This is a genomic window from Variovorax sp. P1_G12, assembly GCF_056405555.1.
Genome location: NZ_JBFUBW010000032.1, coordinates 1 through 54944, shown reverse-complemented (window position 1 = coordinate 54944; position 54944 = coordinate 1). Strand labels below are relative to the sequence as shown.

The 54944-nt window shown below is 63.4% G+C and carries 55 protein-coding genes and 2 pseudogenes; 33 read left to right on the top strand and 24 right to left on the bottom strand.

Going from position 1 to position 54944, the window contains the following annotated elements:
- Positions 1-18: 18 nt before the first annotated feature.
- Positions 19-1173 (top strand): ABC transporter substrate-binding protein, encoded by a 1155-nt coding sequence (locus AC1D2O_RS29335; RefSeq protein WP_478090283.1) that lies wholly within the window; start codon positions 19-21, stop codon positions 1171-1173.
- Positions 1174-1294: 121 nt separating this feature from the next.
- Positions 1295-1576 (top strand): hypothetical protein, encoded by a 282-nt coding sequence (locus AC1D2O_RS29330; RefSeq protein WP_478158334.1) that lies wholly within the window; start codon positions 1295-1297, stop codon positions 1574-1576.
- A 235-nt stretch (positions 1577-1811) separates the two neighbouring features.
- On the opposite strand, the gene AC1D2O_RS29325 is transcribed toward AC1D2O_RS29330, so the two are convergent.
- The 7 genes from AC1D2O_RS29325 to AC1D2O_RS29295 all read right to left on the bottom strand — a co-directional run bounded on the left by AC1D2O_RS29325 (position 1812) and on the right by AC1D2O_RS29295 (position 9098).
- A complete protein-coding gene (locus AC1D2O_RS29325; RefSeq protein ID WP_478090285.1) occupies positions 1812-2666 on the bottom strand; it encodes an alpha/beta fold hydrolase in 855 nt (284 codons plus the stop codon).
- Entirely contained in the window at positions 2663-3733 is a 1071-nt protein-coding gene (locus AC1D2O_RS29320) for a branched-chain amino acid ABC transporter permease (protein ID WP_478158333.1), read from the bottom strand. The genes AC1D2O_RS29325 and AC1D2O_RS29320 overlap by 4 nt, the downstream gene beginning before the upstream one ends.
- Before the next feature lie 11 nt (positions 3734-3744).
- Positions 3745-4764 carry a branched-chain amino acid ABC transporter permease gene (locus tag AC1D2O_RS29315; protein ID WP_478158332.1) on the bottom strand — a complete coding sequence of 340 codons (1020 nt, stop codon included), beginning with the start codon at positions 4762-4764 and terminating at the stop codon, positions 3745-3747.
- Complete coding sequence (locus tag AC1D2O_RS29310) at positions 4761-5495, bottom strand: ABC transporter ATP-binding protein (RefSeq protein ID WP_478090288.1); 735 nt, start codon at positions 5493-5495, stop codon at positions 4761-4763. The genes AC1D2O_RS29315 and AC1D2O_RS29310 overlap by 4 nt, the downstream gene beginning before the upstream one ends.
- The gene (locus AC1D2O_RS29305; RefSeq protein ID WP_478090289.1) at positions 5492-6262 is read right to left on the bottom strand and encodes an ABC transporter ATP-binding protein; all 771 of its coding nucleotides are present in this window, start codon (positions 6260-6262) and stop codon (positions 5492-5494) included. The genes AC1D2O_RS29310 and AC1D2O_RS29305 overlap by 4 nt, the downstream gene beginning before the upstream one ends.
- Before the next feature lie 21 nt (positions 6263-6283).
- Positions 6284-7777, bottom strand: a complete 1494-nt coding sequence (locus AC1D2O_RS29300) for an extracellular catalytic domain type 2 short-chain-length polyhydroxyalkanoate depolymerase (protein ID WP_478090290.1) — start codon at positions 7775-7777, stop codon at positions 6284-6286.
- A 118-nt stretch (positions 7778-7895) separates the two neighbouring features.
- Positions 7896-9098, bottom strand: a complete 1203-nt coding sequence (locus tag AC1D2O_RS29295; RefSeq protein ID WP_478090291.1) for a substrate-binding domain-containing protein — start codon at positions 9096-9098, stop codon at positions 7896-7898.
- Between the two features lie 253 nt (positions 9099-9351).
- On the opposite strand from AC1D2O_RS29295, the gene AC1D2O_RS29290 reads away from it, so the two are divergent.
- The 5 genes from AC1D2O_RS29290 (at position 9352) to AC1D2O_RS29270 (ending at position 15170) form a co-directional block, all read left to right on the top strand.
- A complete protein-coding gene (locus AC1D2O_RS29290; RefSeq protein ID WP_478158331.1) occupies positions 9352-10860 on the top strand; it encodes a sigma-54 interaction domain-containing protein in 1509 nt (502 codons plus the stop codon).
- A gap of 271 nt (positions 10861-11131) precedes the next feature.
- The gene (locus tag AC1D2O_RS29285) at positions 11132-12385 is read left to right on the top strand and encodes an alpha/beta hydrolase (RefSeq protein WP_478158330.1); all 1254 of its coding nucleotides are present in this window, start codon (positions 11132-11134) and stop codon (positions 12383-12385) included.
- Between the two features lie 72 nt (positions 12386-12457).
- A complete protein-coding gene (locus AC1D2O_RS29280) occupies positions 12458-13399 on the top strand; it encodes an AraC family transcriptional regulator (protein ID WP_478158329.1) in 942 nt (313 codons plus the stop codon).
- A gap of 263 nt (positions 13400-13662) precedes the next feature.
- Positions 13663-14568, top strand: coding sequence for a LysR family transcriptional regulator (locus AC1D2O_RS29275; protein WP_478158328.1), 906 nt, complete (start codon positions 13663-13665; stop codon positions 14566-14568).
- Positions 14451-15170: an IS6 family transposase gene (locus AC1D2O_RS29270; RefSeq protein ID WP_477650152.1), complete on the top strand. Its 720-nt coding sequence runs from the start codon at positions 14451-14453 to the stop codon at positions 15168-15170. The genes AC1D2O_RS29275 and AC1D2O_RS29270 overlap by 118 nt, the downstream gene beginning before the upstream one ends.
- Positions 15171-15580: 410 nt before the next feature.
- Here AC1D2O_RS29270 and AC1D2O_RS29265 read toward each other — a convergent pair whose 3' ends face one another.
- Both AC1D2O_RS29265 and AC1D2O_RS29260 read right to left on the bottom strand, forming a co-directional pair.
- A complete protein-coding gene (locus tag AC1D2O_RS29265; RefSeq protein ID WP_477650151.1) occupies positions 15581-16558 on the bottom strand; it encodes a Bug family tripartite tricarboxylate transporter substrate binding protein in 978 nt (325 codons plus the stop codon).
- Positions 16559-16607: 49 nt separating this feature from the next.
- Positions 16608-17678: a GntG family PLP-dependent aldolase gene (locus tag AC1D2O_RS29260; RefSeq protein ID WP_477650150.1), complete on the bottom strand. Its 1071-nt coding sequence runs from the start codon at positions 17676-17678 to the stop codon at positions 16608-16610.
- A gap of 113 nt (positions 17679-17791) precedes the next feature.
- Between AC1D2O_RS29260 and AC1D2O_RS29255 the strand changes: the two genes are divergently transcribed.
- From AC1D2O_RS29255 to AC1D2O_RS29225, 7 genes and pseudogenes are all read left to right on the top strand, one after another.
- Positions 17792-18721 (top strand): LysR substrate-binding domain-containing protein, encoded by a 930-nt coding sequence (locus AC1D2O_RS29255; protein WP_478158327.1) that lies wholly within the window; start codon positions 17792-17794, stop codon positions 18719-18721.
- A 233-nt stretch (positions 18722-18954) separates the two neighbouring features.
- Positions 18955-19287, top strand: a pseudogene (locus AC1D2O_RS29250) (IS6 family transposase); the annotation flags it as partial.
- 73 nt (positions 19288-19360) lie between these two features.
- Positions 19361-20068: an IS6 family transposase gene (locus AC1D2O_RS29245; protein ID WP_477650155.1), complete on the top strand. Its 708-nt coding sequence runs from the start codon at positions 19361-19363 to the stop codon at positions 20066-20068.
- Complete coding sequence (locus AC1D2O_RS29240) at positions 19996-20913, top strand: TniB family NTP-binding protein (RefSeq protein ID WP_478158349.1); 918 nt, start codon at positions 19996-19998, stop codon at positions 20911-20913. The genes AC1D2O_RS29245 and AC1D2O_RS29240 overlap by 73 nt, the downstream gene beginning before the upstream one ends.
- Positions 20914-21193: 280 nt before the next feature.
- A complete protein-coding gene (locus AC1D2O_RS29235; protein WP_478158326.1) occupies positions 21194-21718 on the top strand; it encodes an MOSC domain-containing protein in 525 nt (174 codons plus the stop codon).
- 1 nt (position 21719) lies between these two features.
- Positions 21720-22670, top strand: a complete 951-nt coding sequence (locus AC1D2O_RS29230) for a PDR/VanB family oxidoreductase (protein WP_478158325.1) — start codon at positions 21720-21722, stop codon at positions 22668-22670.
- Between the two features lie 27 nt (positions 22671-22697).
- Positions 22698-23348 (top strand): helix-turn-helix domain-containing protein, encoded by a 651-nt coding sequence (locus AC1D2O_RS29225; protein ID WP_478158324.1) that lies wholly within the window; start codon positions 22698-22700, stop codon positions 23346-23348.
- A gap of 39 nt (positions 23349-23387) precedes the next feature.
- Here AC1D2O_RS29225 and AC1D2O_RS29220 read toward each other — a convergent pair whose 3' ends face one another.
- Genes AC1D2O_RS29220 through AC1D2O_RS29205 form a run of 4 tightly spaced genes read right to left on the bottom strand, consistent with a single transcriptional unit; the run spans position 23388 to position 26792 of the window.
- On the bottom strand, positions 23388-24077 hold the full coding sequence (locus AC1D2O_RS29220; RefSeq protein WP_478092208.1) for a 3-oxoacid CoA-transferase subunit B: 690 nt from the start codon (positions 24075-24077) through the stop codon (positions 23388-23390).
- Positions 24074-24736, bottom strand: coding sequence for a CoA transferase subunit A (locus AC1D2O_RS29215; protein ID WP_478092206.1), 663 nt, complete (start codon positions 24734-24736; stop codon positions 24074-24076). The genes AC1D2O_RS29220 and AC1D2O_RS29215 overlap by 4 nt, the downstream gene beginning before the upstream one ends.
- A gap of 3 nt (positions 24737-24739) precedes the next feature.
- Complete coding sequence (locus AC1D2O_RS29210; RefSeq protein WP_478092205.1) at positions 24740-25933, bottom strand: acyl-CoA dehydrogenase family protein; 1194 nt, start codon at positions 25931-25933, stop codon at positions 24740-24742.
- Positions 25934-25961: 28 nt separating this feature from the next.
- On the bottom strand, positions 25962-26792 hold the full coding sequence (locus tag AC1D2O_RS29205) for a Bug family tripartite tricarboxylate transporter substrate binding protein (RefSeq protein ID WP_478158323.1): 831 nt from the start codon (positions 26790-26792) through the stop codon (positions 25962-25964).
- Positions 26793-27220: 428 nt separating this feature from the next.
- Between AC1D2O_RS29205 and acuR the strand changes: the two genes are divergently transcribed.
- The 4 genes from acuR (at position 27221) to AC1D2O_RS29185 (ending at position 31472) form a co-directional block, all read left to right on the top strand.
- Positions 27221-27886: an acrylate utilization transcriptional regulator AcuR gene (gene acuR / locus AC1D2O_RS29200; RefSeq protein ID WP_478092202.1), complete on the top strand. Its 666-nt coding sequence runs from the start codon at positions 27221-27223 to the stop codon at positions 27884-27886.
- A gap of 20 nt (positions 27887-27906) precedes the next feature.
- On the top strand, positions 27907-28893 hold the full coding sequence (gene acuI, locus AC1D2O_RS29195) for an acrylyl-CoA reductase (NADPH) (protein WP_478092200.1): 987 nt from the start codon (positions 27907-27909) through the stop codon (positions 28891-28893).
- Positions 28890-30548, top strand: a complete 1659-nt coding sequence (locus tag AC1D2O_RS29190) for a thiamine pyrophosphate-dependent enzyme (RefSeq protein ID WP_478158322.1) — start codon at positions 28890-28892, stop codon at positions 30546-30548. The genes acuI and AC1D2O_RS29190 overlap by 4 nt, the downstream gene beginning before the upstream one ends.
- 126 nt (positions 30549-30674) lie before the next feature.
- A complete protein-coding gene (locus AC1D2O_RS29185; RefSeq protein ID WP_478158321.1) occupies positions 30675-31472 on the top strand; it encodes an aldolase in 798 nt (265 codons plus the stop codon).
- Here the strand turns inward: AC1D2O_RS29185 and AC1D2O_RS29180 are convergent.
- On the bottom strand, positions 31469-31615 hold the full coding sequence (locus AC1D2O_RS29180) for a hypothetical protein (protein WP_478158320.1): 147 nt from the start codon (positions 31613-31615) through the stop codon (positions 31469-31471). The two genes, AC1D2O_RS29185 and AC1D2O_RS29180, sit on opposite strands and share 4 nt — an antisense overlap.
- On the opposite strand from AC1D2O_RS29180, the gene AC1D2O_RS29175 reads away from it, so the two are divergent.
- From AC1D2O_RS29175 to AC1D2O_RS29155, 5 genes are all read left to right on the top strand, one after another.
- A complete protein-coding gene (locus AC1D2O_RS29175) occupies positions 31614-32633 on the top strand; it encodes an amino acid ABC transporter substrate-binding protein (RefSeq protein WP_477650365.1) in 1020 nt (339 codons plus the stop codon). The two genes, AC1D2O_RS29180 and AC1D2O_RS29175, sit on opposite strands and share 2 nt — an antisense overlap.
- A 30-nt stretch (positions 32634-32663) precedes the next feature.
- On the top strand, positions 32664-33887 hold the full coding sequence (locus AC1D2O_RS29170) for an amino acid ABC transporter permease (protein WP_478158319.1): 1224 nt from the start codon (positions 32664-32666) through the stop codon (positions 33885-33887).
- A 2-nt stretch (positions 33888-33889) separates the two neighbouring features.
- Positions 33890-34981, top strand: a complete 1092-nt coding sequence (locus AC1D2O_RS29165; protein WP_477650363.1) for an amino acid ABC transporter permease — start codon at positions 33890-33892, stop codon at positions 34979-34981.
- A 19-nt stretch (positions 34982-35000) separates the two neighbouring features.
- Positions 35001-35741 (top strand): amino acid ABC transporter ATP-binding protein, encoded by a 741-nt coding sequence (locus tag AC1D2O_RS29160; protein ID WP_478158318.1) that lies wholly within the window; start codon positions 35001-35003, stop codon positions 35739-35741.
- 67 nt (positions 35742-35808) lie between these two features.
- Positions 35809-37014: a trans-sulfuration enzyme family protein gene (locus AC1D2O_RS29155; protein WP_478158317.1), complete on the top strand. Its 1206-nt coding sequence runs from the start codon at positions 35809-35811 to the stop codon at positions 37012-37014.
- 89 nt (positions 37015-37103) lie between these two features.
- On the opposite strand, the gene AC1D2O_RS29150 is transcribed toward AC1D2O_RS29155, so the two are convergent.
- The 5 genes from AC1D2O_RS29150 to AC1D2O_RS29130 all read right to left on the bottom strand — a co-directional run bounded on the left by AC1D2O_RS29150 (position 37104) and on the right by AC1D2O_RS29130 (position 40660).
- Positions 37104-37991: a LysR family transcriptional regulator gene (locus AC1D2O_RS29150; protein WP_478158348.1), complete on the bottom strand. Its 888-nt coding sequence runs from the start codon at positions 37989-37991 to the stop codon at positions 37104-37106.
- A gap of 61 nt (positions 37992-38052) precedes the next feature.
- Positions 38053-39174, bottom strand: coding sequence for a trans-sulfuration enzyme family protein (locus AC1D2O_RS29145; RefSeq protein ID WP_477649873.1), 1122 nt, complete (start codon positions 39172-39174; stop codon positions 38053-38055).
- A gap of 98 nt (positions 39175-39272) precedes the next feature.
- Entirely contained in the window at positions 39273-39593 is a 321-nt protein-coding gene (sugE, locus tag AC1D2O_RS29140) for a quaternary ammonium compound efflux SMR transporter SugE (protein WP_477649874.1), read from the bottom strand.
- 71 nt (positions 39594-39664) lie between these two features.
- Complete coding sequence (locus tag AC1D2O_RS29135) at positions 39665-40009, bottom strand: antibiotic biosynthesis monooxygenase family protein (RefSeq protein ID WP_477649875.1); 345 nt, start codon at positions 40007-40009, stop codon at positions 39665-39667.
- An 18-nt stretch (positions 40010-40027) separates the two neighbouring features.
- Entirely contained in the window at positions 40028-40660 is a 633-nt protein-coding gene (locus AC1D2O_RS29130) for an FMN-binding negative transcriptional regulator (RefSeq protein ID WP_477649876.1), read from the bottom strand.
- 81 nt (positions 40661-40741) lie between these two features.
- On the opposite strand from AC1D2O_RS29130, the gene pdxR reads away from it, so the two are divergent.
- Complete coding sequence (pdxR, locus tag AC1D2O_RS29125) at positions 40742-42247, top strand: MocR-like pyridoxine biosynthesis transcription factor PdxR (RefSeq protein ID WP_478158316.1); 1506 nt, start codon at positions 40742-40744, stop codon at positions 42245-42247.
- On the opposite strand, the gene AC1D2O_RS29120 is transcribed toward pdxR, so the two are convergent.
- Entirely contained in the window at positions 42244-42522 is a 279-nt protein-coding gene (locus AC1D2O_RS29120; protein WP_477649887.1) for a helix-turn-helix domain-containing protein, read from the bottom strand. The genes pdxR and AC1D2O_RS29120 overlap by 4 nt on opposite strands.
- Before the next feature lie 182 nt (positions 42523-42704).
- Between AC1D2O_RS29120 and AC1D2O_RS29115 the strand changes: the two genes are divergently transcribed.
- The 8 genes from AC1D2O_RS29115 to AC1D2O_RS29080 all read left to right on the top strand — a co-directional run bounded on the left by AC1D2O_RS29115 (position 42705) and on the right by AC1D2O_RS29080 (position 51010).
- A complete protein-coding gene (locus AC1D2O_RS29115; RefSeq protein WP_478158315.1) occupies positions 42705-44183 on the top strand; it encodes an aldehyde dehydrogenase in 1479 nt (492 codons plus the stop codon).
- Between the two features lie 38 nt (positions 44184-44221).
- The gene (locus tag AC1D2O_RS29110) at positions 44222-45685 is read left to right on the top strand and encodes an FAD-dependent oxidoreductase (protein WP_477649879.1); all 1464 of its coding nucleotides are present in this window, start codon (positions 44222-44224) and stop codon (positions 45683-45685) included.
- A 50-nt stretch (positions 45686-45735) separates the two neighbouring features.
- On the top strand, positions 45736-46935 hold the full coding sequence (locus AC1D2O_RS29105) for an ABC transporter substrate-binding protein (RefSeq protein WP_477649880.1): 1200 nt from the start codon (positions 45736-45738) through the stop codon (positions 46933-46935).
- Positions 46936-46942: 7 nt separating this feature from the next.
- The gene (locus tag AC1D2O_RS29100; protein ID WP_477649881.1) at positions 46943-47800 is read left to right on the top strand and encodes a branched-chain amino acid ABC transporter permease; all 858 of its coding nucleotides are present in this window, start codon (positions 46943-46945) and stop codon (positions 47798-47800) included.
- A complete protein-coding gene (locus tag AC1D2O_RS29095) occupies positions 47793-48755 on the top strand; it encodes a branched-chain amino acid ABC transporter permease (protein ID WP_477649882.1) in 963 nt (320 codons plus the stop codon). Before AC1D2O_RS29100 ends, AC1D2O_RS29095 begins: the two co-directional genes overlap by 8 nt.
- The gene (locus AC1D2O_RS29090) at positions 48752-49510 is read left to right on the top strand and encodes an ABC transporter ATP-binding protein (protein ID WP_478158314.1); all 759 of its coding nucleotides are present in this window, start codon (positions 48752-48754) and stop codon (positions 49508-49510) included. The genes AC1D2O_RS29095 and AC1D2O_RS29090 overlap by 4 nt, the downstream gene beginning before the upstream one ends.
- Positions 49507-50223 carry an ABC transporter ATP-binding protein gene (locus AC1D2O_RS29085; protein WP_477649884.1) on the top strand — a complete coding sequence of 239 codons (717 nt, stop codon included), beginning with the start codon at positions 49507-49509 and terminating at the stop codon, positions 50221-50223. The genes AC1D2O_RS29090 and AC1D2O_RS29085 overlap by 4 nt, the downstream gene beginning before the upstream one ends.
- A 73-nt stretch (positions 50224-50296) precedes the next feature.
- Positions 50297-51010, top strand: a complete 714-nt coding sequence (locus AC1D2O_RS29080; protein WP_477649885.1) for an IclR family transcriptional regulator — start codon at positions 50297-50299, stop codon at positions 51008-51010.
- Between the two features lie 67 nt (positions 51011-51077).
- On the opposite strand, the gene AC1D2O_RS29075 is transcribed toward AC1D2O_RS29080, so the two are convergent.
- Both AC1D2O_RS29075 and AC1D2O_RS29070 read right to left on the bottom strand, forming a co-directional pair.
- Positions 51078-51758: a phenylacetaldoxime dehydratase family protein gene (locus AC1D2O_RS29075; protein ID WP_477649888.1), complete on the bottom strand. Its 681-nt coding sequence runs from the start codon at positions 51756-51758 to the stop codon at positions 51078-51080.
- 130 nt (positions 51759-51888) lie between these two features.
- Positions 51889-52200 (bottom strand): hypothetical protein, encoded by a 312-nt coding sequence (locus AC1D2O_RS29070; protein WP_478158313.1) that lies wholly within the window; start codon positions 52198-52200, stop codon positions 51889-51891.
- A gap of 221 nt (positions 52201-52421) precedes the next feature.
- On the opposite strand from AC1D2O_RS29070, the gene AC1D2O_RS29065 reads away from it, so the two are divergent.
- A complete protein-coding gene (locus tag AC1D2O_RS29065) occupies positions 52422-53600 on the top strand; it encodes a PLP-dependent transferase (protein WP_478158312.1) in 1179 nt (392 codons plus the stop codon).
- A 42-nt stretch (positions 53601-53642) separates the two neighbouring features.
- On the opposite strand, the gene AC1D2O_RS29060 is transcribed toward AC1D2O_RS29065, so the two are convergent.
- Positions 53643-54410: an alpha/beta fold hydrolase gene (locus tag AC1D2O_RS29060; RefSeq protein ID WP_477650575.1), complete on the bottom strand. Its 768-nt coding sequence runs from the start codon at positions 54408-54410 to the stop codon at positions 53643-53645.
- A gap of 363 nt (positions 54411-54773) precedes the next feature.
- Positions 54774-54944 (bottom strand): annotated as a pseudogene (locus AC1D2O_RS29055) (adenylate kinase); the annotation flags it as partial.

Below are 54944 nucleotides of genomic sequence, written 5' to 3'. Positions count from 1 at the left end.
CAGTTACAGGAGACACCAATGAACCCTATCCGGAGACGAGCATTCTGTGCCGCGGCAGCCGCGGCAGCCTCGGCGCCGTGGATCGTGTCTGCGCGCGGCAGCGAACCAGGCGTTTCTGACAACAAGGTGGTGTTCGGTCAGACCATCGGCTTCGACAGTGTCTGGGGCAGTCTCTACCGCAACTATACCGACGGGCTGCTCGCCTGCTTCGCGCAGGTGAATGCGCAAGGCGGCATGCATGGCCGCCAGCTCTCGGTGGTGCGCCGGGAGGACAACTACGTCATCGACAAGGCACTCACGAACGTCCGTGCGTTCGGGCAGGGTGCGGATGTATTCGGACTCGCATGCATCGGCGGCACCGGCATCACGCTGGCCGCGATGCCGCTGCTCGAGGAGTATCGGCTGCCGGCGGTGGGCACACTGACCGGAGCCGACGGAGCTCGTGTTCACAACCGCTACCTCTTCCACACGCGCACGGCCTACTCCAATGAGGTCGAGAAGATGGTGGAGCATCTCGCGACGATCGGCACACGCCGCATCGCGGTGGTCTACCAGGACAACGCGTTCGGCAAGAGCACGCTGGCCGCTGCACACAAGGCGACGCAGCGGTTCCACGCGCAATTGGTGGCGGACGTCCCGCACCCCGCGGAAAACTGGGACGGTCGGAGCATGGCCGCGACGCTCGTGAAGGCTGCTCCCCAGGCCGTGCTGCTGTTCACGTCGCCGAGCACGGTGGCCGACTTGATGAAGCTGTACAAGGCGCAGGCACGGGCGGCGCTGCCTTCGCCCTGGGTCCTCTCGGTCACATCGGTGCCCAAGCTATTCGAGCTGCTGGACGCTGACGTCCGCGGCATCGCGATCACGCAGGTGATGCCGCATCCGCGCGGCTCGTCGCGCGCCGCGCGCAACTTCCGCTCCGTGATGGCTCGGCATGGCAACGAGGACAACCTGTCTTACGAAACCCTGGAAGGCTTCATGACCGGACGGGTGATTGTGGAAGGCTTGCGGCGCGCCGGCCGCAATCTCACTCGCGACGGCTACGTGCGCGCTCTCGAAAGCTTCGAGTTCCAGAGCTTTGAAGAGCTCGATTACCGATACACAGCCTCGAGCCACCTGGGCCCATCCTTCGTGGAAGTGACTCTGCTGGGAGCTGGCGGCACCGTGTTGCGCTAGTGGTCGGCACTCGAGGTTGTTGTACTTGTATTTCTTGAGGCAGTGCGCCTGCATTTGAGGTGGCGCACCCTCGGGGATGTCTGATTTTCAGCAAGATAACGATTCATAGGCGGCAACATTCATGAATGCGACCCATGCCAAAGGCTCGGAAGGATGCGACGCCTTCCTCAATCTGGTCGACTTCAAATGGCTCATGGCTGGCGTGGGCTGGCGGGTCGATCTGTCGCGCCTGCAGAGCGATGGCGCCTATATCGATGAGTGCCTGCAGCGCGCTCTGAGGAGCGACTCCGAGTTGCTGCGGGAACGCAGCGTCGAGTTGCTCGGCTTGAGGCGCAGCGCGAATGCGCATTGCGACGTTGATATGCCGAGCGCATCCAACGGCTTGGCACGTGATGGGCGCTGAATGAGCCCATTCGATTTGCAGCTGCGCGTGGGGCTACTGAGGGATGCCTCAAGCCAGGTACGGATAAGTACATAGCTGATCGGCGCGGGCGGGCGGGACGATCAGCAACGCGCATGTCAGCAGGAAAACCCGGACCATGCCGAGGCCGGCGACGCAGTGCAAGTGCCGGGACCAACAATGTCGTCTTGCCCCTTGGTGCGCGGCCCGTTGTCACCGCGCCATTTGGCCGAGCAGCCTACGACAATCGGGCATCTCCGGCCAGGAAACGTTCGACCAACGCAAACTGCTCCGGCGTGTTCAACGCGGGCGCATGGCCGCATCCCTGGATCTCGACCACCACCGCGAGCGGTCCGCGCGTGCGCATCTGCTCCGCGGCGTCCGGCAGCAACAAGTCCGAGTGCGCGCCACGCAGGCAAAGCACGGGCACGTCGAGGCTGTCCCATGCCGGCCACAGCCCTTCCGGACTGCTTGACTGCAACTGCATTGCGATCCCCGGGTCATAGTGCGGAGTGACGCGGCCATCGGGCAACCGGCGCACCGAGGTTTCCGTGAGGCGTCGCCACTGCGCGTCAGAGAGGCGACCGTACGGCGCATAGACAGTGCGGAAGTACGCTTCGAGTTCGCTCACGCTGCCGAAGGCCGGTGGTCGGCTGGCATAGGTGAAGATGCGTTCGACGGCCTCAGGAGCCGGGCACGGGCCGATGTCATTGATCACCAGCCGGCGCAGCCGGCCTCTGAGCGTCGTGGCGGCGGCAAGGATGCCGATCGCGCCGCCCATCGACGTGCCGAGCCAGTGGAAATGCGGTAGCCCGAGCTGGTCGACGAGCGAGGCGGCCAGCCGCACATAGAACGGCAGCGTGTATTCGTTCGCAGGGTCCGGGCTCCATTGCGACAGGCCGCGTCCGATGGTGTCGGGGCAGATGACGCGGTAGCGTTGCGCCAGCTGCGCAGCGATGTCGTCCATGTCGCGGCCGGTGCGAGCGAAGCCGTGCCAGGCGATCACCGCATCGCTCGCGGCGTTCGGCCCGGCCCACTCGGTGTAATGCAGTTCGCGCCCTTCGCAGCGGAGGTAATTCGATGTCGGCTTCATGGCTCGGACCGCCGCGACATGCGTAGGCGGCCGACGATGCCGCTGGGGAAGTGGTACACGGACAGCACGAACAGGATCCCCAGCCACAGCAGCCAGCGGTCCGGTGACACGAACTGGGGCAGGAGCGGCAGGCCGCTCAGCACCGAACCGCCGACTTTCAGCAGATCCTGCAGGTAGTTCTGCGCCAGCACGAACAGTGCCGCGCCGACCACCGCGCCATACATCGTTCCCATGCCGCCGATCACGACGATGAGCAGCACGTCGAGCATGATCTCGAACGACAGCGTGGTGTCCGGCCCGGTGTAGCGCAGCCACAACGCGAGCAGCGCGCCGGCGAGCGTAGCGAACAAGGCCGAGAGCACGTTCGACACGGTGCGATACGCCACCGTGCGGAAGCCGAGCGCCTCGGCCCGGAAGTCGTTCTCGCGGATGGCCTGCAGCACGCGGCCGAACGGCGAATTGACGATGCGCAGGAGGGCGAGGAAGCTCGCCGCGACCACCACCAGCAGGAGGTAGTAAGTGAGCACGCGGCCGTCGATCGTCACGCCGAGCAGCGGCTGCTCGAAAGGCTCGAACGAGGGCGACAACCATTCCGGGGTGCGGAAGCTGATCCCGTCCTCACCGCCTGTGATATGGCTCAACTGCGAGGCCAGCGTGAGGAAGCCCGATGCGACCGCCAGTGTGATCATCGCGAAGAAGATCGCCTTCACCCGCAGGCTGAAGAGGCCGATGGCCAGCGACAGCAGCAGCGAGAGCAGCAACGCCGCGCTGAGCCCGAAGAGCACCGAGCTCGCGCCGGCACCGAGGCGGCTGCTGGCGATCGCCACGCCGTAGGCGCCGATGCCGAAGAACATGGTGTGCGCGAAACTCACCACACCGGTATAGCCGAGCAGCAGGTCGTAGCTCGCCACCAGCAGGATGAATATGAGGGCCTTGGCGGCGACGCCCAGCGCCTTGTGGCCGGGAAAGAGGAACGGGGCGAAAGTCAGCGCGATGGCAATGAGAACCAGCGCCAGGGCGAGCCAGCGGCTGCGCGGTACGTCGTGGGAGAGCAGTCGGTCGATCATCGTGATTGCCCTCATTGCTGCCCGACGGGATAAAGGCCGTTCGGCCGCCACAGCAGCACCGCCACCATCAGCGCGATGGTGGAGAAGAGCGCGAACTTGGGCATCAGAAAGCCGGCGTAGTTGGCGACCAGGCCCACCATCAGGGCACCCACGAAGCAGCCAAACGTGGACCCGAGTCCGCCGATGATGATGACGGTGAAGATCAGCACGTTCACCTGAGTGCCGATCTGCGGCACCACGCTCTGCTGGTACAGCGCCCAAAGTGCGCCGCCCAGTCCGGCCAGTGCCGAACCGGCGACGAACACGCCGATGAAGAGCCGCCGTATCCGGTAGCCCAGCGCCTCGACCATCTCGCGGTCCTGTACGCCGGCGCGTACGAGCAGGCCCACCTTGGTGCGGGTCAGCACCCATAACATCGCCACGAAAACAACGCTGCCGACAGCGACCGCCAACAGCCGGTACTTCTCGACGGACGCATCGCCGAATGAGAAGGAGCCGCGCAGCGCCTGCGGCAGCGGCACGGCCAGCTGGTCGGGCCCCCAGAAGACCTTGATCAGCTCCTCGCCGATGATCAGGCCGCCCATCGTGACCAGGATCTGCCTGAGCGGCATGCCGTAGACGGGACGCACCAGCAGCCGCTCGAAGACGAGCCCGGAGACCGCAACCACTGCCGCGGCGGCGAGCATTGCGGCGAGCACTGCGGCAGCGTTCAGCCACAGCGATTCGCTGCCGACCCAGGCGCCCAGCGCCAGCATCGTGGTCATGGCGACATAGGCACCCAAGGCGATGAACACGCCGTGGCCGAAGTTCAGAACGTCCATCAGCCCGAACACCAGCGTGAGGCCGGACGCGACGAGGAAGATGATCATGCCCATCGCCAGGCCGGCGACGGTCAGCGTCACCCAGGTGCCGGTGTGGCCGACAGCAGGCAGCGCGAGGGCCGCCAGTGATGCAAGCAGGGCCAGAGGCCGCAGGTCGAAGCGCGCCTGCGGCACCGCGGCCGAAGGCGCGGGCAAAGTGGCGGTGGTCATTGGTGTACTCCTAGAGAAAGGCCGAGCAGCCGCTGCTGCAGCGCTTCGTTGTCGGCCAGGTCGGCCATCGCGCCCGTGTGCACGACGCGCCCGTTGTCCATCACGGCGACGCGGTCGCCGATGGCCTTCGCCATGGCGAAGTTCTGCTCCACGAGCAGCACCGTCGTGCGCTGCCGCTTCAGCTCGGCGAACGCGGCAATCAGGTTCTGCACCATCGCCGGCGCAAGCCCCTTGCTGGGCTCGTCGATCAGCAGCAGATCGCGCGGCTCGATGATCGCGCGCGCGATCGCGAGCATCTGCTTCTGGCCACCCGAGAGCTTTCCTGCCGGGTACAGCCAGAACTTCTTCAGAGCGGCAAAAAGAGAAAGGACCCACTCCAGCCGCGCACCGTCCAACGCGTCGGCGGTGGCGGCCCCTCGCGCGGCGAGCACGAGGTTCTCCTTGACCGTCAGATCGGCGAAGATCCCCATGTTTTCCGGGACATAGGCGATGCCGAGCCGCGCAATCTCCGGCGTGGCCAGCGCCCCGATCTGTGCGCTGCGGAAGTGCAACTCACCGCGCGAGGCACGCCAGAGGCCCATGATCGTTCGCAGCGTGGTGGTCTTGCCGGCACCGTTGCGGCCCAGGAGCATGGTGACATTGCCCTCTCGCACCTCCAGGTCCACGCCGTGGAGGATGTGATAGGCACCGATGTGCGTGTGGACATCCTTCAATTGCAGCAAGGCGGTCATGCGGGCTGCTCCTGTGGCACGACGCCGAGATAGGCTTGTTGCACGACGGCCGACGCCATCACCGCGCCGGGCTCGCCGTCGGCCACCAACTGCCCGTTGTGCAGGACGACGATGCGGTCGGCCAGCTCGCGCACCACGTCCATCTTGTGTTCCACGAGCAGGACCGCGCAATCGCGTCGCTGCTTGAGCTGCCGCACGAGGTCCAGGATCACCGGTACTTCGTCCACGCTCATTCCCGCCGTCGGCTCGTCGAACATGTAGACCTTGGGATCGAGTGCGATCAGGAGCGCGACCTCCAGCTTGCGCTGGTCGCCGTGGGCCAGCGCGCTGGCGAGCACGTTGGCCTTGTCGAGCAGACGCACCGTCTCAAGGAGGGACTGCGCCTCGTCGATCCAGGCGCGCCGGTCCAGCCACACGTGCGCGAGGTCGAAGCCGCCGCCGTGGCGGCCCGACTCGCGCGCCTGCACTGCGAGGCGCACATTCTCCTGCGCGGTGAGGTGCGGGAACAGTTGCGTGAGTTGGAACGCGCGGCCCAGCCCGCGCCGCGCGCGCAGCGGCGCGGGCAAGCGGCTCACGTCCTCGCCGTTCAGCCACACCTCGCCTTCGGTGGCCGGCAACTGGCCGGAGATCAGGTTGAAGTAGGTCGTCTTGCCGGCGCCGTTGGGGCCGACGATGGCGGTCAGCGTGCCCGGCGCAAAGCGGCAGGACACGGCGTTGACAGCCACGTGTCCGCCGAAACGAATCGTTAGGTTCTTGGTTTCAAGCATGATTCTCTATCAGGGACAAGATCAAGGACAAGTGCCGACCACGTAGTAGCTGGGCCCCGTCTTCTTCAGCGTGGTGATGACCGTGCTGTTCCACAGACCCAAGTTTTGCAGGGAACCGTACGCAAAGGTGTAGCCGTAATTCGCATAGGCACGGCCCGCCGTCGTGTGGGCGAGGTTGGAGGCCGTGTAGCAGCTGTTATCGCTGCGGGTGGTCGTACCCGAGGCCGATGCGGATGTCGCGCCTTCGGCCCCGTTGGCATCGATCGCGCGCACAGTCCAGCTGTAGGTGGTGTCCGCAGACAGACCGCTGTCGTTGTAAGGGCTGGCAGCGACCGGCGAGGCCGTGACCAGCGCACCGTCGCGGTAGACTTTGTAGCTGCTGGCGCCGCTGACCGAAGCCCAGCTGATCGTCATGCTGCTGGCGCTTGCGTTCGAGGTGCCCACGCCCACCGGCGCGGGCAGCGTGCCGCCGCCGCTTGCGCCTGCGGACACTTTGTCCACCATCGCCTTGATGGCGGTCATCTGTGTGCCGGCCTTCTGCGCGAAGTTCGAGCCGTACCAGCCGAGCCAGTCCCAGCAGCCGCCGGTGTTGGCGAGCGAGCCGCTGGCTGCCGTCATGCGATAGGTGCTGTCGTTCTTCGTCTGCGGGAACAGCACGATGATGCTGTTGGTGTCGGCCCAGCGGGTATAGCCGGTGTTCTTGAGGTATTTGTCGCCGATGGTGGCGTAGTTTTGCGCGCAGCCATGCAGGACCACATGGAGCTTGCAGACGGCGCCGGTCGCGCAGTTGGCCGGTACATAGAGCCAGCCGCTGGCGGCCATGCCCGGATTGCTGTTGATGAACGCGCTCTGGTCGAACTCGATGTAATTGCCGGCCGCGGGCGCGTCGTTGCGCGCATTCAGCGTGCCGTAGAACTTGCTTAGAGCGGCCTTGGCGCCGTCGTAGCCGCAGTTGCTGATGTAGGGCGAGGCCGAGTTGTTGCATGCATTGTTGCCGGTCGCATCGAAATCGGTCGGCATTACATGGGCGGTGTTGTCGCGCTTGATGTAGTCGAGGTTGGCCGTCGTCACGCCATTGTTCTGGTACAACGTATTGACCGCGTTCATCTCGTTCGGACCGACGGTCGTGTCACTATTGCCTACCCACAGGAAGACCTTCTGCTTGGCCACATTGACCTTGTCGTCGATGGTCGTGCTGCTCCAGTTGTTGATGTCGGCCTGCATGGTGTTGATCATGCTGGCGCTGACCACGGCATTGCTCATGCAGTTGGTGGAGTAATAGTGCCCGCCGCAGCTGTACGGACCGCCGGTGAACACGCCAACGCCCTTGAAGGTGGCCGAGAAGGCATAGCCCAATTGGCTGGCCATATAGCCGCCCGAAGACATGCCCGACACCGTGGTCTGGCTGGTGTCCACATTGAAGGACGGCAGCGCGACAGCAACCGCTTGAGCCGGAGGCGATGTCACCAGGGCCGAGACGGCCAGGGCCAAGCCAAGAAGCGCGTGAAATTTCATTGCAAGTCTCCTAACTCATTTTTTTTGCCGACGCCGCATGCGCTGAACGACGGGCCGGCCCCGTTCCTGCTAGTCCGGTGGTTCAGAAGCGCCGGGGGAGCGCCTCATTCCAAAGCGCTTATTGCTGGTTGCGGATCGGGATGTTCATCTCTTCGGGCCTGATTTCCCGAATCAATTCCGGCACGCCCCAGGCGAGCGCGGGGTCGTCCTTGATGCGCGTGTGGTACATCGAGTGCATCGCCTGGTGGTCTTCCTTGCGCAGCGTGATCTTGCCCTTGGGCGACTCGAAACTCATGCCTTCCATGGCTGCGATCAGCTTGTTGGTGCTGGTGTCGCCGTTCGTGCGCTTGAGCGCCTCGACCACTGCCACGGCGGCATTGAAGCCGTCGAGAGTGAAGAAATCTGGCGGAGCCTTGTAGCGGCCGTAGTGGTTCGCGACGAGCCACTCGTTGACCTTGTTCTTGGGAATGCCGAAGTAGTAGAAGGTCGACCCTTCCATGCCGGCCAGCTGCTTGTAGGGGACCATCCCCTGCAAGGTGGTGCTGACGGTCGAGATCTCGATTCCGTAGCGTTTCAGGTCCATGTCCGCGATCTTCAGGGGGTTGCCGGCGCCGGCCCAGTAGACGTAGATGATCTTGCGGCCGGGCTTGTCCTTGAGTGCCTGGATGATGCGCTGGGCACCCGCGGTGAAGTCGGTGGTCGTCATCGGCAGGTATTCCTCGTGCACGATGCGGGACTTCTTCAGCGCTTCCTTGAAGGCCTTGATGCCGTCGCGGCCGAATGCATAGTCCTGCGCCAGCGTGGCGATGTGCACGTTGTCCTTGTCGAGCGCGACGGCGTTGGCGATCGCGTCCTGCGAGCTGTTGCGCGCGGTGCGGAAGACGTACTTGTTCCAGCGCTCGCCGGTGATGGAGTCGGCAACCGCCGTCTCGACGAGGAAGACCTTCTTGAATTCCTCGGCCACCGGCAGCATGGCCAGCGCGACGGCGGACGACGTGGCGCCGACCGCGATGTCGGCCTTGTCGTCGGAGTAGGCGGCGGCCAGCAAGTTCTTGCCCACGTCGGGCTTGCCCTGGTCGTCGCGCTCGATCACGACGAGCTTGCGGCCAGCCACGGCCATGGTGCCGCCGGTGGCGTATTCAAGGCCCAGTTGGAAGCCGGTCTGCGCCTGCTTGCCGTAGGCCTCCAGCGGCCCGGTGAGGCTATGGATCTGCGCGATCCGGATTTCCTTTGGTGCCTGGGCGGAAGCTGGCGAAATAAGGCCGGTCAGCAGCGCGGCGATGGCGACCGCGGTGACGTGGCGGCGCGTGTTCGATGGCATGGGAGTCTCCTTAATTTATGGTCAAGCCGGTCGGTGGACTGCAAGGCCCATGCCACGGGCTGAGCGTGCTGTGGCTGCAAGGGGGCGCATTGCGGCGCGGCGTCAGGAGGCCGTCGTGCTGTCCTGAGCGGTTGACATGCCGCCATGTCCGGGTGGCCGACACACCAGACAACTGTCCTGTTGGCCGGACGGTTGCGGCACTGTGAGGTCAACTTAGCAAGCGGCCCGCAGCCCGCTACACTCGACGGACGCCATGACACCCGATCTCGACCCCACCGACGCACTCGACCCTGGCGGTGTGCTCCAGCTCGCCGCGCAGCGCATGTTTGCCACGTTCGCCGAAGCGGTGATGGGAATGGTGGTGATGGACCGCGAGCACCGCATCGTCTGGTTCAACGAGGGCTACCGGCGCTTCATCGCACTCGGCCCGTTCGCAGACTCCGGCGTCATTGGCCGACGGATCGAGGAAGTCGTGCCCAACTCGCTCATGGGCAAGGTGATCGACACGGGTATGCCCGTGGTCGTCGATTTGCTGACCAACCAGTATGGCGCCTTCCTTGTCAGCCGGCTGCCCCTGCGCAACGAGCAGGGCAACGTTATCGGCGGGGTGGCTCTGGTGCTCGCCGACCAGCCCAATGGGGCAATGCAGCCGCTGATCGGCAAGCTGGTCGATCTGCAGCGCGAACTCGAGGATACCCGGCGCAGACTGGCGGTCGAGCGGCGTCCGAAGTATTCCCTCGCCAGCTTCGTTGGCAGCAGCGCTGCGGTCGCAGAGGTGAAGCGCCAGGTGCGGCGTGTCGCTGCCACCGACACCACGGTGCTGCTTCTTGGTGAGACGGGCACGGGCAAGGAGCTCCTTGCGCATGCTGTGCATGCCGCGAGCCGGCGTTCCGTCGGCCGCTTTGTCAGTGTCAATATCGCTGCTATCCCAGACACACTGTTGGAGGCCGAGTTCTTCGGCGTGGCGCCGGGTGCCTACACGGGTGCCGACCGTAAGGGGCGCGATGGCAAGTTCAAGTTGGCCGATGGCGGCACGCTGTTCCTCGACGAGATCGGCGATATGCCGATGGAACTGCAGAGCAAGCTGCTGCGGGTCCTGCAGGAGCAGGAGATCGAGCCTCTCGGCAGCAACCGCGTCGAGCGGGTCGATGTGCGCATCGTCTCCGCAACGAGCCGCGACCTCGAGGCGATGGTGGAGGACGGACGCTTCCGCGCAGACCTCTACTACCGGCTCAACGTCATGCCGATCCGCCTGCCGCCGCTGCGCGAGCGGCTGGAAGACCTGCCCGACCTGGTGGACACGTTGTCGGAAGACATCGCACGCCGGAGCGCGCTGGCACCGAGGGCGGTCGGACCCGACGCCATGGAGCTGTTGGCAGGGCGGCCGTGGCCGGGAAATGTACGCGAGTTGCGCAACGTGCTGGAGCAGGCGTCGCTGATGACCGACGACCTCGTGCTCGAGGCACTGCACTTCGAGCGAGTGCTTCAAGCGGCAGCCAAGCCGGGGCAGCCTGTGCCACGCGGGCATGCCGGCGATGTCATGCCGGCCAACGACTCCGCGCCTTCCGCCGTCTCCAGCTCAGACACCGGAGCAGCGGTCAAGCCGCTGCATCAGGCCATGGCGGAGGCCCAGGCTCAGAGCATTCGTGTGGCCCTCGCCGCCACCAAGGGCAACAAGGCTGCCGCCGCGCGGCTGCTCGGGATCTCTCGTGCGGCTTTGTACGAGAAGCTCTCGGCAGGGAGCGAGGCGGACGGCGCATGAACATCGCGCCACAACTGTTCTTGCTCCTTGGTGGCCCATCTCGTCGGGGCTCGGCTGGCTCTTGACTGGCGATTCAGGGCAGCGTTTGGCATCGAACGCCCCGAACTGGCCCAACTCCCTGCTCGGGATCGCCAAGCACCTTTTCCCATTTTGGACAGCGCCGCTTCCTCTTTCGAATATCGCTTGAGCGGACGCCTTTCTAGTATTCCCCTCCGGTAAGCCGGTGGATGTTCTGCCGGAGCCTGTCACCCATCACATTGGAGGGGAACGCATGCGTTTGTCTTTCTGGTCCAAGGCACTCCGTGCGGCAAGGAACTTGCCTCTGTGGCTCGCCGTCGTGCTGTTCGTGGGATGCGGGGGCGGTGGTGACCGCCCCGTGCCGCAAATCCCCGAGCCGCAATCGGGCGACGTGCTCTCTTCGACGGCATATGTAGCGCCGGGAGTCAATGGAGACGGAAAGCTGCTGGTTCATCTCATGCCTGGGCTCAATGGAAGCCTGATCCGCGCGACCAGTCTGGTGTTCGTGCCGAAGGGTTCGCCACCTGTGGGCGGCTGGCCTGTCGTGACATGGGCGCACGGGACGACGACAGTCGGACAGCCGTCGTGCGCCCCGAGCCTGAAGCCCGCCGCGCTCGACGGCAACCTAACAACGGAAGGCGCTGTGCTTGGCGTGGAGCCCAGCGGCTATGCGGACCTGATTGCGGCACTGGTGAGTGCTGGCTATGCCGTGGTGGCACCTGACTTCGAAGGCTTGGGCACGGAGGCTCAAGCCCCCTATCCCTACTACAGCTTCTCGAGCTTGAGCCGCTCGCTAGTCGCCGCCACCCGGGCTGCCTACAAGTCGGTGCCCGGCCTGTCGAAGAATTGGGCCGTCGTTGGCCACTCCGACGGGGGACATGCCGCAGTCGCCGTGGAGAAATTCGCCGGCGAGGCCCCTGAGCTCGACTACAAAGGGGCCGTCGCGATAGCGCCCTTCGTCTCCATCCGCCATGAGGTCGACCTGCTGAGCGCCAATGCAGCCAGCGACCCAAGCAATGCGGCGAACTACGTGGTCTTCCAGAACTTGTTGGTTGGCATGATGACCACTGGTCTGATCGCGCAACAACCGGGCTTCGACGCGAGCAAGGTGATGGGTTCCGACTTGCTCGCGATGATGCCGACACTGAAGAACAGTTGCATCTTCGCGGCTTTCGGTGCAGTTGGCGCTGCGGTGGCTTCGAAGACCCCGGCCGCGTTCAACGGCTTCAAATCCGATTGGGCCGCAGACCCCGCCATGAGCGCGTTTCTGGCGGCCAACGATCCTGGCGTGATGCCTGGCTTCATGCTGCGCAAGCCCACGTTGATCCTGCAGGGCAGCGCCGACGCGGCCGTGCTTCAGCCGATGGTGGACGACTTTGTGGGCGAACTACGTACGGCTGGCTCGCCCGCCGTCACGTACAAGCTTTTCCCGGGTGCCAGCCACCAGAGCATCGTTCCGCGCGGAACGGCTGATACGCTGACCTTCCTGCAGACGATCGTCCGCTGAGAGTATGGAGACGAGTGGGCTTGACGGCTCCACAAGATGCCCGGCATCCTACCGGGTGTCGATGGAGTGGGTATGTACAAGGATCGAAAAACCGCGGAGCCTGAACCATTGCGGCTGAGAACCGGCGACATCAATCAGGTCGTCGCCGTGACAACTCGATTGTTCGCGCACCACAAGGTCAAGTCCTTTGGCGCCGGACCGCTGGACGTATCGATTTTCGGCAAGTCTTCCGGAGGACTGTTGCTCGGCGGCGTGTCGTACAACACCAGCATGGTTTGGGATGTGGACGAAACGCGGGAGTCGTTGATCATCACCGAACCGCGGAGTTGCGACGGCGTTCTAGGAGAGCAAGCGTTTCGCTCGCGAGACTTGATCGTTTTTCGCCCCGAATGGTGCGGCCGAGTGGAGATCACGCCGCCTGGCGACTTGCGCAACACCTGCATTCCAACGTCCGCATTGCTGCGCTCCACCCAAGCGCTGCTCGGCATCGAAGTCGACAGCGTGCCTGCTTTCTCGCCCAGGATCGCGGGCGATACGAGCCAAGCCAGGCGCTTGCGAGCCATGCTCGATGTCCTGCATGAAGAGCCGATGCACCCGAACCAGGTGCTCGAACGCGCGCGCACGCACTGGTTTCTGCTCGAATTGCTCACGCTATGGTCGCACTCATACTCCAAGTACCTCGACCACGAGATCGCTCTGCCGCGCTCGCTCCGGCGCGCGTGCGAGTTCATCGATGAGAATCTGGCCGAGCCTATCAGTGTCGTGGACATCGCCGCGGCAGCGTGCATTGGGGTGCGCGCGCTGACGCTTGGCTTTGTCAAGCACTTTGGGCGACCGCCGTGGCGCTACACCCTCGATCAAAGGCTCCACGCTGCGCGCCATGACCTGCGCGTTGGGGGCGGCCTGACCTCGGTCACGCAGGTGGCACACAAATGGCAGTTTTCTAATCCCGGACTTTTTGCCCGTTATTACAAGGAACGGTTTGGTGAACTGCCTCGGGTGGCGAAGCGCTGACGCACCGACTGCTGCCTCCACCGTCAATGCCGGTGAGCGAGTGCTTGGCCGGTACGGCGTCGTTACGCACGTCGGCCCTTTGCCATGAAAGTTGCAACCCGAAGCCATCACGCGCTTTCTGCCGCGTCATCGGCGTTCGGCAGCAGGCATGCCATCCGGGGCCGCTACGCACTCGTGACCCATATGCATCGGCGGTGGCCAGGGCGTCGTGGTGATCCTTGAGCGCCTCCGACGGTGCCTCGTTTGGACTTAGTCAATATCCGATGATCGAACTGCGGCTTCTGCGCTATTTCATTGCTGTCGCCGAGGCACTCAACTTCCGCCGCGCAGCCGAGCGCATTCACATCGACCAGACCCCGCTGTCGCGCACTATCCGGGACCTGGAAGAACGGCTGGGTGTGGTGCTCTTCATCCGCTCACCGCGCAGGCTCCAGCTCACACCGGCCGGGATCAAATTGCTCAATCATGCGCGCGGGCTTTTTATTCGCCTGGAGCGCATCAAGCGCGTCGTTCGAGAAACCGACGCCTGCCACCGCGAGCCCTTGCGCATTGGCGTGGACGACAGCACCGCGCAGCAGCTGGCTGAATGTCTGGCCCGCTGGCAGGCCGTTTCCCCCAGCATCCCGCTGGAACTCACGGAAATGCGCACGACGGAACTGCTCGCCGCGCTGCGCAACGAAGAGGTGGACGTGGGCTTTTCCTTCGGCCTACCGGACGACGAAGCCATTGCCCAGCAGCCAGCTTGGGTGAGCCCCATCGTGGCGCTGCTACCGCTGGTCCATGAACTCGCTGGGCGCGAGGTGATTTCCCTGGCCGAGCTCTTGTCTCTTTCCGCCATCGCTTGCCATGCGGCCTACCGCCCGGGGTTGTGCCGGCAGATGGAAGCGATACTGGAGCGGTATTCATTGCGTCCGACGATCGCCGGCGAGGCGCGCTCATTGACTGGCTACCTCACCCGCGTGGCCGCCGGCCTGGGCGTCGGAGTGGCCGATGCCGATCACATGCCCGCCCTGCGGTTCTGTCGCGATAGTCGGTCGGCCACAATGCAGCAATGGTACCGCTGCACGTCCAACTTGCGAACTCGACCCTGCGAGGGGTCTTCAGGCGTTTGCATTTCCCGCTGGAGATCATGCTCGTGTGCATTCGCTGGTACGCGGCCTACCCTTTGAGCCTGCGCAACCTGGAAGAGATGATGGCCGAGCGCGGTGTGCTGGTCGACCACGCCACTGTCCACCGCTGGTCACTGAAGATGCTGCCGGTGCTGGGCAAGGTGTTTCGTCGGCGCAAGCACCCGGTGGGGCGCTCGTGGCGCGTCGACGAGACCTACGTGCTCGTCGGTGGCCAGTGGAAGTATCTGTACCGAGCCGTCGATCGGCTGGGCCAGACGGTTGACTTCCTGCTGACCGCGCGCCGTGACGCGGCGGCCGCACGCCGGTGCTTCGAGCGCGCGATCGGCCAGCACGATGTGCCCGAGAAGATCACCATCGACAAGAGCGGTGCCAACACCGCCGCCGTGCGGGGTCTGATCGCCGATGGAGGCGTCACCATCGAACTTCGGCAGTCCAAGTACCTGAACAATCTTGTCGCGCAGGACCATCGGAGCATCAAGCGGCGAATCCGACCGATGATGGGATTCAAGTCCTTTGACTGTGCTGCCCGGCTGATCGCCGGCATCGAGACCATGCACATGGTCAAGAAGGGGCAGCTGCGCTGCCCCGGTGGCCTGGCATTTTCAGATGCTGAATACTTCTACAGTCTCGCCGTCCGTTGACCCGAAACTGCCGGACTTCGTCCGCCTCGACCGGCTTAACGCGACAAAACCCGGAGGATCCCGCCGAGGAACTCGCGCAAGTCGCATTGACCGGACGACGCCAAGGCATCGAGTTCCTCAGTTCGACGCCGTGCGATCATGCGCGCCTCGCGGTTGACCTCGAGCGCGCCCTCCGCATCAACGCGACCCAGGCGGTCGCGATCCCACAGAACGTGTTGGCGCCGCGGCCCTGACGGGCGCCAGCAGAGAGAAGCGTGCCGGCGAACACAGAACTTGCCGCCGGCTCCGTCCGGGCGGCGGGACTACTTGGGCGGTACGAATCCAGAACAGCACCGCGACTGCGAGCAGCATCGGCCCAAACAGGGCCTGCCCGCAGAGGCTCGTTTGGGGGGCTGCATGGACCCGAAGATCTAGCTCAGCTTGAACCCGGTCTGCGCGACCACCGCCTTCCATTGACGAATCTCCGCGTCGAGGAAGCTCGAAAATGCTTGCGCTCCTTGCGGCATCGGATCGATGAAGGCAACGGTAAGCCGCGCCTTCACCTCGCTCAGCTCGAGCACCCGGCGAATCGCGGCATTGAGCTTTTGCACCACGTCCACCGGCGTGTTAGCGGGGGCCATAACACCGTACCAGCTGCTCACCACGGTGTTAGGAACGCTCTCGGAGAAAGTCTGCACGCCAGGTAGCCTCGCATCCCGCGACTTGCTCGCGATGGCAAGGGGCTTGAGCTTGCCGGGCTCTATGTGGGGCATGCAGGCGGGAATCGAGTTGATCACCAGAGAGATCTGGCCACCGACCGCGTCAGCCAACGCGGCAGCGCCGCCCTTGTAGGGCACATGCACCGGATCCAACCCGGTCTTGAGCTTGAGCATCTCGAACAGCAGGTGCGGTCCGCTTCCCTGTCCGACAGTGCCGATGGAGAACTTGCTGCTTTGCGCGCGAGGGGCCGCCAGCAAGGCCTTCAGCGAATTGAATGGGAACGAAGGATGCGCGACCAGCATCTGCGGTGACGAACCTATCAGCGTCAGGGGCTCGAAGTTCTTGACGGGATCGAACCGGATCTTGGCGTAGGTCGCGGCATTGGTCGCGTGCGCGGCATCGGCGAGCAGTAGCGTATAGCCATCGGCGGGTGCCTTGGCGACGGCATCGGTTCCGATCAGTCCGGAAGCGCCGGGCTTGTTGTCGACAATCACGTTGAAGCCAGCTGTCTCGGTGAGCTTTTGCGCGAGAAGCCTCGCCACGAAGTCTGATCCGCCGCCGGCGGAGTAAGGAACCACGAGCCGGATGGGACGATTGGGAAAACCTTGTGCCCAAGCATGGGGGCACGCTGCTACAGCCGCCAAGGAAACGCCGGATGCCAGCACAGATCGACGAGAGACGTTGTTCATGAGATTCACTTGGAGACTCCGATGCAAGGGATGGGTGGTTGGCAAGGACCTACGTTGACGAAGCGAGTCGTTCGACAACTGTCCTGAAAGCGGCAAGAACGTGCTCCAGCGCGTGGTCATCGACATGCCGGTGAGTGACGCAGCGCAGCCGAAAAGGGCCCCATGGACGGACCAGGACGCCAGCGCGGTTCAACGCGTCGACCCAGTCCCCGCTGTCATTCGCCCCGGCTGGTAGATCGATCAGGACGATGTTGGTTCGGGGGACGCTTGTCGATAGCATCGGGAACGCATCAATCAAGGAGCGACTCAGTCGACGGGCCCGCAGGTGATCTTCGGCCAGTCTTTCGCACATCTCCTCGATTGCCACGATTCCCGCGGCTGCCACGATTCCAGCCTGCCGCTGCGTCCCACCAAGTACCTTTCTCAACCCCCGAGCCCTGCCGATCGTGGAACTCGGGCCCGCAAGAATCGCGCCGACGGGAGCGCTGAGCCCCTTGCACAGGCAGAGGGAGACGGTATCGGCGTATTGCGCTATGGCTTCAGCTGGAACTTGAAGGGCGACTGCGGCGTTGAACAGCCGCGCGCCGTCGAGGTGAACCCGGGCGTCCGCCTGTCGAGCCGCGGCGAACACCTGCGCCATGTGCTCAAGCGAAAGCACGGCGCCCCCGGCGTTGTTGTGGGATGTTTCCATGCAAACCAGCGAGGTCCTGAGCGGGCTTGAAGCTGGGCGTAACGCAGCTTCAAGTTCGGTCATCTCCATCGCGCCGTCGACGCCGCGAATGCCAGCATAGAAAGCGCCAGTCAGCGTTGCCCCGCCGCGCTCGGAGGTGTACATGTGTGCAGTCGATTCGATCACCACCTGCTCTTGACGCTGTACTTGGCTGAATGTGGCCAGCAGATTGGCCATCGTCACCGTGGGGACGAATAGGCCCGCCTCTTTGCCCAGCTTCTGCGCCACCAGTGCCTCGAGCTGACGGACAGTGGGATCCCCCTCCAGACCGTCGTCGCCCAACGCCGCGGTTCGAATTCGCTCGTACATCGCCGGCGTGGGGCGCGTCACGGTGTCGCTGCGCAGATCAACGGGCAGGCGGGGTTCAGGCGACGGTGCTGCGTCTTTCATGCGTGCGGCCCATGGAGAGCTTGGGAGGGGCGTCACAATTCATGCAGGCCAGTGTCCGTGATCGTCGCGGACATGTGAAATGCGAATACCGCAGCCATCCATACGTCATTGATATGCCAACACTCCGCATGGGTTTGAAACACATCGAGGTCTTTCGGGCCGTGATGCTTACGGGTTCGATGACCGAGGCATCGCGCCGCATGCATACGTCGCAGCCGCAGATTAGTCGTCTGATCGCACAACTGGAAGCGACCGTTCGATTCCCCCTTTTCAGCCGCAGCGGCAGCAGGCTGACCCCGACGGTGGACGGATCAAGGTTCTTCGAGGAAGTGGAGAAGACCTTCGTGGGCCTGACGGCGCTCGAAGCGGCCGCATCCAACATTCATGCATTTGGTGGCGGCAGCCTAAGCATCGCCGCCATGCCGCGGCTCGCGGGTGGGCTGCTTACGCGTGCGGTCGTCCGATTCAAGGTGGACCATCCCGATGTGCCGGTGACGATTCATTCCGGCTCGGCCTCTTCGGTGAACACCTGGATCAGCTCAGGGTCCTGCGATCTTGGCCTGGCCATGCTCTACGCCGGCGTGACCGGCCTGAAGACGGAAACGATCCACACTATGAACTGCGTCGTCGTGCTTCCCAACGGCCACCGCTTGGCGAAGCGAAGGCGCATCGGACCGAAAGACCTGGAGGGAGAGCCGTTCATATCGTTCCCGGTAGGCAGTCCGCCAAGAGAGTCCATCGACCAGGTCTTCAGCCAAGCAGGAGTGGCGCGACGTACGGTGTGCGAGTCCGATCTCGGCAGCTCGGTTTGTACCTTGGTGGCCGCAGGACTCGGCATCAGCATCATCAATCCCTTGGCGGCGCTCGAAGAACGGAAAGCGTCGGGCATCGAGCTTCGCCATTTCGAGGCATCGATCCCCGTCTCGCTGGCGTTGCTGTATCCAATGCACAGGGAGAGCTCGCGGCTTGCCAGCACCTTTGCGGAGCATGTGAGGCAGGTGGTGGCACCTGAACTGTCCGGAATTGACGCGAGCGTCCGCTAGCACGAAAGGCGGCAGCGCCTGGCGTTGAACATGCCCGCACTGGATCTCGGAGTAGCCCGACCGCGAAGCGCGCCGCTTTCACGCTAGACCGAGAGTATTTTTTTGCCTGGCTCAGCGACCGGGCCGAGCCCGCGTATCCGCTCCACGGCTCGTTCGGCTCTGGTGCAAATGACCCCTTGCGGTAGGCTACCGACCTTTGGACGGGAAGGTCGATGGGGAAGAAGCTTCAAAGCATGGACGATCTTTTCAAGGGCCGGCACTTCGAGCGAGAGATCATCGTTCTGTGGGTTCGCTGGTACCTGCGATTCAAGCTGAGCTTGCGCGACTTGGTGGAGATGATGGCCGAGCGCGGCTTGGCCCTGGCCCACACGACGATCATGCGCTGGGTGCAGCGCTTCGTGCCCGAGTTCGAAAAGCGCTGGAACCGATTCGCCCGCAAGGCCGGCCGATCGTGGCGTGTCGACGAAACCTACGTGAAAATCCGCGGCAGATGGACCTACTTGTACCGGGCTGTCGATAGAGAAGGCCAAACGGTCGACTTTCGCTTGAGTGCCAACCGTGATGTGAAGGGCTCTGGTGCAAATCGCGCCTCCGGTAGGCTACGGCATTTGAACTGAAGGCGTATCGATGGCGAAGCGGCTGCAGTGCGCGGACGAACTGTTCAAGGGACGTCACTTCGAGCGCGAGATCATCGTTCTGTGTGTTCGCTGGTACCTGCGCTTCAAGTTGAGCTTGCGCGACCTGGTGGAGATGATGGCCGAGCGCGGCTTGTCGATGGCCCACACGACGATCATGCGCTGGGTACAGCGGTTCGTGCCCGAGTTCGAAAAGCGCTGGAATCGATTCGCTCGCACGGCTGGTAGATCGTGGCGCGTCGACGAGACCTATGTGAAGATTCGCGGCAAGTGGAGCTACCTCTACCGGGCCGTTGATCGCGAGGGGCAGACCGTGGACTTCCGCCTGAGTATCAATCGCGATGTGAAGGCGGCGAATGCGTTCTTCCGCAAGGCGCTGCAGACGCAAGGCAGTGCGCCGGAGAGCATCACATTGGACGGTTACGCCGCCTCGCACCGCGCGGTGCGAGAACTGCCAGCGCAGAGCACGCGTTGGAAACACACGCGGCTGCGATCATCCAAATATCTCAACAACATGATCGAGCAAGACCATCGGGGCGTGAAGTCGCGCATCAACCCCATGCTCGGCTTCAAAGTCTTCGATCGAGCGGCGGTGACGATCGCCGGCGTGGAGTTGCTGCATCGCATCCGCAAGGGCCAATTCAATCTCGGCCGGCTGCGCCTGCGAGGCCAAGCTGCGCCCGCGATCTGGAACGCGGTGCTTTCGGCCTGACAGGCGCAACGCACTCGCGAAGTCGTTCGGCTGCGCGAAAAATTCGCACCAGAGCCGCGCTCGCTAGGATGGAGCACCTGTTGGGGCACCCGCCGTGCTCTCGGATGCCCAGCATGCTCCTGTACGGGGACAGCGACATCGGCAAGACGATGATCGTCGACAAGTTCGTCCGCGATCATCCGGACATCTGCAACGAACATGGCGAGGTCGAGGCGAGAAAGGTCCTTCGACTGCAAATGCCGTCCAGGCCCAGCGATGACAGGCTGTACGCCCAGATCATCCAGGGGCTGGGGCATCAGGCGCCGTACTCACGCCGCGGCACCGATCTGGAGATCTTGGGCTTGCGCCTGCTGCATCGGCATCCGCCGCGACTGATGATCGTCGACGAGGTTCACCATCTGTTGGCAGGCACTGTACGCGAACAGCGCCAGTCGCTGAACCAACTCAAGTTCCTCAGCAACGAGTTGCGCATGCCGGTCATTGCGCTGGGCACGAGCGAGGCGCTTTACGCGATGCAGGCGGATCCCCAGATCGCTTCGCGCTTCGAACCGATGGCCCTGCCCAGATGGCGAGAGAGTGCCGGGCTGCGCGAGTTCGTAGTGAGCTTCGGTCGGCTCCTGCCGCTGCACCGGCCATCGCCGTTCGGCGAGAAGGAGATGATCCAGAAGCTGATGGCGTTCAGTGGCGGCCTGACCGGCAGGATCGCGACCTTGCTGGCTCAGGCGGCCGAGCTGGCAATCCGTGAGGAGGCTGAATCCATCAGTCCCGGGCTGCTCGATCGGGCGGCCGCGGCAGGGGTCTTCAAGCTTTCCCTCGAGCAAGAGCCCGACGAAGCCGATGCGTGACGCAGCCGAAGGCCGCCTCCGCCAGGCAGCTGACACATTGAAAGGATCATCAGTGCCAATTGAAAGATCAAAAGTGACAGATTGAAGGGAAACCGACACCTGCCTCCTGCTTCATCACACACACGAGTTACTTGCGATCCGGGAGGCGCCCATATAAGACCATCCCTAAGGCCCCTCGTGATCGACCGCAAATGCTTTTGCGAGTTCCATAGGACACAAAGTGTCCTATAATGGCGTTCCTTCATCAGACCGGCGGCATCGCCGTTATCAAGGAGCGTCCATGCTTACTGCCACAGACCAACCGCCCCAACACGAGGAACGGCAAGTCGTTCCTGCCTGGAAGGGGGTCGTTCGATATCTGCACATCACGCCTCGCGCCTTCCTTCCCATGGAGTCGTTCGACGAACTGAAGCTCGTGGCCGGCAAAGGCATCGAGGGAGACCGGTACCTGATCGGACGGGAGTCCGGCTTCTACTCCCACAAGCCGGAGGAGGGACGACAGATCACGCTGTTCGAGATCGAGACACTGGAAGCCTTGGCGCGCGATGCAAAAATCCAGATGCTGCCCGAGGAGCATCGTAGAAACGTGACCGTGGAAGGTGTGCCGCTCAATCATCTCGTCGGGCGCCAGTTCTGGGTCGGAGACACGCTTCTCGAGGCAACGCGGCTGTCCACGCCGTGTCGCCACATCGAGGAGATCCTCGGCAAGGCCGTGTTCGATCCATTGATCAACAGGTCAGGGCTCAACTGCCGGATTCTGACAGGCGGCGTCATCCGAGTGGGCGACGCCGTCCGCGGGGTGTGACATGCCTAAGGCCATCAAGCATCTCCAAGCTGTCGTTCGGGAAATCGACGAGCCCTTGCCGGGGGTCAAGCGGCTGATACTGACCGACCAGGACGGTTGGCGTTTGCCTGCGTTCAGGCCCGGAGCGCACATCGACCTCCATTTGGGCAACGGGCTCGTTCGCACCTATTCGTTGTGCAACGATCCCGCCGACTGCAGGAGATATGTCGTCGCCGTCAAGCGCGAGGAGGAGGGGCGCGGCGGGACCCGCCACATACACGACGAGCTTCGTGCCGGCGAAGTGATTGGTGTTTCGGTACCTCGTAGCGGGCTGGAGCTCTTGTCCACCGGAATGAACATCTTTGTTGCGGGCGGCATAGGCGTCACACCATTCGTCTCTGCAATTCTGGCGTTGGAGCGTGAAGGAAAGGCGAACTACCAGCTGCACTGGGCCAGCATGGGCAATCCGAGCCTGATCGACATGCTGGAGGCGGCGGTCAAGGGCGGACGCGTCCATCTCTACAACACGCTCGAGGTCAATCCGCCCGACATCCAATCCCTGATGGAGGCATCTGGACAGGACGCAAAGGCTTTTTGCTGCGGACCCGCTGGGATGCTCGACGCATTCGAGGCCGCTGTCGCTGAATGGCCCGAAAGCCGCAAGCATGTGGAACGGTTCAGCGCGCCAAAGTTGGCGTCCACCCCGGACGCGCAATCCTATAGCGTTGTGCTGGCCAAGAGCGGACGTGAGCTAGAGGTTCGTCCTGAGGTGGGCCTTCTGGCCACCCTCGAATCTATGGGGGCCGACATCTCAGTGTCATGCGCAGGCGGTATCTGCGGTGCATGTCGTACGCGCTGGATCGAGGGGCCGCCGATCCATCGCGACCGCGTCCTGAGTCCCCAGGAACGCGCGCATGAAGTGATCGTGTGCGTTGCGGAGTGTGCTGGACCGCGCCTGGTTCTCGATCTGTAGGCGACGGCTTTGGAAAGCAGTGGACAAGTGGTTGCGCCGATCCTGGGCGAGGCGATGGGCGCCATACTCGTGCCAGAATCAGGCCCCACAGCAATTTCCAGTGATTCCCGTACAGCTGCGCAGTCTGACGAGAATCCCTTCAAAGTCTTGGCACTACATCTGAAGTACCTGCGCGTCCAAAGCGGACTGACGCTGGAGAATCTGGCCCGGGATTCAGGGCTGACGCGCAGTTATTTGTCGAAGATTGAGCGGGGCGTATCCACGCCGTCGATCGAGTCGGCGCTCAATATCGCCAAGGCCCTAGGTGTGACGGTAGACCGGCTCTTTGGGCAGCAGTCGGAAGTGGATGTCGTTTCGATTGTTCGGGGCAATGGGTCCATTGCAGGAGATCCGACGATGCATCTCTCGCTGGTCGCGGGCCTTCGCAACGACCGCGTGATGCGGGCGTTCATCGTGCGTCCGGGGAAAACCCAGAAGCGCGGCCGGATCATGAGCCATCATGAGGGCGAAGAAATCCTCTTTGTCCTGACCGGCCACATCGAAATGCAGATCGGGGCACGCAAGGAGCGCCTGGAGTCAGGCGACTGTGTGCAGTTCGACTCCACCATTCCGCACAAGCTGACCGCGCTCACCGACGAACCAGCTTCGGCGCTTGTCGTGATCGCCGCCACCGCATAGGTTCAGAGCCGCGGCTCGACCCGCAGCCTGAATCCGGCCTCAGGGGGGCGGCGCCAGCACCCCTTCCGAGGAGAATCGCCTCACCGTTGGCGCCAGCTTCAGCGGCGCCCCGGTGAGTTGCTGCACGGATTCGAGCGATGCACCCTCGAAAAGCGCCTGCACGACGAATCCATCGCCGGTGACGTCGATGATCGCGAGGTTCGTGAACACCTTGGCCACAACCCCCACCGCCGTGAGTGGCAAGGTGCAACGCTCTACCAGGCGAGGCTGGGCGTCGCGCGTGGTGTGCTCCATCATCACCCATATCTGTTTTGCTCCCACGGCCAGATCGATGGCTCCGCCAATGGCCGGCGGCGCACCGTTCAGGTCGCCGGTGGTCCAGTTGGCCAGGTCGCCGTGCTGGGATACCTGGAACGCACCGAGGATGGCAATGTCGAGGTGCCCTCCGCGCATCATCGAAAACGACAGGCTCGAGTCGAAGAAGGACCCGCCGCGGGCGAGCGTGACGGGCACCTTCCCGGCATTGATCAGATCCAGGTCTTCCTCTCCCTGGGCCGGTTTGGGACCGACGTTGAGGATGCCGTTCTCGCTGTGGAGCATGACCGATGTATCGGAGGGAAGATAGTCCGCCACGCTCGTCGGTGCTCCGATGCCGAGGTTGACGAACCCTTGCTTGGGAAGCTGGTGTGCGACCAGGCGCGCGAGTTCCAGTCTGGATAGAGAGTTCATGCGGGCCTCGAGAGAAAGACGCGATCGACAAAGATGCACGGGGTGACGATGCCTTCGGGGTCGAGCTCGCCGGGCTCCCGGAGTTCGTCGACTTCCACTGAGACCACCTCTCCGGCCGTAGCCATCACCACAGAATGATTTCGTGCCGTCTTGTTGTAGTTCAGGTTGCCGAGCGCATCGGCCTGCCGGCCCTTGAGCAATGAGAACTGCGCGCGCAAGGGCTTCTCCAGAAGAAACACGCGGCCATCGACCACGACCTTCTGTTTGCCCTTTTCGAACACGGTGCCCACGCCCGTCGGAGTCAGGAATCCGCCGAGGCCTGCGCCTCCGGCCCGGATGCGCTCGACCAGCGTGCCCTGCGGAACCAACTCGAGTTCAACCTCGCCGGCCCGGTATTGATCGGCGAACACGTCTGCGCTTCGCGGATAGGAGCAGATGATCTTCCGGACGATGCGCGCACCGAACCACAGGGAGAGATCCTGGCCGCCGGAGCCTGCGTTGTTGGAGATGACGGTCAGTTCGCGCACCCGCAGGTCCAAGACTGCCTCGATCATCCCGCGCGGAACCCCCGCGCCGCCGAAGCCCCCGACCATCACCGTGTCTCCGTCGCGCAGACCGCTGACTGCCGCGTTTGCGTCCTTGACGACCACATTTCTCATTGATCAGATTCCTTCTGTGCGGGCGGGCCCATAGTCTTTGGCCAGACCTTTGGCTATGCGTTCGAGCAGCATCTGGCTGGTGCCATCGCCGAATGCCGCCAGCCGTGTTTCGCACGACAGCATGGCAAGGCGGTGATCGGCGCTCGCGCCGGTGGCGCCCATTGCACGCTGGCACTGGTCGAGTGTCCAGACGGCCACGTCGACGGCGAACTTTTTCGCCTGCGCGGCCAGCGTCAGCGCCGCCTTTCCTGTTTGCACGGCAATCGCTGCGCGCAGCACGAGTGCATTGGCCGCCTCCAGGCGCAGTGAGACCTCCGCGAGCTCCCACCCGAATCCCTGGTGCCTGAGTAGCGGCTTGCCAAAGGCTTGCCTTGATTCCGCGTAGCCCACCGTCTCTGCCAAGGCCGCTCTGGCAGAGGCGACGCACATCGCCGCGACATGAACGCGTGCGGCGTTGACCGATGCCATGGAAGACTTGAAGGCCCGCCCTGGCGGGTCGAAGACACACCAGTCGGGAACGAAATGATCCTGGAAAACCAGGGATGCCAGTCGGAAGGACCGGGCGCCCGGCATGACGAGTTCTTCCCTTCGCAGCGTCGGCCCGTCAACCAGGGGCACCAGAAAAGACGCGATATCGCCGACTGCTTCCGCGCCGGCTGGGTCAACTCTTGCAAGCAGGTTTGCGCATTGGATGATCGAACCGTTGGTGATCCACGACTTCGTGCCGCTGATCAGCCATCCGCCGTCCACGCGCCGTGCCCTCGTCTTCAGCGCGGCCAGGTCGCTGCCGCCATCGGGCTCGGACATCGCGGGGGCGCACAACGTTCGCCCGCCCAGCATGGCGCCGAGAAGCTCGGCACGTTGCCTCTCGGAACCGAAGCGCGCCACGCGAGTCACGGAGCCTTGCAGATTGTTGATGGCGAAGGCGGCGGCAAAGCCATGCTCCGCCATCGTCTGGGCCACGCGGATCTTGCAGAGGAACGAGGCATCGTGGCCGCCGAATTCCCTTGGCGCTTGAAGTCCCAGAAAGCCTTCCTTTGCCCACCTGTCGATCCATGAAACATCGTAGGCGCGGCCCTGCGTGTGAGATCCCAGGAGATGGGCGCTGAATTCGCCGCGGCAGAAGTTGCTGGCGGCCTGGACGAGCGATCTTTCCGCCGCGGACAGTCTCTCGTCGTAGAGGTCGTAGAAGTTCATCGGGTTCGAATGCGCGGTCGGCAGTCGCTCAGCGGGCCAAGGGAGTCGTCAATGTTTTCGCCCAATCGTTCCAGAACACGATCTCCTTGGCCACCTGTTTGGTGTACAGATCGGGTGTCGACACCTTCACCGGAACGGCGCCGAGCGTCTCCAGCTGCGCCAGGAACTCGGGGCTCGTCACCACCTTGTCGAGCGCCGCCGCAATCTTCTGGACGACAGGACCCGGCGTGCCGGCAGGCGCCGCAATACCGAACCAAGGCGAAAGATCGATCGGCTTGCTGCCGGCTTCCTGGAGCGTGGGCAGATCGGGGAACGCGGGCGAGCGCTCCGGCGCGGCGACCGCGAGGGCCTTGATCTTTCCGGCGCGGATGTGCTGGGCGACCGTCGCCTCGGTGAAGAAGCCGACCTGCACCACGCCGGCCAGGAGGTCAGTGATGGGCTGTGCGCCGCCCTTGTAGTTCACGAACGTCAGCTGCGTGCCGTTGCCCGCGTCGAAGAGCGTTCCGCCGATGTGCGACGTGGCGCCGAAGGTGCCGCCAAAATTCAGCTTGCCGGGGTTCGCCTTGGCGTAGGCGATGAGTTCCTTGATGCTGTTGATCGGCACGTCGGGATTCACGACGACGAGATTGCGCTGCTTGGCGACGTTCCTGACATAGGCGAAGTCCTTGAGCTGGTCATAGGAAAGCGTCGGGTTCAGGGCTTGGCCGCGCGTCTGCGAGGACTCCACCGCAACGAGCAGGGTGTAGCCGTCCGGCTTCGACTTGGCCACGGCGTCGGCACCGATGACGCCGCCGGCGCCAGCGCGGTTGTCAATGATGACCGTGCCATTGAGCTCCTTGCCAAGGGCCTGCGCAATCACGCGGGCAATGATGTCCGTGGGGCCCCCTGGCGGGAAACCCGCAACGAGCTTGATCGGCTTCGACGGATACGGCTCGTCGGCCAGCGCGGTGGTGATGGCCAGGCAGGCGAGGCCGGCGGCGACAAGCCATTTCTTGATGGAGTGGGGCTTCATGGGGCTTCCTTCTGCAGAAGTGAGGAGGTGGTAGAAGTATTGGCTACAGGACACATTGTGTCAATTAGGACTCGCATTGGGGTTTACGAGCAAGACTTGGGCCTGCGATCAAGTCGGGAGAAATATGCAAATTCAATCCGTCGACCCTGCAATGAAGTGCAGATCGCCCAATGAAAGTGCATGCGTGTCCGCATGTTGGTGCGGCCTTAGCGGATGCGTGCGCGCCTGGGAGAAAGCAGTGGATGTTCTCTAGACGATCGGTCTAGAATTGCCGCATGACAGAAAAACCCCAAGCGGCCGTGCGTCGCGGCAGGCGGCCTGCGCCAGCGTATGCGGCAACGCGCGACGTACTGATCCGATGCGGGATGGAGCTGCTCACCGAGCAGGGTTTCAGTTCGACGGGCTTGGATGCCGTGCTGAAGCGGGCGACTGTGCCCAAGGGTTCGTTCTATCACTACTTCGCGAACAAGGATGCGTTCGGAGCGGCCGTGATGGACGCCTATGACGACTACTTCAAGCGAAAGCTCGATCGATGGTTGTCGAACCAGGAGCGCGCACCGCTCGATCGGCTTGCCGACTTCATCGCCGATGCCTCCAGAGGCATGCGCAAGCACCGCTTCACACGGGGATGCCTGGTCGGCAACCTGAGCCAGGAGCTGGGTGCCCTTCCTCCGGATTTTCGCGAACGCCTCGACGCCATTCTTGTCGGCTGGCAGGAGCGGGTGGCTCGCTGCCTCCGGGAGGCTCAGTCCGCAGGAACCATCTCGGCAACGCTGGACGTCGAGCAGCTCGCCGAGTTCTTCTGGATCGCCTGGGAAGGGGCCGTGCTTCGAGCCAGGCTGGTGCAGACGGACCGACCCCTGAAGACCTTCATCGAGGCATTTCTGTCCAGCCTGGGTGTATGCGCCCAGGCCTCGCCGCGCAACGCAGCGGATCACTGAATTCTTATTGGAGCGAAAACATGTTCAAAGGCATCGTCGTGGAAAAAGACGCGGAAGGCTACCGCGCCTCGCTGGCCGAGATCGATGAAAACCGCCTGCCCACAGGCGACGTCACGGTCCGAATCGAATACAGCACGCTGAACTACAAGGACGGCTTGGCCATCACCGGAAAGGGTCCCGTCGTCCGGAGCTTTCCCATGGTGCCGGGCATCGACTTTGCGGGCGTGGTGGAGCAGAGCGACCATTCTGAGTTCAAGCCGGGCGACACGGTGGTGCTTAACGGCTGGGGCGTTGGCGAGACCCATTGGGGCGGGCTTGCACAGCGCGCGCGCGTGAAGGGCGATTGGTTGATTCCGCTTCCAAAGCGTTTCGGCGTCAGGGATGCCATGGCAATCGGTACCGCAGGGTATACAGCCATGCTGTGCGTGATGGCCCTGGAGCGGCACGGGCTGAAGGCGGGCGATGGGCCGGTGCTCGTGACGGGTGCGAACGGCGGCGTCGGAAGCGTTGCGATCGCCCTGTTGGCCAAGCTCGGGTACACGGTCACGGCGTCCACGGGGCGGCTCGACGAGTCCGAGTATCTTCGGCGGCTCGGCGCCACCGACGTGATCGATCGCAGGGAGTTGAGCGAACCGGGCAAGCCGCTGCAGAAAGAGCGCTGGGTCGCCGCCGTGGACTCCGTTGGCAGCCACACGCTGGCCAACGTATGCGCGCAGCTTCGATACAACGGCGTGGTCGCTGCGTGCGGCATGGCCCAGGGGCTCGACCTGCCTGGGTCGGTCGCGCCGTTCATCCTCCGCGGTGTAAGCCTCATCGGCGTTGATAGCGTGATGCGGCCGAAGGCAGACCGTGTCGCGGCGTGGGAGCGGCTGGCGCGCGATCTGCATGGCCCGATCCTGGAAGACATTGCGACCGAGATTCCGCTGTCGCAAGCGATCGATGCAGCCGCCAGGCTCATGCGGGGCGAGATCCGGGGCCGCCTGGTCGTCGACGTGAACGCGGCATGAAAAAAGGGGCGGTCATGACGTATCGAGTTGCCGAGGCCATTGTCGACAGCATGGTCGCGCATGGCGCGGACCGTGCATTCAGCGTACCCGGTGAAAGCTTCCTGGCGCTCCTGGACGCGCTTTACGCGCGGCGCGACTTCGATCTGGTGACATGTCGCCACGAAGGATCGGCGGCCCTTGCAGCGATTGCGGACGCCAAGCTGACGGGCCGCGCCGGAATCGTCATGGCGAGCAGGGGGCCCGGGGCATTCAATGCTGCGATCGGCGTCCACGTGGCGGCCGAAGAAGCGGTTCCGCTGATCCTTTTGATTGGCCAGGTCGAAACGCCGAACTTGGGCCGCGGCGCCGTTCAGGAAATCGATTCCGCCAAAGCGTTCTCCGGCCTGCTGAAATGGACCGGTCGCATCGACAAGGCGGCAAGCGCCGCCGAAGTGATGGCCCGCGCCTTTGCCGCGGCTGCCTCGGGAACGCCGGGGCCGGTCGCCGTCGAGTTGCCCGAAGACGTCTTGACTGAAGTGGTCGAGCGGCAGCCCGCGCGGGTTCACGGCGTGGCACGCGCCGAGGCGACCCTGGAAGACGCGGTGCGCGTACATGATCTGCTTTCCAAGGCCAGCCGCCCGATCCTGATTGTGGGCGGAGAGTGCCGGACCGATGATTTCCGCAATGATCTCCAGGAGCTCGTCGGCCGGTGGCGCCTTCCCGTTGCCGTCACCAACAAGAACCAGGACCAGTTCTCCAACACAGACCCCCGCTGGGTTGGCCAACTGAGCTTCTTCACCTCGCCCGCACACACGGCGCTCTTCAGCGAAGCCGACTTGCTTGTCGCGATCGGCAGCCGCATGGGCGATGTGTCGTCCCTGGGGTTCGCCTTTCCGCGGCAAGGCACCAATCCGCAGAAGTTCGTTCACGTGTATCCCGATCCGTCCATGATCGGGCGCCATTTTTCGGCGGAACTGCCGATCGTCTCGACGGCGCATGGCTTCGTGCGTGCCGCATTGCGCCATGGCGGCTCTGGAACAGTGTCGAGCCAGTGGCTCGAGCGGGTGCGCGCGGCGGCCGACCGTGCGCACGGCTGGCAGCCACAGAATGTGGTGGCGAACGACGTTTTGGGCCATTCGATCATGGCGCTTGCGCGTCTGGCCCGGAACGATGCGGTCTTGACGACCGATTCGGGCAACTTTGCAGCCTGGGTTCACCGCATCTTCAGGATGACGCCGGCGAACCGGCTGCTCGGCTCGGCTTGCGGAGCCATGGGAACGGGGGTCCCGGCCGGCATAGCGGCTGCCTTGCGCCATCCGGAGCGAGAAGTTCTCGCCTTCGTCGGCGATGGAGGATTTCTCATGAACGGCAACGAACTGATCACCGCGGTCGACAGAGGGCTGAACCTGCGCGTGGTGGTGTCCAACAACGCGTCTTACGGCACGATCCGCACCCACCAGCAGCGGCACTTTCCCCATCGCATCAGCGGCACGGACCTGGCGAATCCCGGCTTCGCAAGACTTGCCGAGGCATTCGGCGCCCGCGGATTCAGGATCGAGCACTCCAGGGATGCCGCAGGCATCGTCGAGCAAGCCATGAGAGTCGAGGGACCGGCGTTGATCGAAGTCTGCAGCGATCCGGACATGTCGGTGGAGCGCTCTCTCAAGTGGGAGTGAGCCGCTGTTCAGTCTTCCAGCGTGTCGCCGCGCGAAACTCATAGCTGCTATGAGCTGTGCTGCATGGTGTCCCGTGCCTCAGCCAAGGATACTTTGTGTCATTGCAAAGTCACGGAGACAAACCACATGGCTGAAGACTTGCGGTCCAAGGACTACTTCGACGATCGTGCAACCAGGGACATGGCCAAGCAACTGGTGTCACCTCGCCGGACCATGAAGGAGACCTTGGCCTGTGCTTGCCGGATTCTCGCCATGACCGGGCAGGAGGCGGGTCTCGCCGGCCAGATCAGCGCGCGGTCCGACCGCGGAGGCGCGTACTGGACGCTCCGGTTCGGCCTCGGCTTCGACGAAGCCACGCCGGACGACTTCATCGAAGTCGATGGCGACCTGAACACGCTGACGGGCAGCGGCATGCCGAACCCCGCGACGCGGTTCCACCTGTGGGTGTACGAGGCGCGGCCCGACGTTCAGTCGATCGTCCATACGCATTCGCCCTGGGCCTCCGCGCTCGCTGCAGCCAAGCAGCCACTGGTCATCGCCCAGATGGACATGACCCCCCTGCATGACGATTGCGCGTTCCTCGGGGAGTGGCCGGGGGTGCCCATTGCGGATGACGAAGGGGTCATCATCTCGCGGGCGCTCGGATCGAAACGAGCCATTGTCTTGGCACACCACGGCTACCTGACGGCGGGAAAGACGACCCAGGAAGCCACCTACCTGTCGGTATATCTCGAGCGTGCCGCGCGGATGCAGATCCGGGCCCAAGCCGCCTTCGGCCCGTTGACGCCGGTGGACGACGCCTTGGCGCGCGAGGCGCACGACTATCTGCTGAAGCCGTCGATCGTGAACAGCACCTTCGACTATTGGTGCCGGCAGACCGAAGCTGGCTTGGCGCCGCTGCTCGCCAACCGGCCGCGCCCCTAGAGCACTCGCCCGAACCCCCGCCTTCCGGCGTTGAATTCGATGGACATGCATCTGGCATGTTCGTCCCAGACCCGTTCGCCCGCCCGCTTCTCCACGTTCAGCGTCTTCGCTGAAAACTCCCAGTCCACAAGGAAGATCGCCATGAAACTTGTCCGCCTCGCGGCCGCCGCCCTGATGGGCCTTTGTCTCTCAGGTATGAGCCATGCCGGCCAAACTTTCGACACGGTGAAGAAGCGCGGCTTCGTGCAGTGCGGTGTCTCGACGAATCTCCCTGGATTCGCATTCACCGACAGCAAGGGAGAGTGGCAGGGCATCGACGTGGACACCTGCCGCGCCATTGCAGCCGCGATGTTCGGAAATGCGGCCAAGTTCAAGGTGATCCCGCTCACCACACAAGCACGCTTCACCGCGCTGCAGTCCGGCGAAGTCGACGTGCTGACGCGCAACACCACCCAGACGATGTCGCGCGACACCACCCTGGGCCTCATCGGCGTTGGCGTGAACTTCTATGACAGCCAGGGCATCATGGTGACCAAGGATGCCAACGTCAGCAGCGCGAAGAATCTCGCCGGCGCAACCATCTGCGTCCTGCCCGGAACCACGACCGAACTGAATCTCACCGACTGGTTCCGCGGTCTCAAGCAAAGCTTCAAGCCGGTGCTGCTGGACACCGTCGACGAAATCAAGCGCACGTTCGCGGCGGGCCGCTGCGATGGCATCACGATGGACAAGTCGCAGCTGGCGCTGGCGCGTATCGCCTTTGGAAACACAGACAAGTATGTGATCCTGCCGGAGCCGCTGTCCAAGGAGCCTCTCGGACCGATGGTCCGCCAAGGCGACGAAGCCTGGTTCAACGTTGTGCGCTGGTCCCTCAATGCGCTTCTGGAGGCGGAGGAATACAACCTGACGTCCAAGAACGTCGATGAGATCGCGAAGGGCAGCATCCCGCCCAACATCCAGCGGATCCTCGGTACCTCTCCTGGCATGGGCAAGGGACTCGGGCTTGACGACAAGTGGGCATACAACATCATCAAGCAGGTCGGCAACTACGGTGAGATGTTCGACCGCAGCCTGGGCGCTGGGAGTCCGATGAAGCTCGATCGCGGCCTGAATGCCTTGTACACGAAGGGCGGCTTGATGTATGGGTGGCCCATTCGATAGCTCAAAGCCCATGCGGCAGATGCGTCGCGCATGTGGTGCGCGCACCGCCGCGATCGCGCCAAACCCGCACCCTACATTCCCATGAGCTCACCTCGACGCGCTTCGCTCAAGTTCAGCTGGAACAATCCGGAGTTCAGGGCGCTTGCCTATCAGTTCGTCGTCGTGGGCCTGGCTGCCCTCGTGGCGTACTACCTTGTCTCCAACACCTTGCACAACCTCGCGACGCGCAACATCGCGACCGGTTTTGCATTCCTGGAAAGGGAAGCGGGATTCGCCATCGGCGAGTCCCTGATCGAGTATTCGCCTTCGGACACCTACGCCCGCGCCATTCTCGTGGGGCTCGCCAACACCCTGCGGGTCTCCGCCGTCGCATTGGTGTTGGCCACGATGCTCGGCGTCGTTGTCGGGATCGCCCGGCTGTCGAGCAACTGGCTCATCGTGCGGCTGGCAGGTGCCTATGTCGAACTGATCCGCAATGTGCCGCTTCTGCTGCAGCTCCTGATCTGGTATGCCGTCATCGGTGAACTGCTGCCGGGTCCAAAGGCGGCTTTTCATCCGCTTCCGGGCATCTACCTGTCGAACCGCGGCATGCTGATGCCATCGGTGGATGGACCGGCCATCGCGGGAATGCTCTGGGGATTGGTGCTCGCCGCAGTCGCCATCGTGGCGGTAGCCCGCTGGCAGCGAGCCAGCCGGCGCCGGACCGGCGCCCCTACGAGACTCTGGCCTTTCGCCCTGATGCACTTGCTGCTCATGCCAATGGTCGGCTGGCTGGTCGGAGGGCGCGAATTCGAGCTCAGCATACCCCATCGGAGCGGATTCAACTTCGAAGGGGGCTGGGCGCTCTCGCCCGAACTGTTCGCCTTGCTGGTCGGTCTCGTCACCTACACAGCCGGGTTCATTGCAGAGATCGTCCGTGCCGGCGTCCAATCGGTGAGCAATGGTCAATGGGAGGCGGCACAGACGCTCGGACTGCCACGGTCGCGCGTGCTTCGGCTCGTCATCCTGCCCCAGGCGCTCCGCGTGATCGTTCCCCCCACGACGAGCCAGTACCTGAATTTGGTCAAGAACAGCTCGCTCGCCGTCGCGATCGGCTACCCCGACCTGGTTTCCGTCGTCAACACCGTCCTCAACCAGACCGGCCAGGCGATCGAGGGCGTCCTGATCATCATGGCGGCCTTCATGACCGTGAGTCTGACCGTCTCGCTGTTGATGAACTGGTACAACAAGCGCATCGCGCTGGTGGAAAGATAAGCATGAGCACCACCACCCACACGGACCGGCCCGTCCAGTTCGCGCCGTCCAGAGTCCGGGCCAAGCTCGTGACCAGGCTGCGCCAAAGCCTTTTCCAGTCCCCGGCGAGTGCGGTCTTGACCATCCTGACGATCTGGCTCGTCCTGATGCTGGCACCCCCCTTGGTGCAGTGGCTGTTGGTCAAGGCGAGCTTCCGGGCCCCTGACGCACAGGCCTGCAGGGAGGCGGGCGGGGCGTGCTGGGCTTTCATTCGGGAGAAGTATCGGTTGATTCTCTTCGGTACTTACCCGCACGCCGAGCAATGGCGGCCATTGCTCGCGACGGCGCTGCTCGTCGCGTCGATCGTCTGGACGGCCACACGCCGGTTGGCCGGACTCCAGATTGTCGGGCTGTGGGTGTTCACGATCCTGGCGGTGGCGACGTTGATGTGGGGCGGCTTCCTCGGCCTAGAGTTCGTCGAGAACACGCGCTGGGGCGGCTTGCCTCTGACACTGATACTGTCAACATTCGGAGTCGCGTTTGCCTTTCCCATCGGCATCCTGCTCGCCCTGGGACGCCGCTCCCGGATGCCGGCTATCAAGGCAATGTGCGTCGCATACATCGAGCTGATACGCGGCGTGCCTTTGATCAGCCTTCTGTTCATGTCGTCGGTGATGCTGCCCCTGTTCTTGCCGGAGGGATTCAGCATCGACAAGCTGTTGAGGGCACAGCTGGCGATCATCTTCTTTGCGGCGGCCTACATTGCGGAAATTGTCCGCGGCGGACTCCAGGCCATTCCCAAGGGCCAATACGAGGGCGCCGAGTCCATCGGACTGAGTTACTGGCAGCAGACGCGAAAGATCGTCCTACCCCAGGCCCTCAAGGTAGTGATTCCGCCGCTGGTGAGCACCTTCATCGCACTGTTCAAGGACACATCGCTTGTCGTCATCATCGGAATCTTCGACCTGACGCAAGCAGCGAAGGCGGCTCTTGCGGATCCCGCATGGACAGGTTTCGGCGTGGAGGCCTACCTTTTCATCGGCCTGATCTATTTCGTCTTCTGCTATTCCATATCGAGGTACAGCCGATCGCTCGAACGGAATCTGAAGCGCTAGAGCGCAATGGGAGCATCAAATGAGCGAAGTCATCGTCAGTCTGCAGAAGGTCAACAAATGGTATGGGGACTTTCATGTCCTGCAGGATATCGACCTGAACGTGCACAAAGGAGAGCGCATCGTGATTTGCGGACCGTCCGGGTCGGGCAAGTCCACGATGATCCGCTGCATCAACCGGCTCGAGGAGCATCAGTCGGGGCTCATCACGGTGGACGGCGTTGAACTGATCCACGACCTGAAGCGCATCGAGGCCATCAGGAAGGAAGTCGGCATGGTGTTTCAGCACTTCAACCTGTTTCCTCACCTCACCGTTCTGGAGAACCTCACGCTGGGACCGACCTGGGTTCTGAAGAAACCGCTCGCCGAAGCGCAGGCGATCGCAATGGAGTACCTGGAGCGGGTTCGCATCCCCGACCAGGCGCACAAATACCCAGGCCAATTGTCCGGGGGACAGCAGCAGCGCGTTGCGATCGCGAGGTCGCTGTGCATGTCGCCCAAGGTCATGCTGTTCGACGAGCCCACTTCGGCGCTCGACCCCGAAATGGTCAAGGAAGTGCTCGACGTGATGGTGAGCCTGGCCCAGGAGACGAAGATGACCATGCTCTGCGTGACGCACGAGATGGGCTTCGCCCGCAAGGTGGCGGACCGGGTGATCTTCATGGACCGAGGGGAGATCGTCGAAGAGAACGTTCCAGAGCTTTTCTTCGGCAACCCGCAGACAGATCGTGCCCGCCAATTCCTGAACCAGATCGTCCACTAGGCGCTGCCGCTGCCGCCGGGACGCTGGCTTGTTTATATCGACAGGTTCAACAATGAAAGAGTCAAGCATGAAAGAGATTTCGCAAGGCCTGGGATTTCAGACTCGCGCGCTGCATCATGGCCACGACAGATCTGATCCCTATGGAGCCGTTTCTCCGCCGATCTACATGACCTCCACCTTCGCCTTCGACAACATGGCGGAGGCGGCAGCAGTGTTCTCTGGAGAAAGCGACCGGTACGTCTACGGCCGGCAGCACAACCCGACGCAGCATCTCCTGGAGGCGAGGCTCGCAGAGCTCGAAGGTGCCGAAGCAGCACTGGCCACCGGCTCGGGCATGGGTGCTATCTGCTCCACCTTGCTAACGCTCCTCTCCGCCGGAGACGAGTTGATCGTGCATCACACGATGTACTCGACGGCGACTTCATTGGTCGACGAGGGCCTACCGCGCTTCGGGGTGAAGGTCACGAAGGTCGACCTCACCAGGCCCGAGAAGTTGAAAGAAGCATTGTCTGATCGCGCGCGGCTCGTGTACTTCGAAACGCCCGTGAACCCGACGGCTCAGCTGTTGAACATTCGTGAGCTTGCAAAAGTGGCGCACAGCCGTCCGGGCGTTCGGGTGCTTGTCGATTCGACGTTCGGCTCGCCCGCGCTGCAGCGGCCGATCGAGCACGGGGCCGACCTTGTGGTGCACTCCATGACGAAGTACATCAACGGGCACGGCGATCTRCTCGCGGGGGTCGTGCTCGGAGATCTGCCCACGATCAAGCGGATCAGGTCGGAGGGCCTCAAGTACATGACCGGCGCGACGCTCTCGCCCATGCTGTGCTTCCTGGTCATGCGAGGGCTGAAGACGTTGACGCTGCGGATGCGGCAGCACAGTGAGAGCGCGCTGAAGGTCGCCCGCATGCTGGAATCCCACCCGGCGGTGAAGCTCGTGCGCTATGCCTACCTCGAGGGCAGCCCCGATCATCGACTCGGCCTCTCGCAGATGAGTGCCGGTGGTGGGATGTTGTCCTTTGAGCTGCACGCCGGGGTCGATGGTGCAATTGCGATGATCGACCGGTTGAAGCTCATATCGCGGGCCATCAGCTTGGGCGACACGGAAACCCTGATCACCCATCCCGGCACCCTGATCCTGGCGCGCCARAAGGTCGAGCCTGCCGCGCATCTCAGCGCCGGCGTGACGATGGACCTTATCCGGTTGTCTGTCGGGCTGGAAGATGTGGATGACATCCTCGCTGACCTTCGGCAGGCACTTGACTCGTTGCAGTAGCGAGAGCGGCGGCATCCCAAAGGCGAACGTTGCGGCGCTGGAGAGACTGATTCTGAATCGGCTCACACCGGTTCTCGGAACTGAAAGGATCAGGTCGAGCGTTGCAGTTGTTCGGCGACCTGCAAGACGCAAACGAGCAGATCGGAGGTCAACGGTGCCATTGCCTTGCCCGTGCTCGAGATGGCAACCACTCGGCGGCGCAAAGCGGGGCGCTCGATGGAAACTTTGCGAAGCCCGTAGTCGGCAAGCAGCCTGTCGGGAATGCGCGACGGCAAGATGCAATGGCCGACCCCGGAAGAAACGAGCTTGAGCATGGCGTCTATGGTTTCTGCTTCGGCAACATGGGTGGCCTGCAGCCCAGCGCTATGGATCATCCGCCTCAGAGCGTAGTGCGCGGGAAAGCCGACCAAGCGCAGGCTGAGAGTCGACAGGTCCTGGGGCGATTCCAGGGGACTGTTGTCGAGGACGACCAACGCCATTTCGTCCTCGAACAGCGGCTTCGATGCCAAGGTTCCGCAATCCACCGCGGAGTCGTAGACGAAACCCAGATCTGCCTTGCCGTTTTCGACCAGAGCGACGACCTCGGGCGAACTGCGGCTCAGCAGCGAAAGATTCACATCTGGGTGCGTGCTGACGAAGAGCGAGAAGACTTCAGCGACAAAGTAGTAGCTGAGCGTATGGACCGTCGCCAGGCGGACCGTGCCGTGCGTAACCCCTTGCCGGCGCACGCTGTCGACAGCGCGATCGATCTCTCTGAAGGCCGGCGCCAAGGCGCTGTGGAGTTTCGTGCCGGCTTCGGTCAACTCGACGCCGCGACCCGTCCGGACAAACAGTGGCTGGCCCAGGTTCGATTCGAGTGCGCCCAATTGCTTGCTCAATCCGGACTGTGTCTGGTCGAGCTTGTCGGCAGCCTTGGAGAGTGAGCCCAGTTCCGCGATGCATAGGAAATACCGCAGCGGGCGGTCAAGTGTTTCGATCGCCATGGTATTTCTTGGTTGGTCGCTCTGTACGTGGTCGAAGTACGTGCGAAATTGGCTGTTATGGTGCAGCGGAACGTATTGCCGAGTCGAGGTCGCTCCAGAGATCGTCCGCATCCTCGATGCCGGCACTGAGTCGCAGAAGCGAAGGTGGAAGGTGGCCCTGTCCGGGGATCGCAGCTCTTCTTTCCATCGTTGATTCCACGGCACCGAGACTTGTCGCATGGCGGATCAGCCTGACATTTTTGCAGACACTATCAGCAAAACCAGCCCCTCCACACATGTCGAACGAGATGATCGTTCCGAAGCCCTTGAGCACACGTTTGGCAATGGCATGCGTCGAATGCGAGGGCAAGCCTGGATACCGGACACGAGCGATCAACGGGTGCGCCTCGAGCCGTTCCGAAAGCAGCATGGCAGTTTGCTGGGCCCGTTGAAGTCGAAGCGCGAGGGTTCTCGCGCCGCGGACGGCAAGAAAGGCTTCGAGCGCTCCCGGTGTCGCGCCAGTCAGTTCGCGGGACTTCCTGAGGGTGCGCCACAGTGCATCGTCCCTTGTCGTGGCGAGACCCGCCAGCAGGTCGGAATGGCCGCCAATGAACTTGGTTGCCGATTGCAGAGACACCGTGGCACCGAAGTCGAGCGGCTTCTGATTCAAGGGCGTGGCGAAGGTGTTGTCCACTGCCACTATGGCTCCTGGCTTGCGTGGTGCAGTGCAAATAGCTTCCAAATCCGCCACGGTCAGCAGGGGGTTCGAGGGCGATTCAAGCCAGATCAGGTCAGCGGCGGCGCAAGCACGAATCCAACCTGCTGTATCGTCCACCGCCACCCGCTGCATGGACCATCGCCCTCTTTCAACGCCGGCTTCGGCAAGGCCTGCAACACCTTGATAGCAATCATCTGGCAGCACGATATTGGCACCAGCCGCAAGTTGATCGAACACCGAGGCAATGGCGGCCATGCCGGAGGCGAACGCTACGGCCTTGCCTGACTCAAGCCCTCCGACGACTTCTTCGAGTGCTTCCCAGGTTGGCGTACCGTCATCACGCGAGTACTCGCGCCCCCTGCCGATGATGAAGTTCGATGCTGGGATAAGCGGCACGTTCAACGGAGCGCCCGGCTCAGAGGCACGGCCTGCCGTGACGAGCCACGATTCCGGTTTGATTGCAGAAGTGTACATTTCCATTCTCAGTACCTCCAAAAAGACTGTGGTGCGTGCGGTGCACGGCGTTGATGATGCAGGCACGCGGTGTACTCGGCAGCTCGCACTTGCAGCCGAGCAGACTACGCCGAGCTTGTCAGTTTGAGGCCGACGATACCGGCAACGATGAGCCCCAGACTGACCAACCGACCGGGTGCTGCGGATTCCCCGAACAGGACAATGCCTAGGATTGCTGTGCCGACTGCCCCGACTCCGACCCAGACGGCGTACGAGGTGCCAACGGGTAGGGATTTCATCGCGATCCCTAGCAACACGACGCTGATGACCATGGACGTAATCGTGAAGATGCTTGGCCACAACTTGGTGAATCCATCTGTGTACTTTAGGCCGATGGCCCAGCCCACTTCAAGAAGACCGGCGATAAGCAGAAGCATCCAGGCCATATGATTCTCCACTCCGCGATCCAGACGCCGCATCCGATCGACTCCGTCGCTGTTCACAAAGCCGCCAAGATTCAGCGGACACAAGGTACTGATCGCGTTTCGCCAGCGAGCGGGTGCTGAATGCCGCCATCGCCATAGGAGCGGACGATCTGTGCGATGACCACCTGATAGCCGTTGAGCCAGAGCGCTTGCCGCTGCTTTGCGGCGATGTGCGCTGGGTGCCCTATGAGTTCCTGAAGCGCATCCATCGTTTCCCAGTAGTACACGGTTGAGATGAGCCCCGTCGCGGGGTTCTCCCAATTCTCTTCGCCGAGATAGCCGGTGATGGATCTTGCAATCTGGGCAATGACTTCGTCCAAGGCATGGAACTCGTCGTCGAGCTGGCGCTTTGCGAAAGTGAAGGTTGACGTGTACATGAGCTTGTGCTGGCCTCGTCAGTTCGTTCCGCCGGCCCTGCGCATCGATTCGGCCAGTTCCTTGCTTCCGCGCGTCTCCAGCGTTTCCGCAGCGTTGAGACGGTCGCGCGCTTCCCTGTTTTGGCTGAGCTTGGCCTTGCCCACGAGCGAGGTGATGGCGATCTCGATGCCCACGATGTTGCGCACCATGCTGTCGATGTACTCGGGCGCGGAGTCACCCATCTTCCAGGGCTTTGGTTCGGCCGCCTCGTGGCGCCGCGTCAGGCGCGCGATGATGCCGCGCGCAAAGCGCTCGTCGTCGTGCACGGTGAGCACGCCGTGCGCGTGTACCACCTCGTAGTTCCAGGTGGGCACTTGGCGGTGCGCCTCGTGCTTGGATGGGTACCAGCTGGGCGAGATGTAGGCTTGGGCGCCGCCGAAGATGACCATCACTGGAGTTGCGGTGGGGCAGCGCTGCCACAGCGGATTGGCGCGAGCGAGATGCGCCGAGAGCAATCCGTGCGCTCCCACGTCAGGATCGAACTCGAACGGGAGGTGATCGGCGTCCAGGCCCGTGGCCCCATGCGTGACGAGTGCACCCAGCGGATGCTCGCGGATGATGCGGGTCAATTCCTCGGGTCTCGCTTCGGCGAAGTGCGTGGGGATGTACATCGGGGGAGGGGGAATGCTGTGGCAACTGGTACTGTCGTGCGGAACCGGCACAATGGGAAGGACCAGTTTTAATCCTTTTGCATGGACCAGTTTCGTAAGCCGCCGAGCCTGAGTTCCGGTGCCAGCAGCCCCGGACGCCACGTCTACGACCTGCTGCGTTTCCAGATTGCGGACGGGACGCTTGCCGCGGGCGCGCAGGTGCCGTCCACGCGTGCCTTGGCCGCCGATCTGGGAGTGTCGCGCACCACCGTCACCGCCGCCTATGAGCAGCTCGCGGCCGAGGGCTTTCTTGTCACGTCGCCCGGGCGCGTTGCCCGCGTCGCGAGTCCGATGGCTGCACGCGCACGGTCCGACACCAAGCTGAAGCGGCGAACCGGGACTGCGCCGACGCTCTCGGCCTTTGGCCGTCGCGTGGCGGCAATCGACATGCCCGGGCTTGCTCCTGCGGAACCTTGCCGCATCGACTTCCTGTACGGCGCTGTCGCTTCTCGCGATTTTCCCGCGCTGGCCTGGCGGCGGGCCTACCAGGCCGAACTGCTGCGCCATCAACGCAGGCTCTACTACGCCGCGCCCGAAGGCGACGCGTTGCTGCGAGGCTCGCTGCAGGGATACCTGAGGCGCGCACGGGGCCTGGCCTGCGATGCCGAACAGATCCTCGTGGTGCACGGCTCACAGCAGGCCATCGACCTGTGCGCGCGGCTTCTGCTCAATCCTGGCGACACCTTCGCTTTCGAGGAGCCCGGCTACCTGATGGCGCGTCGGTGTTTCGAGGTTACGGGCGCGGAGGCCCTGGCGATACCGGTGGACGCCCAAGGCTTGGACACGGCGAGGCTGCCAAAAGACGAACACGTACGCTTGGCCTACGTGACGCCATCGCACCAGTTTCCGCTGGGAGGTGTGCTGCCCATCGGCCGGCGCCTGGAACTGCTTCGTTGGGCGCGAACGCACCGCGCCTGGGTGATCGAGGATGACTACGACGGCGAGTTTCGCTACGGTCAGCGCCCGATCGACGCACTGCAGTCGATCGATTCCGACGGCCGCGTGATCTACATCGGCACCTTCTCCAAGGCGTTGTCGCCGCAGCTTCGACTGGGCTATCTGGTGCTTCCTGCTGAACTGGTACCGGTGTTCCGGCAGGCAAAGCGGCTGGCCGACCGCCATGCCCCCGTGCTGGAGCAGCGAGTGTTGGCGTCGTTGATCGACAGCGGCACCTACGAGCGCCACGTGCGGCGCACGCGTCGCGAACACGAACGCCGGCGGGCGGCCTTGCTCGATGCCATTGCGCGCCACCTACCTGCCAGCGCCACGGTCGCCGGCACGGCGGCCGGACTGCATATGGTGCTCTGGCTACCGTTCCTGGGGCCGCACGACGAGCCGGCGCTGGTGGCTGCCGTGCGCTGCAAGGGTGTCGGTGTCTACATGGTGTCGCCGCTGTTCGCCAGACCGCCATCGCACGCTCAACCTCGGCCGGCTGGACTGATCCTGGGATATGCCAGCCTGTCGGTCGAGGAGATCGATCAGGGGATGCGTGTGTTGGCTGCGGTGATCGCCGAGCGGGGTGCGAAGCCGGGAAGTGACGGTCGCTAGGACAAATCGGTCGAGCGTCGAAGCTCCCGGTACAGCGTCACGCGGCTGATGCCCAGCCGGCGCGCGGCCTCGTCCTTGTCGCCTGCAGTCTCTGCGAGGGTCTTTCGTATGCAGGCATCGCGCTCGCGGTGGAGGTGTGCCCTGCAGCGTGGTCGTTGGTGTCGTTCCGTCCCGGCCGGCAATGGCCTGCGGGCGCTTTGCGGCGGGCTGATCTGGCAGCCCGGCTTCGCCCGAGAGCAGAAAGCGCAGCAGCGCGGCTTCCAGCTGCCGCACATTGCCGAGTTGCGCCCAGCGTGAACCAAGCGCTTCCTTCGAGAACAGGACCATCAATGACAACGCCTAGCTAGGTTAAGCGCAGCCACGGTTGTCACCGTTTGGCGTTCTGCTGAACAGAATGCTTGATGTTATTTTAGAATTACCATAGACTTTCAGGCATCGACACACGAGAGACATGCGCATGAAGCGATATCAGCTGTTCATTAACAATGAATGGATCGATCCGGCCTCCGGTGCCTGGTTCGAATCGACCGAGCCCTACTCTGGCAAACCATGGGCCGAGGTTCCGAGGGGCGGGGTGGCAGATGTCGACCTCGCGGTGCGCGCCGCGCATGACGCGTTTGAAGCACCTGCTTGGCGCGATCTGACAGCAACGCAGCGCGGAGCCTTGCTGCGCAAGCTTGCTGACCTGGTGAGCCATAACATCAATGTTCTGGCAGAAACCGAGCAGCGCGACAACGGCAAGCTCATCGCCGAGGTCAGCGGGCAAGTCCATAACGTTGCGCAGTGGTTTCACTACTACGCGGGCCTGGCAGACAAGGTTCAGGGCGCAGTGGTGCCGATCAACAAGACCGGCGTCTTCAACTACGTCAAGTACGAACCCCTGGGTGTGGTCGCGGCGATCACACCCTGGAACTCTCCGCTCGCCCTGACGGTATGGAAGATCGCCCCGGCGCTTGCAGCGGGCAACACCATGGTGATCAAGCCTTCGGAGTACACGTCGAGCTCGTTGTTGGAGCTGGCTGCCTTGGTGAAGTTGGCGGGCTTCCCGCCGGGCGTCTTCAACGTCATCACCGGCTTTGGCGCTGAAGTCGGGGAGCCGCTCGTGAGCCACCCCCTGGTGGCCAAGGTGGCCTTCACTGGCGGCGACGCCGCCGGCCAGAAGATCAACGAGATTGCCGCCAGGGACTTCAAGAAAGTCACGCTGGAACTCGGAGGCAAGTCCGCCAACATCGTGTTTGACGACGCGGACCTGGACCAGGCCGTGATGGGCGCGGTGGCTGGCATCTTCGGTGCGGCCGGGCAGACCTGCATGGCCGGCTCGCGGCTTCTGGTACAGCGCGGCATTCACGACCGCTTCGTTGCGATGCTCATCGACGTGGCAAGCAATGCCATCGTGGGCGATCCGGCAAAGATGGAAACCCAGGTCGGCCCCATCGCTACAAAAGCCCAGTTCCACAAAATCCTGGACTACATCGAGATCGCCAAGGACGGCGGCGCCAAGTGCGTGCTCGGCGGCCATGCGCTCACCGGCGAAGGCTACGGGCAAGGCCAGTTCGTGGCGCCCACCATCTTCACCGGCGTCACCAATGATATGCGCATTTCCCAGGAAGAAGTCTTCGGGCCCGTGCTCTCGGTGATTCCTTTCGACGACGAGGCTGATGCGCTGCGCGTCGCCAACGACACCCAGTTCGGTCTCGCAGCCGGCGTATGGACGCGGAGCCTGCATCGCGCGTTCCACATGTCGGACCGGTTGAAGGCCGGCACGGTGTGGGTCAACAATTACCGCGCCACCAGTTTCACCACGCCCTTCGGAGGCTACAAGCGCAGCGGCATCGGGCGCGAGGGCGGCGTCGACGCGATCAAGGAATACCTGCAAAGCAAGAGCGTCTGGATCACCACGCAACCGTCGCGCACCAACGCGTTCGTGCTCGGCTGACCCTCAACCCGGCGCCTGCGCGCCACACCGGAGACAACATGAATTCGAAGACGGAAACCGACCTGCTGATCGTCGGCTGCGGCGTCGCGGGCCTCTCGGCCGCGGTCACTGCCCTGGAAGCGGGCCTCAAGGTCGTCAACCTCGAGCGCGCGGAGGAAGAGCACTTCGGCGGCAACTCGCGCTGGACCGAAGCCTACATGCGCATGAAGAACGACTCGGAAGTCTCGGACGACTTCGAAGAGCATTTCGCTCACAACGCTGGCTGGAACATCGATCCCAACGTGCTCAACGCATTGACGGACGACGCGGCGCTTCAGCCGGCATTAGCAAAAGCGCATTCGCTGCCCGATCCGGAAGTGATCTCGACCTTCGCGCAGTCGGTGCCATCGACGCTGGCGTGGCTGAAGGAACTGGGGATGAAGTTCGGCCCCCAGCCAATCTATCTGTTGACCCAGAACACCACGCGCATCGCGGCAATGGGCGGAGGATTGGCGCTGATAGAAACCCTGCGCGCGAAGGCACTCGCGCTGGGTGGCGAGATTCGATATCGGACCACTGCGATCGACCTGGTGCGCGGGGAGGAGGGCGCAGTGAATGGCGTCGTCGCGATCCGTCCCGACGGCGTGCGCGAGGTGCTGCGCGCCAAGAGGGTGCTGCTCGCCAGCGGCGGCTTCCAGGGCAACCCCGAGATGATGACCCGCTACGTAGGACTTCGCAGCAAGCACATCCGCCCTGTGGCCCTCGGCGGCTACTACAACAAGGGCGAAGGCATTCAAATGGCGCTGGATGCCGGCGCGGCGCCCGCCGGCGAGTACGGTTCGTACCATGCGGAGCCGGTGGACCCACGCTCGAAGCTGGCCGAAGCGGTGGTCTTCATCTATCCCTACGGTATCCTGATCGACAAGAACGGACACCGTTTCACCGACGAGGCCCCTGGCACGGTGGATGCCCACTACGACAACATCTCACGCTGCATTGCCGATCAGCCCGACGGCATCAGCTACGTGATCTTCGACGCGAAGGTCGAAGACATCCCGCGCTGGCGAACCAGCATCCGCTCTGATCAGCCGTCCATCAGCGCGCCCACGCTGGAGGCATTGGCCGCCCAGATCGGCGTGCCCGCGGACAGCCTCGAGCGCACCGTGCACGGGTTCAATGCGGCCTGTCCGAAAGACCAGGGCGACTTCGATCCGCTGCACGTCGACCACCGCGGCACCACCGGTCTGGCGGTGCGCAAGAGCCACTGGTCGCGGCCGATCGACAAAGGTCCGTTCCAAGCCTACCCGATCATTTCGACCAACTGCTTCACCTTCGGTGGCCTCAAGGTCAACAGCGACGCGCAGGTGCTCGACCAGGATGGCCGGGTCATCGCGGGGCTGTATGCCGCAGGCGAAACCATGGGCATCTATCACCAGGTCTACACAGGCTCGACCTCGGTGCTGCGTGGCCTGGTCTTCGGCCGCCGCGCGGGCCAGCATGCCGCGGCCGCGCAGCCGGCCTGAGCTGCGCAACGGCGCGCGCACCCACTTGCAAAAACCAACGGAGACAAAACATGGACCGTCGTTCCTTTCTCACCGTCGCGGGCAGCGCAGCGACCGGCTCTTTGATGCTGCCGCGCTTCGCCATCGCACAGGCCAGGCCTTTCAGCTACTACAGCGTCAACGCCTTCTCAGGCAACTTCGCAACCAGCGGCAAGTACAGCGATCTTGGCGTGCGCGCGGCTGTCACAGCCTTCGGCAACGGCCTGGGCCGGCCCATCGATTACCGCAAGATCGACAGCGAAGGGAACCCCGCCATCGCGGTGCGCAAGGTGCAGCAGGCCATCGACCAGGACAAGGCGCGACACTTCGGCAGCGCTGCGCTGTCGAACGAGGCCCTCGCCATCATGAAGGAGATCGACAAGAACAGGGGCGTCTACATCACCTATGTCGGTGCCGACGAAGTCACCGGCAAGGACTGCAATCGCTCCACTTTCCGCTGGGGTCTGCCGACCTACGGCGCGGTCAACACGGTGATGCGGCCCCTGATACAGCAGAACCCAAAGTGGAAGAAGGTCTACACCATCACCGGCCAATACGTGTTCGGCGAGGCGCTGCTGCGCAACGCGAAGGGGGTGATGCAGGAAACGAAGCTGGAACACGTGGGCAACAGCTACCACTCGCTGGCCGAAAAGGAGTTCTCGGGCTACCTCGGCAACGCCATGGGGTCTGGCGCCGACGTGCTGGTGGTATTGAACTTCGGCGCCAACACGCTCGACCTGCTGCGCCAGGCCGCGACCTTCGGCCTCAAGCAGCGCATGGCCGTGGTGGTCGTGTGGTTTTCGGGACTCGACACCTTCCAGGCTCTCGGCGCCGACGTGACCGACGGCATGTACTTCGGGTTGCAGTACTGGCATACGCTGGACACCCCCGCGAACAGGGATTTCGTGCGGGTCTACAAGGGTGAATTCAAGGAGAATCCGCGTTTCTACTCGGCCGCCGACTACCAGGTTGCCACGCTGATGTTCGACGCCGCCAAGCGCGCCGGCACCGACGAGCCCGCCGCGATCGTGAAGGCGCTGGAAGGCCACAGCTACCAGGGCCTCACCGGCGACGAGCAGATCCGCCCCTTCGATCACCAGGTGTCCAAGAACTACCTGCTGGTGCGGGGCAAGAAGAAAGCGGCGATGAAAGACGCGGACGACTACGCCGACATCCTGTCCGCATCGCGCGCGCTGGTTCCCCAGGCCGAGTCCGATTGCAAGCTGGTGTGAGCGGGCCATGAACATCTACCTGTTCCAGGCGCTCAATGGGCTCGGAGTCGGCATGGTCTACTTCCTGCTGTCCGTGGGCCTGAGCATCATTTTCGGGCTGCTCGGCTTCGTGAACTTTGCGCATGGTGCACTGTTCCTGATCGGGGCGTACACCGCGATGTTCGTCACCGCCCAGACCGACAGCTTCCTGCTCGGCCTTGCGGCGTCGTTCGCCGCTGTGGCCGTCATCGGAGTGGTGGCGGAGCGCTCGCTCCTGCGGCGAACCTATCGCATGCCGCACGAGTCGCAGATCCTCATCACGGTCGGCCTGACATTCATCCTGACCGAAGGCGTGGTGATGATCTTCGGGCCCGAGTCGCAGCAGGTGCCCATGCCCGACATGCTCGCCGGCGTGTTCATGCTCGGTGCTTACCCGGTCCCGGTCTACCGCATCTTCATCTTCGGGGTCTGTGCAGTGGTTGGGCTGGGGCTGTGGTTTCTCTTCGAGCGCACGCTGTTCGGTGCTCGAGTTCGCGCGGGCAACGAATCGTCCGAGATGCTCAACCTGCTCGGCATCAGGGTCAGCAGGGTCTATGCCTTGACCTTCGCATTGGGAACAGGGTTGGCCGGACTGGCGGGAGGGCTCGCCGCACCTCTGCGCGGCGCCGATCCCTCGATGGGTGCGGAGGCGATCGTGATCGCTTTCGTCGTCGTTGTCCTTGGCGGCATCGGCAGCTTCAGCGGGCCCTTGGTGGGCGGACTGATCATCGGCGTCACGCAAAGCATGATGAGCGCGATCTGGCCCGAGGGCGCACGCCTGACCATCTTTATTGTCATGGCGGCCATCCTTCTCGTCATGCCCAAAGGGTTGTTCGGCCGTGCTTGAAAAGATCAAACAATCTTCCGGCCTGTTTTGCCTGGCGCTGGCTGCCTTTGCGCTCGTCATGCCCCTGGTGATGGGCTCGACGGCCACGGCCGGCGTGGTGCTGGTGTTCGCGATTGCGGCGGCCGCCTGCAACCTGTTGCTGGGCTACGCTGGCCTGTTGAGCTTCGCGCAGGGCAGCTTCTTCGGCGTGGGCTCCTATGCCATCGGCATGGTGCTGAAGGCGGCACCGGACGCGGGCATGGCCGCGTTGCTCGTGTGCATCGTGGCCGGCATGATCGTGGCCCTGGCCATCGGCGTACTGAGCATTCGCCAGCGCGGCATCTATTTCGTGATGATCACGCTTGCAATGGCGCAGCTCGCATACTTTGCCGCGCTGTCGTTCCCCCAGCTCACCGGTGGCGAGAACGGATTGCTAGACATTCCGCGCCCCGCCACGGGCCTCGAGGACATCGTCGGCGAAGGCGCTGGCCAGTATGCGTTGATCTCTGTGGTTTTCGTGCTTGCAATCTCATTTTTGCGCCTCGTGGTGCGCTCGCCATTCGGCCGCGCACTCGATGCGGTGCGCGAGAACGAGGTGCGCGCGCAGACCGCCGGCTACGACGTTCAGAAGCTCAAGCTGCTGGCTTTCTGCCTCTCCGGGGGCATCACCGCGCTGGCGGGCGCGCTCTATGCTCTGCAGCTGCGCTCGGCCCCGCTTTCCAACATTGACCTGATGACGTCCGAGACTATCCTCATCATGGCGATCCTCGGCGGACGCCGGTCGCTTCTTGGCGCAGCCTTCGGCGCGCTCGCCATGACCTTGATGGCCGAGCAGTTGTCTCAGTGGTGGCCGCGCTGGCAGATGATCGTCGGCTTTGTGCTGATTGCCGTGGTGCTGCTCGCGCCCCGCGGGCTCGGCGGTGTCTGGGTGCATTGGCGGGCTCGACGAAGCGCGCGCGTGGGAGATCACGCATGACCGCGGGCAACCCCTTCCTCAGCGCACGCGGGCTTGGACTCGACTACGGCCGCTTCACGGCGGTCGGAAAGATCGACCTTGAGCTGGGCACGACCGGCCTGCACTCGCTGATCGGCCCGAACGGCGCGGGCAAGACCTCGTTCTTCAACATCGTGAGCGGCCGCCTGCCGGCCAGCCGCGGCAGCTTGATCTTCGAGGGGCGGGACATCACGCGCTCCGGAGCGCATCGGCGAGCCCGGCTCGGCATGGCGCGGAGTTTCCAGGTGACGAGCCTGTTCGTTGAGAGCAGCGTGCTGCAAAACCTGCAGATGGCGGCGATGGGCGTCGAGCCGTCGAGATCCTTCAGATTCTGGAGAAACTGGACGCGCGAGACGCAAAGGCTCGACGTTGCCATGGATGTGCTGCGCGAGCTGGAACTGACGCGCCATGCTGCGACACCGGTCGCCGCACTCGCGCACGGCGTGCAGCGCGTGGTGGAGATCGGAATGTGCCTTGCCGCTCGACCGCGCCTGCTGTTGCTGGACGAGCCGTTGGCCGGACTCGGCCTTGCCGACGTGCCCCGCATTTCCGAACTGCTGCAGCGACTCAAGGCCCGCTATTCGGTGCTGCTGGTCGAGCACAACATGCGCGTGGTCATGGGGATCAGCGATCGCATCACCGTCATGTTCCAGGGCAACGTCATCGCTGAAGGTGCCCCGGCGGCAATCCGCGAGGACGCTCAGGTGCGACGGGTCTATCTGGGGAGCCAGTCATGAGCGAAGCCATCCTTGTGCTGGAGGATGTGCATGCTTCCTACGGCAAGAGCCATGTGCTGCATGGCGTGTCGATGCAGGTGAATGCGGGCGAGATCGTGAGCGTGCTCGGGCGCAACGGCATGGGCAAGACGACGACGATGCGCACGATCGTCGGGCTGCTGCGTGCGCATGCCGGCTCGGTGCGCTTCGAAGGCTTCGACCTCGTCGGCATGGCGGTCGACGACATCGCGCGCCGCGGCATCTCGCTGGTGCCCGCACACCGTGGCATCTTCACCTTGCTGTCGGTGCAGGAGAACCTGCAGATCGCACAGAGAAAGCACGCGGCATGGACGTTGGAGCGCGTCTACGACGAGTTTCCGCGTCTGCGCGAGCGTCGCCGCAATCTCGGGGGTGCGCTCTCCGGCGGCGAGCAGCAGATGCTCGCCATCGCGCGGGCGCTCGTGCAGGGCCCCGGGCTGCTGCTGCTCGACGAACCGACGGAAGGCCTCGCGCCCGTGATCGTGGACGAGCTCACGGAACTCATTCGCGGCGTCGGCGCATCGGGCATCTCGATCGTGCTTGTGGAGCAGAGCTTTGCAGTCTGCCGCGCGCTTGCCCGGCGGCACTACATTCTCGAGGAAGGCGTTGTTGTCTACGAAGGCCGCACCGACGATCTCGATGCCGATGCCACGGTGCTCGAAAGGTTCCTGGGCCTGGACGTCGACGCGCATTGAGAGTGTTCAAGGCGCGCGTGGTGTCCGGGAGGGTCGCGCTAAACTCGGTCGATCTTCTTCTGGGTGGCATTCGATGGCTGATGATTCCGGGGTGAGCGCGGTGGAACGAGCGTTGAGCCTGCTCGACGCCTTCAACGAATTGGACTATGCGTTGACGCTCGCCGATCTTGCGCGCCGCACGGGGCTCTACAAGAGCACGATCCTGCGGTTGGCCGAGTCGCTGCAGCGCATGGGCTATCTCAAGCGCCTGGCCGACGGCTCATTTCAGTTGGGTGCCGCGCCACTGCGGCTCGGCGCGATCTACCAGCGGCAGTGCCGTACCTCGGAACACGTCCCCGAGGTACTGCGCGAAGTGGTCGAGGCCACTTACGAGTGCGCATCGTTCTATATCCGGGACGGTGAGCACGCGGTGTGTCTCCATCGGGTCGACTCGGCCCGCATGATCCGGGATGCCATCCGCGAAGGGGACCGCTTGCCAATCGACAAGGGCGCCGCCCCGCAGGTGCTTCTGGCTTTCGGTGAGAAAAAGACCGGAAAGAAATATGACCGCGTCCGTGCCGAAATGTTTTGTGCCTCGTTCGGCGAGTACGACGCGGAGATCGCGGCCTTGTCGGTGCCTGTGCTGAGCGTGAATCGACAGTTGGTCGGCGCGTTGACAATTTCCGGGCCGCGCTATCGCTTCGAGAACATCGATCAGGGGCCGATGCTTCAGGCGCTTTTCGCCGGGGCGCGGAAGCTGACCGACCTCTTTGGTGGTGACGCCAAGTGGTTCGATGCGGTCTCGTAGCGCCGCAGGGGCCGCGCGTCTACCCGCGGGGTGTCGGACAGTACAAGGAAAATGGCCCCGTCGAATTTCAAATGGGTTGCCCAACGTGAAGGGACTGCTCAGCCCACACGCTCGCCATCGAACCATCGAACCATCGCAGCAGACCGGTCTCCGGACCGCAATGGATGTACTCGAAGAGCTGATCGCCGGCAGGGAGTACATAGACTTCATGCCAGGTGCGCAACTGGTTGTCCTTGCCGTAGCGCTGGTAGCGAGAAATCGCGGCATTGAAGATGGCCGCGTGCGTCGCGTGGTTTTCCGCCCACGCCTCCATGTGCCGCAGCGATAGAAAATGTCCCAGCGCATGGTCCTCGGGCAACGGTTGTCCCCACGCGTCGAACTTGCGCTGCATCCGCAGTGAGGCACAGCCCGTTGGCAACGGTGATTTGCGCAGATATGCCATGCCGTCTTGCAGCGGCTGCTGAAGATTTTTCTTGTAGTCGGCMAGTTGCTCTTCGTCCATGCGCCCCCACGTATTGGCGGATCGGATCACGGCGAGATTGTGAGGTGGTGTGATCCGCCAGCGTTCGCCGTACCCGGCACGCCCGCACTGCGCGACCAGCATGGCGCCTTCCGGTGCATCCAGAGGATCGTGCGCAGCCAGGGGAATTCGGTCGTGCATCGCTCCGTAGTAGCCACAGTAGGGAGTAGGGTAGATCGCAACTGCCTCGCTTGATGTCAACCCTGCCGGGTAGTCCTGCCAGTAGATGCTCTCCTGGCGCTACCGCGGCACACGAAGAATCTCGCGCCACGCGCCCGTCTGGTCGTGCAGGCGCTCTTTCGAGGCCCACCACGATTGCAGTACGTCGTCGGAGCGCCAACGTTCAAACTGGCCCTCGTCAACCAGCGGCGATGACTTGGTTGCGCAATCCCTGCATATCGGTGAAGCGGGCGTGATCGAAGCTCGTCGGACCGGCGGCATGCGACAGTGCATCCGGCGCCCATCGGAAGAACGCACTTCGCTCAAGCTCTGCGTCATCCACTCCCTGCACCGCCAGGAACGCCACGCGCATCTGCATGCAGTCAGGCGGCAGCTGGAATGACCAGCGCTGCACTTGGGGAACGAAGCCCTCACGCTTGCACAGGGGAAACCTGCGCTCTGGCGGACCATAGGCTTCTGCTGGCGCGTTCTGGATAAGCTTTGATGTCATGTCTTTTTCGTCGATGCCGACAAGGAGCGGCTCATTTGCTGCACAGCGGAATTCTGGCGGCGTTTGCAGTATGCAGATCGTGGCGGGACATACGCAATGTAAAGCTGGGCAATGGAGCGTGCATAGGCGCAACCCTGTGTGCGTTTTTGCCGGGGCGGGGCATGGGTGGCTGCCTTGTGTTCCGATACATTGAAGCACCTGAATGCAGAAGACTTCTCGCCATGCCTCAAGACATCAGCACCAAATTGATCCACAACGACTACATCCCGCCTGCCGGCTACCACGCGGTTCCTCCGGGCGTATTCAAGGGGTCTACAGTCTTGTTTCCGAACGCGGCAACGGTGCGCGAACGTTCCAAGGCATTCGGCCACCGTGACGGGTACAGTTACGGCCTCTATGGCACGCCTACAACGTACACCGTGGAACAGCGTCTGTGTACGCTCGAAGGCGGTYGACACTGCCTGCTATGCCCGAGCGGGCAGGCAGCCATTGCCGCGGTCAACCTCGGCCTGCTGTCCAGCGGTGACGAGGTGCTTCTGCCCACCAACGTCTATGGGCCCTCGCTGCGCCATGCGCGAATGACGCTCTCGCAACTGGGCATCACCCATCAGTGCTACGACCCCATGGACGTCGCTGACCTGCAGGCCAAGCTGAGCGTTCGCAGCAGGCTCGTTTGGGTCGAGGCGCCAGGATCGATCACCATGGAATTTCCGGACCTTCGCACCTTGGTGGCAACGGCCAAGAACGCGGGCGCGTTGGTCGCGCTCGACAACACCTGGGGTGCAGGCATCGCTTTCGCCCCCTTCGAGATGGGAGTGGACATCAGTGTCCACGCCCTGACAAAGTACCCTTCAGGCGGCGCCGATGTCTTGATGGGCTCGATCATCACGAACGACGGCAGCTTGCATGACAAGCTCCGCATCGCCTATCTGGATCTGGGAATGGGCGTTGGTGCCAACGATGCAGAACTGGTGCTGCGGGGCTTGGCATCGATCAAGGCCCGCTACGACCTGCACGACGCCACGGCTCGAGCACTCGCCTCATGGTTGGCCAAGCAAGATGGAGTTCACCGGGTCCTGCACCCAGCGTTTGAATCATGCCTCGGGCACGAATACTGGGCGACGCACTGCAGCGCTGCCGCCGGTCTCTTCTCGGTGCTCATCGATGAGTCCCGTACCCCCGCACAAGTCGATGCCTTCTGCGACCGTCTTCATTTGTTCGGGATCGGGCTGTCCTGGGGCGGGCCCATGAGTCTGGTCATGCCCTACGACATGGGAAGCATTCGCAGCGGCAAGCAGGGCTATGCCGGGCATCTGTTGCGCTTTTCGATCGGCCTGGAGAGCGCTGACGATTTACGAGAGGATCTGGCCCAGGCCTTGGCCGGGGCGTTGGCTGCGTAGTCACGCAAGCGCAAACCGTAAGCATCCTCTCCTTGCCTGCATTTAGGCAGCCAGTCCTGCCCAGAAATCGGTAAGCAGGTTCGCGAAGGCATCGGGCTGCTCCGCTGCACTCAAATGTGCTGCGTCAAGAAGGCGCAGTTGCGCGCCTGGGATGTGCCGGGCAATTCCCTCCGACATCACCGGCGGCGTCGCCTCGTCACTGCTACCGGCGACCACCAGTGTGGGACACACGATGCTGCAGTTGCCATCGTCGAGGTCGATATCGGCCACGGCCCCGCACGCGGCAGCGTAGGACTCAGCTGAATTGGCTTCCAGAACGGCTCGTAATGCAGTCACGAGAGCCTGGTCGCGTCGATGGAATTCCGTCGTAAACCAGCGCTGAACGACACCCGCGGCAATCGACCGGACACCGTGAGTCAACACCATGGTGATACGGGCCTGCCACATGGCGCGTGCGGCATCGTCGTAGCTGCTGGCAGAGTTGGCAATCACCAAACTGCGTACCAGTCGCGGGTGTCGGGCGCCCAGCGACTGGGCCGTCATGCCGCCCATCGAAAGACCGACGAAATGCACTGGTCCCACCCCTTGGGTGCAGATCAACTCGGCCGCGTCGTCTGCCGCGTCCTCGATGGGGTACGTACCGGCGCTGGCCGGACTGCGACCATGGCCCCTGTGGTCGTATCGCAGCACGGTGTAGCGGTCTTCCAGCGCGATGGCTACGTCGTTCCACATGGTCAGGTCGCAACCCAGCGCATGGCTCAGCACCACCAGCGGGCCTTGCCCTTGTTGCACAAAATTCAACCGGGACATAGCGTTCGCGCAAATGGGCGATCAGTCCAGTGTGGCGCCAGATATTTCACCCGTTCAGCCTGCACTTTGAAGTCTTGTGCCAAAAAGTTTTTGTACTCCACAGGCGTGGAGCCAACAGGCCTTGCGCTTGGATCACAACCACCGCTGCTCGGAATTCCGCGGCCAAGGACGGCAGGCCAATCCAAGCAAAGACGAGCCGTGCCCCACGCCGCTCGCAGCAGACGATGCAAAGTGATGATGCCTTGCGGCGGACGCGTCAGGCGGTGCGCCGCTGTCGACCGTATCGCCAGACCCACGTGACGCTGGCCGACGTGGCTCGGCTATACAACTCGGGCGTGAGGTTCCGACAGAGCTGTTGCGTAATCAGTTGCTGAGCGCCGCCCGAACCAAGGACATGATCCGGTCGATCGTGTCGACGCCGCTGATCGCGCGGTATTTGGGCGCCGCGGCCGGGTCGGCCTTGGCCCAGTTCGAGTAGTAGTCGACCAGCGGACGCGTCTGCTGGCTGTAGACCTCGAGCCGCTTGCGCACGGT

Excerpts from the sequence above, each read along its gene's own strand:
- AC1D2O_RS29185 (WP_478158321.1), top strand. The coding sequence starts at position 30,675 with ATGGCTGAAGACTTGCGGTCCAAGGACTACTTCGACGATCGTGCAACC.
- AC1D2O_RS29090 (WP_478158314.1), top strand. The coding sequence starts at position 48,752 with ATGACCGCGGGCAACCCCTTCCTCAGCGCACGCGGGCTTGGACTCGAC.
- AC1D2O_RS29145 (WP_477649873.1), bottom strand. The coding sequence starts at position 39,174 with ATGGAAATGTACACTTCTGCAATCAAACCGGAATCGTGGCTCGTCACG.
- AC1D2O_RS29135 (WP_477649875.1), bottom strand. The coding sequence starts at position 40,009 with ATGTACACGTCAACCTTCACTTTCGCAAAGCGCCAGCTCGACGACGAG.
- acuR (WP_478092202.1), top strand. The coding sequence starts at position 27,221 with ATGACAGAAAAACCCCAAGCGGCCGTGCGTCGCGGCAGGCGGCCTGCG.
- AC1D2O_RS29330 (WP_478158334.1), top strand. The coding sequence starts at position 1,295 with ATGAATGCGACCCATGCCAAAGGCTCGGAAGGATGCGACGCCTTCCTC.
- AC1D2O_RS29110 (WP_477649879.1), top strand. The coding sequence starts at position 44,222 with ATGAATTCGAAGACGGAAACCGACCTGCTGATCGTCGGCTGCGGCGTC.
- AC1D2O_RS29230 (WP_478158325.1), top strand. The coding sequence starts at position 21,720 with ATGCCTAAGGCCATCAAGCATCTCCAAGCTGTCGTTCGGGAAATCGAC.
- sugE (WP_477649874.1), bottom strand. The coding sequence starts at position 39,593 with ATGGCCTGGATGCTTCTGCTTATCGCCGGTCTTCTTGAAGTGGGCTGG.
- AC1D2O_RS29315 (WP_478158332.1), bottom strand. The coding sequence starts at position 4,764 with ATGACCACCGCCACTTTGCCCGCGCCTTCGGCCGCGGTGCCGCAGGCG.
- AC1D2O_RS29290 (WP_478158331.1), top strand. The coding sequence starts at position 9,352 with ATGACACCCGATCTCGACCCCACCGACGCACTCGACCCTGGCGGTGTG.
- AC1D2O_RS29170 (WP_478158319.1), top strand. The coding sequence starts at position 32,664 with ATGTGGTGCGCGCACCGCCGCGATCGCGCCAAACCCGCACCCTACATT.
- AC1D2O_RS29325 (WP_478090285.1), bottom strand. The coding sequence starts at position 2,666 with ATGAAGCCGACATCGAATTACCTCCGCTGCGAAGGGCGCGAACTGCAT.
- AC1D2O_RS29310 (WP_478090288.1), bottom strand. The coding sequence starts at position 5,495 with ATGACCGCCTTGCTGCAATTGAAGGATGTCCACACGCACATCGGTGCC.
- AC1D2O_RS29260 (WP_477650150.1), bottom strand. The coding sequence starts at position 17,678 with ATGAAAGACGCAGCACCGTCGCCTGAACCCCGCCTGCCCGTTGATCTG.
- AC1D2O_RS29335 (WP_478090283.1), top strand. The coding sequence starts at position 19 with ATGAACCCTATCCGGAGACGAGCATTCTGTGCCGCGGCAGCCGCGGCA.
- AC1D2O_RS29265 (WP_477650151.1), bottom strand. The coding sequence starts at position 16,558 with ATGAACAACGTCTCTCGTCGATCTGTGCTGGCATCCGGCGTTTCCTTG.
- AC1D2O_RS29060 (WP_477650575.1), bottom strand. The coding sequence starts at position 54,410 with ATGTCCCGGTTGAATTTTGTGCAACAAGGGCAAGGCCCGCTGGTGGTG.
- AC1D2O_RS29280 (WP_478158329.1), top strand. The coding sequence starts at position 12,458 with ATGTACAAGGATCGAAAAACCGCGGAGCCTGAACCATTGCGGCTGAGA.
- AC1D2O_RS29160 (WP_478158318.1), top strand. The coding sequence starts at position 35,001 with ATGAGCGAAGTCATCGTCAGTCTGCAGAAGGTCAACAAATGGTATGGG.
- AC1D2O_RS29085 (WP_477649884.1), top strand. The coding sequence starts at position 49,507 with ATGAGCGAAGCCATCCTTGTGCTGGAGGATGTGCATGCTTCCTACGGC.
- AC1D2O_RS29105 (WP_477649880.1), top strand. The coding sequence starts at position 45,736 with ATGGACCGTCGTTCCTTTCTCACCGTCGCGGGCAGCGCAGCGACCGGC.
- pdxR (WP_478158316.1), top strand. The coding sequence starts at position 40,742 with ATGGACCAGTTTCGTAAGCCGCCGAGCCTGAGTTCCGGTGCCAGCAGC.
- AC1D2O_RS29220 (WP_478092208.1), bottom strand. The coding sequence starts at position 24,077 with ATGAACTCTCTATCCAGACTGGAACTCGCGCGCCTGGTCGCACACCAG.
- AC1D2O_RS29120 (WP_477649887.1), bottom strand. The coding sequence starts at position 42,522 with ATGTGCGGCAGCTGGAAGCCGCGCTGCTGCGCTTTCTGCTCTCGGGCG.
- AC1D2O_RS29305 (WP_478090289.1), bottom strand. The coding sequence starts at position 6,262 with ATGCTTGAAACCAAGAACCTAACGATTCGTTTCGGCGGACACGTGGCT.
- AC1D2O_RS29165 (WP_477650363.1), top strand. The coding sequence starts at position 33,890 with ATGAGCACCACCACCCACACGGACCGGCCCGTCCAGTTCGCGCCGTCC.
- AC1D2O_RS29130 (WP_477649876.1), bottom strand. The coding sequence starts at position 40,660 with ATGTACATCCCCACGCACTTCGCCGAAGCGAGACCCGAGGAATTGACC.
- AC1D2O_RS29255 (WP_478158327.1), top strand. The coding sequence starts at position 17,792 with ATGCCAACACTCCGCATGGGTTTGAAACACATCGAGGTCTTTCGGGCC.
- AC1D2O_RS29180 (WP_478158320.1), bottom strand. The coding sequence starts at position 31,615 with ATGGCGATCTTCCTTGTGGACTGGGAGTTTTCAGCGAAGACGCTGAAC.
- AC1D2O_RS29275 (WP_478158328.1), top strand. The coding sequence starts at position 13,663 with ATGATCGAACTGCGGCTTCTGCGCTATTTCATTGCTGTCGCCGAGGCA.
- AC1D2O_RS29320 (WP_478158333.1), bottom strand. The coding sequence starts at position 3,733 with ATGATCGACCGACTGCTCTCCCACGACGTACCGCGCAGCCGCTGGCTC.
- AC1D2O_RS29235 (WP_478158326.1), top strand. The coding sequence starts at position 21,194 with ATGCTTACTGCCACAGACCAACCGCCCCAACACGAGGAACGGCAAGTC.
- AC1D2O_RS29300 (WP_478090290.1), bottom strand. The coding sequence starts at position 7,777 with ATGAAATTTCACGCGCTTCTTGGCTTGGCCCTGGCCGTCTCGGCCCTG.
- AC1D2O_RS29100 (WP_477649881.1), top strand. The coding sequence starts at position 46,943 with ATGAACATCTACCTGTTCCAGGCGCTCAATGGGCTCGGAGTCGGCATG.
- AC1D2O_RS29190 (WP_478158322.1), top strand. The coding sequence starts at position 28,890 with ATGAAAAAAGGGGCGGTCATGACGTATCGAGTTGCCGAGGCCATTGTC.
- AC1D2O_RS29215 (WP_478092206.1), bottom strand. The coding sequence starts at position 24,736 with ATGAGAAATGTGGTCGTCAAGGACGCAAACGCGGCAGTCAGCGGTCTG.
- AC1D2O_RS29270 (WP_477650152.1), top strand. The coding sequence starts at position 14,451 with ATGGTACCGCTGCACGTCCAACTTGCGAACTCGACCCTGCGAGGGGTC.
- AC1D2O_RS29210 (WP_478092205.1), bottom strand. The coding sequence starts at position 25,933 with ATGAACTTCTACGACCTCTACGACGAGAGACTGTCCGCGGCGGAAAGA.
- AC1D2O_RS29175 (WP_477650365.1), top strand. The coding sequence starts at position 31,614 with ATGAAACTTGTCCGCCTCGCGGCCGCCGCCCTGATGGGCCTTTGTCTC.
- AC1D2O_RS29080 (WP_477649885.1), top strand. The coding sequence starts at position 50,297 with ATGGCTGATGATTCCGGGGTGAGCGCGGTGGAACGAGCGTTGAGCCTG.
- AC1D2O_RS29295 (WP_478090291.1), bottom strand. The coding sequence starts at position 9,098 with ATGCCATCGAACACGCGCCGCCACGTCACCGCGGTCGCCATCGCCGCG.
- AC1D2O_RS29115 (WP_478158315.1), top strand. The coding sequence starts at position 42,705 with ATGAAGCGATATCAGCTGTTCATTAACAATGAATGGATCGATCCGGCC.
- AC1D2O_RS29070 (WP_478158313.1), bottom strand. The coding sequence starts at position 52,200 with ATGACATCAAAGCTTATCCAGAACGCGCCAGCAGAAGCCTATGGTCCG.
- acuI (WP_478092200.1), top strand. The coding sequence starts at position 27,907 with ATGTTCAAAGGCATCGTCGTGGAAAAAGACGCGGAAGGCTACCGCGCC.
- AC1D2O_RS29285 (WP_478158330.1), top strand. The coding sequence starts at position 11,132 with ATGCGTTTGTCTTTCTGGTCCAAGGCACTCCGTGCGGCAAGGAACTTG.